The organism is Bacillus sp. UNC438CL73TsuS30 (assembly GCF_000482325.1).
Lineage (GTDB): Bacteria > Bacillota > Bacilli > Bacillales > Cytobacillaceae > Neobacillus.
The window spans coordinates 369,214-426,884 of record NZ_KI535296.1 but is presented as its reverse complement, the minus strand read 5'-3'; the positions used below and the strand labels follow the sequence as shown (position 1 = coordinate 426,884).

The window sequence follows — 57,671 nt, the reverse complement described above, 5'->3', positions numbered from 1 at the left end:
ACTCCATGGAAAGAAGGACAGCGCCGTTATTCAGCTTTTAACTGGGAATTCAAATCATTGCATGAAGATTTACCGCGGCAGGGAATGGATCCGGCACATCCACCGCATGATGATCCAGATACCGATGCCCAGCCTCCGTACTCCATGAATGAATAAGCAAAAGGGCCCTTTTTTGAGGGTCCTTTTGCTTATTTTTTCACTTTTTTCAAAACGAAATAAGCACATCCGAAATTACAGTATTCATATATATATTCGCTAAGTGTGCTTATTTTTGTATCAAACGTCGCCTTTTGATTTTGGTCATCAAAAAATCCTTTTAAACGGAGCTGCCCATAGCCCCAATCTCCGACAACATAGTCATACCTGGATAAAATATCACTATATCTTGCCTTAAAAGCTTCTTCGTTATATCCATTACGGTATTCCTCGACCATTTCATAAATCGTATTGTTCATTACAATCATGTTATCACCTCATTTTACCAGCCAATCCTACTTCCCATTATAACCGATTCACCATGAATTACTAAGAAAAAAAATCCTCCTTCTGGCAATTCTAAAAAAAGGAGGTGTTTAATTTGAAAAAGTTGATGATCATCCTTGGGTTATGTACGATTACAACCATAACAGGCTGCTCGAAGGATATGAATAACCGGGATGTCTACGAGGAAAGCGGAAATTCCATTAATGTAAACAATAAAAGGACTGAGCTTTATAATGAGGGAGCTGGCCGGAGCGTTCGAAATGTGAGTAATGATTTCGGGTATGTCCGCCATCAAAAAAGTCCACTCATGAATGATAAAACGGCAAATACTCATTACACTGCTCTTGACCGTGAGCAGTTAGCAAATATTATTAGTAAATATAGTACAGACCTGCCGAATGTCCATGATGTCGCTACATTGGTAACCGATCAGGAGGTATTGGTTGCCTACACAACCGATTCCAAGGATCGTAATTTAACCGCGGATCAGGTAAAAAGAACAGCCATGTCAGTTGTTCCACGATACTACCATGTATATGTTACTGATAAAAAAGTTCTAATGCGTGATGTCGAAAACCTTTCGCATATGGATGCAAGAAACAAAAACGCCAGACATTCGATTAACTATGTTATCAGACAAATGAAAGACTCTCCACAAGGAAACCGCTTAAGTGATAGTGAAGATGAAAATGGTTTAACTTCTGATGACCATAAAATGCATTAAATAACAAAAAGAGTTCAGCCGTTTAATTCGACTGAACTCTTTTTTTATGCTTCTTTTATTTCTTGCTCACCTAAAGCTTGTTTATGTTTTGCCGCTTCATTTACTTGTTCATCTGCATGGTAGGATGAACGGACAAGCGGCCCTGCCTGGCAATGACTGAAGCCTTTACTCATGGCGATTTGTCGTAATTCTTCAAATTCCTGAGGGCTATAATATTTCTGAACCTTTAAATGCTTTTTCGTTGGCTGTAAATATTGGCCAATGGTCATAATATCTACTTGGTTTGCTCTTAAATCGTCCATAACTTCAAGAATTTCTTCCTTTGATTCCCCAAGACCAATCATTAGGCTTGATTTGGTTGGAATTTCCGGATACATTTCTTTTGCACGACGTAAAAATTCTAATGAGCGATCATACTTAGCCCTTGCCCTTACACTTGGAGTCAAACGTCTGGTGGTCTCGATATTGTGATTTAAAATATCTGGCTTTGCATCCATCAAGATTCTTAAATTTTCTTCCTTACCACCCATATCTGAAGGCAGAACTTCAATACTGGTAAACGGATTTTTTCTACGGATGGCCCTTACGGTTTCTGCAAACACTGCAGCACCGCCGTCCTTTAAGTCATCCCTGGCTACAGCTGTTACGACGACATGCTTTAAGTTCATTAGCTGAACTGAATCAGCTACTCTTTCCGGCTCTTGCCAATCTAATTCAGTTGGCAGACCTGTTTTAACCGCACAGAAGCGGCATGCCCGGGTACAAACATCTCCAAGAATCATAAAGGTAGCCGTTCTTCTTTCTGCCCAGCATTCATGAATATTCGGGCAGCGCGCTTCTTCACAAACGGTGTGAAGGCTCTTTTCACGCATCATTTTTTTTAAGCCAGTATAATGCTCATTTGTATTTAATTTTATTTTTAGCCATTCCGGCTTTCTTAAATTTGGTTCTTTTGTGCTCACGCATTCCACCCCTAAGCTACAAATATTTATAATAAATGAGTTCTCTCAGTTGTCACTTTAACATACAGAGCAACGAAGGACAAGCCTAAGAGGCACTTAGTGAACATTACAACCGAAAAACATCATTACCATTTATTAACCATTATGAAATGGCTAAAGAATCATAAACTAATGTTGTACATTAATTGGAAGGAGGATTCCTGTGCGGGCAGCTCTGATAATTGGAACTTTCCTTTTATTCTTTTCCTCTACATTTGCTGTCAGGGATGCTCATGCGAAAGAACCTGATGTATACCAGGAAAGAATGAAACTTTACAAAAAGGTTGAAACGATTACACAGATTCCTTGGTACTACCTTGCTGCCATTGATCAATATGAAAGAAGTATCCGTCAAGTCCGTAGAGACTTGCCGAAAGCAGAAAGTGTGATTGCGATTTATATCAGCCCTGAAAAATGGGCAGGTCTTACAAACCCTAACCCATCAGACCAAAATCCTGCAACAATTCAGCTTTTTAATGGATTGGGCGTCGACGGGGATGGAGATGGAAAAGCGGATAGTAAAAATGATGAAGATGTTTTATATACATTTGCCCATTACCTTCTTTATTATGGCTTGGATGAGGATAATCTTAAGATTGGCCTGTGGAATTATTATCATCGTGATAAAACGGTTGGAATCATTGCGGGAAAGGCTAAGGTCTACCGTCACTTTGGAAGACTAAACCTTGATGACCAAGCATTTCCAATGCCGATTCGTGCTAATCACAGCTATCGCAGTACATGGGGCGATGCACGAGGCTGGGGTGGACGAAGAATCCATGAAGGTACCGACATTTTTGCCGGTTACGGTGTCCCTGTCAGGGCAACCAAGTATGGGATTGTAGAAATGAAGGGATGGAATAAATTTGGCGGCTGGCGAATTGGAATCCGTGACATAAATAATACGTATCATTATTTTGCTCACTTAAATGGATTTGCAAAGGATTTATCCGTTGGTCAGGTGGTCGAACCGGGAATGGTCATTGGCAGTGTTGGAAGCTCTGGTTACGGGCCTCCAGGAACATCCGGTAAATTCCCTCCACATTTACACTATGGGATGTATAAAGACAATGGACTCACCGAATGGTCATTTGATCCATACCCGCATTTAGCCATGTGGGAACGCCAGGAAAAAATTAAAATAAGAAAAAGAAGGTAGGACTGTCCGCTAAAAGACAGTCCTTTTATTTTTTGGATTTAGTTTTCTCTTCTTTAGTGGTAGTGGTTTTGTTACTGTTTGTTGAATCCGGTAATTGAATGGATGGCATCAAACCGCCTCCACTGTTATAGAATTGCGGAACCTTACCCTCGATTAGTTTTCCTCCAGCGGGGATATTTTGAGTGAGCTTGGTAATTTTCGTTGCAAATGGTGTAATAATTTGAACGGCTACCTCTAGGTGGATGTTCACCTTAATCCATGTATTGTTAATTCCCAATGCCTCTGTAGAAATTTTAACATCCGGGCGCACATCCCCAATAGCATGAAATCTTACCGGTATTTTTGGACCCAAGTTACCAAATAGAGCAAGATTGGTTGCCTGCCCTAAGGGTACATACCAAACAATCCCATCCGTTTTTTCGGTTGATTCTTTTTCGATTTCAACATCTGTTAATTGTTCAAGTGAATCGACATCTCCCTTTTCCGCTCGCGACAAATTTTTCTGTATCTGACTGGTAATTTCCGATAATTTTTGGTTAATTAATTCTGTTTTCAAATAGGCGCTTTGTGCGTTTCCATTTGTCCCAGGTTCAATTCCAATCACATCCCCAACATCCACTGTTTTTTTCGTGATGGCGTTATTGATCACAGATGCAGCTATTTTTCTGGTCTGGGACTCAGCATATCTCATTAATGTTGGTTCTAGCCCTTTGTTGATCATCCATAAGCCAAGTGCAGAAGAGAAGAGAAAAAAGACAAATGAGAGCAGCATCACATAGCGGAGAGGCAGTGGTCCCTTACGCTTATATCGCGGACGAAATTTTGCCAAAAAAATCCCCCCTTACAAGCTATGTGTATGCTTGAACTGGTGGACATAGCACTAAAAGCGATGGTGATTGGGTAGGGACGGATTTTGGGAAGTGCCCCTATTAGACAAGTGTTTATGGGATCAGAGGTCGTTGTTGCTTTTGAGGCTATCGGCGACAAAATCTAGCTAAAATTGCTTCTAATTGTCGCCTATCGGGGCTATTGGCGACAAACTCCAGTAGGAATTCCTTCTAACTGTCGCCTTTCAAGCCTATTGGCGACAAACTCCACAGGAATTCCTTCTAACTGTCGGCTATCAAGCCTATTGGTGACAAACTCCACAGGAATTCAGTCTAATTGTCGCTATCAAGCCTATTGGCGACAAACTCCACTAGGAATTCCTTCTAACTGTCGCCTATCAAGCCTATTGGCGACAAACTCCACAGGAATTCCTTCTAATTGTCGCCTATCGGGGCTATTGGCGACAAACTCCAGTAGGAATTCCTTCTAACTGTCGCCTATCAAGCCTATTGGCGACAAACTCCACAGGAATTCCTTCTAATTGTCGCCTATCAAGCCCATTGGCGACAAACTCCACCAGGAATTCCTTCTAACTGTCGCCTATCGGGGCTTTTAACGAAACTATTCTTAAATCGATTCCGTCTATACGTCCATTCCCAATAATAAAAAACAGCCTGCCATCAGACAAGCTGTTTAAATCATTTTCAGCAGGGCGTCCCTGCCAATCATGCCTTTATAAATCCCTAAGCTCTCAGCCTCAAATGTTACCGACTCCAGCGGGGCGTTAAGGAGCTGGTCGATGGTTCTTACTCCTACTGCCCGGCCGGCAACAATTTTACGATCCTTTAATTGATCATTTAATAAACCAACATCTAAGGCACCGCACATAATATATCCCTTATCGTTTGAGATTGACAGCAACGTTGTTTTTGGTAGCAGTACAGTTACTGCTAAAAAAGTATGGCCGTTCAATTCAATTGGTGAAAGATCAATCAAGTTCCCACACTCCCTTCTTCTACACTTTATGACAGTGCCAGAAAAAGAGTGTGTACCCTAAGCATCCAATTGTAATCTCCATTTCAATAAATCACGTAGGAATTCTGGGAGATAGTATTTTTTGGGTTTCCTTTTAAAATTTTCGTCAAAGAAATGTCCAAACGTAAACATATCGGGAAGAGCCAAAGAGTAAATTTTTCCAAAATCCAATTTCTCATTATTTATATAGATGGTGTCCTCTTGGAAGATGACCCCCTCATACACGATCATTCCCATTACTGTTCCCCTAAAACCAAGCCCCAGGATTTTCTTTTCCGGCCAATCGGGATCCTTCGTTTTTTCGAGAACCTCCTGCAATTCACGTCCGGTTAGATCTACCTTACAAGGATTAATGGGGTGGGGGCAAATGGCTAACAAATCATTTGCAGTAACCTCTCCTGATAGCGGGCCTAATAGTAATCCTGCATTAATAAAGGCGCAATCTGCCTTGCACCATTCGCGGAGTGCCTGGCACAATATCCTAGAAAGCTTGGTCTTTTCAAAGGGGTTAGCCTCTAAAGGTTCATTTAAAAAAGTAATTTTTTCTTTTAAGAGCTCCTTGCCAGTTGAAAAAAATTCATCAATCTTGCTTTGCTCATTTTTCACTTTGGAAAGCGTCTCAAACGGAAAAAGAATCGCCTGTTTGTTTTCAATTTTTTTGTCAGGCTGTAATGTTAGGGTAACCTGACCAATATAGTTTCCATACTTTCCTGCAGCGGCAAGAAGGGTTTCACCTATTTGCTTTCCTTCTTGAAGAATATGGTGGGTATGTCCTCCAAGAATAACATCTATTTCAGGGAAATCTACCGCTATCTGCTCATCTACATTTAAACCTAGATGGGAAAGTAAAAGAATGATATCACTTTTTTCCTTTAACGTTTTCATCCATTTCTTCAACTCATCAATTGGATCAGAAAGTTCCCAGCCAAGCAATTGATAAAGATGGGTAAACGGTGCAGTTAAACCAATTACTCCAATTCGGGTCCCCTTTTTAGTTTGATAAATTTTATAGGGTTGTACCCAATCAGGAGGCGTATTTCCCTCTTTATATAAATTCGCCAGCAACACATCAAATTGTGCATCATCATATAAATGATCCAAATCATAAAAAGGCAGGTTAATCCCTTCATTATTACCAATCGTTACAGCATCATAGCCGCAACCATTTAACAGTTCAATATTTCCTCTTCCTTTTGTTCCCTCTGATAATGGATGCCAGCGGTCGATGAAATCACCAATATCAAAAAGGAAAACTTCATCTCCTTGCTTTTGGTCAAGTTCCTTTTGGGTTAATAAAAATTTCTCAATTCGCGGCCAATGCTCTAAATGGCTATGAATATCATTTGTATGATAAATCTGAATGATTTCCATTCTAAGTTCTCTTCCTTATCCTATAATTCCTTCATAAATAAGTTGAAGCCCAACAATCACTAATATCGTTCGTAAAATCAAAACAATCGTTTTGCTTTTAAGCTTTGAATTTAAATAAACCCCTACCTTAGCCCCGATCCACGCACCTGGAATTAATGCTAAAGCATAAAGCCAATTCACATTTCCTAAAACCACATGGGTAATCGAACTGAGGATAGATGTTGGTAAAATCATAAACATTGAAGTTGCCACCGCAACATGCGGCGGAAAGAAAAACACTAATATCATGGTCGGAACCATTAATGAACCTCCGCCCACACCAAAGATTCCTGACAAAAATCCAACTATAAAAGCGATTAGAATCCCGACAAAAGGATTGAATCCATATTCATAGCTTTTGCCTTCATTATCTCTAAAGGTGCGTACAATCCCCTTATCTTTACGGTAGGGAATCGGCTTTAACTTATCCTTTAACAATAAAACAATGGATACGAAAATAATAAAGATTCCAAAAAAGATACTAAATGAGTGCAAATTCAATTTTTCAGTAACCCATGCACCTAAGATACTTCCGGGCCCGCTTCCAATCAAAAAAATAAGACCACTTTTATAATCAACGGTTTTCCGTTTCATATACGCAAGGGTTGAAGATAAACCGGTAAAAATCATTGTAAACAAGGAAGTCCCAACTGCTACTTGAGGTGAAACATGGCCGAACCACGATAATCCACCAAAATAGAGAAGCGCTGGAACGACAATAATTCCCCCGCCAAGACCGATTAGCGAACCTAAAGAACTGGCTAAAAGTCCGACAACCAGTAAAATAACCCATTCCATTTCTGTATTCTCCTTCTTTAAAATAAATCCAATTGCCTTGGGGCAAGACCTTCATATTCTATTTCTAACAGGTCAATCATTTCTTTCGCATTATCCGCCGCGTCTCCGCCTGAATTATTATTAAAGAGAACGTAAACGTCCTTGGATTCAGTTTCTAATTTTTTTAGGTTAGCAGCCCATTCCTCAAGTTCCTGCTGATTATAGCGGTAAAGGTATCGGACCTCACGCCAATTATCGGCATTCCGTTTTTGCCAGCCGTGAACATTTCGGCCATGCAAGCGGACTAAGACCTGTTCAGAATCAAGGGTTTCTAAAACGGTTGGAATCGACCCCTCACCGGATTGCGGTTCATCACAAATGCTATGAATCCATTCTTCATTTTTCATAAAATCAAGTGTCTTGATTCGGTATTGCGGCGCGAACCACGATTGATGTCTAAATTCTAGTGCACAAGGGATTTCACCCATTTCATTTTTACACCATCTTAAATATTCAACATTTTCACGTGTACAATGAAACCATGGTGGGAATTGAAATAGGACCATCGCCAATTTATTTTTGTTTATGTATGGTTCAAGGGAATCTTTGAAAGCCGAGAACATTTCCTGCTTATTTTGAAAGGGAATTTCGCCACGCAAATGTCCGGTCATCCCTTGGTAAGCTTTTACTATAAATTGAAAGGATTCCGGTGTATCATTGACCCACTTCTCGGCATTTCGCTGTGGCTGGATGGCATAGAAAGCCGAGTCAACCTCAACAATCGGAAAATGCCCCGCATATTCTTTTAGTTTATCCCTTGGTGATATTTGCCCCTGATAAAGGCTGTCTTGATCGCCCCAGCCTGTAACACCGATGTAAATCAATCCACATCACCTCCGTTTATAATAATAGCATAACCTAATTTTTTGTGTGGTTTTGAATTTTTCGAGGCTGAAGCTTTCATTTTTAACAAAATGTTCATTTAATTACTATTTAGTGTCCATTCGTTTTTTGTAAAATAGAGGTGAAAAGGAGGTAGGTTGTGAGAATGGCAATTTTGCCGATCAAACCGCGTTTTGAACCAGATAAATTAAAAATATATCGAATTTTAAATGCAAGAATGAAATTATCAGATCAAGAGATAAAATATTATCACAACTTGGAAAAAGGTTATGAAGGAGAGATGATGTTTGACAGGTTAATGGAGAATCTTATAGGAGAAAGGCTGATCATCAATGATCTATTACTCATGCAGAACAATACAACGTTTCAAAGTGATTCCGTCATCTTTTCTCAAGATTCGATTGACCTTTTTGAAGTAAAAAATTTTGAAGGCAATTTTAAATATGAATCCGGCAAGTTTTATATGTTATCTGGAAATGATATAAAAAATCCCTTGCATCAACTGGAACGGAATGAAACATTACTTCGCCAGTTTCTTCAAAGTATCGGATGTTATTTACCAATTGAACCGCATCTTATTTTTATGAACCCCAACTTTACTTTATATCAGTCCCCAATCAACAAACCAATTATCTACCCAACACAACTTGGTCTGTTTATGGAAAAATTTAATAGAAAACAGTCAAAATTAACAATTAAACATACCAAATTTGCTGATCAGGTTTTATCGTCTCATTTAAATGAGTCTCCTTATAAGGTATTGCCGAATTATCGTTATGAAATGTTAAAAAAGGGACCAACCTGCCGAAGATGTGACTCATTTTCAATTTCCCTTATAGGAAATAAGATTATTTGTTCTTTGTGCGGGTTTAGTGAAGGAATTGAACAAATGGTTATGCGGTGTGTGGGAGAAATTAAGATTCTTTTTCCTCAAATGAATATTACAGCAAATGTCATTCAAGATTGGTGTCGGATGATTGAATGTAAAAGGAGAATTAGTAGAATTTTAAGTAGAAATCTCGAGGTTCGCGGTTATGGAAAGTGGACTTATTATGAGCTAAAAATATAATTATTTTTTATTAACGGTCTAAATAGGCTCTTTTTTATTCCCTAGACAAAAATATTTTGAAAAAATTTTGTTATTCTTAAATGAGGTTTTTACCAATAGATTTATTGGGGACAGTTTTGTAGACTTTATTCTTATTATCGTCGCCTATAGCTTTCCTTGGCGACACTTTCTCCGAGCTCCACTTGTCTTTTGTCGCCTATTGCTTTCCTTGGCGACACTTTTTCCGGGCTCCACTTGTCTTTTGTCGCCTATTGCTTTCCTTGGCGACACTTTTTCCGGGCTCCGCTTGTCTTTTGTCGCCTATAGCTTTCCTTGGCGACACTTTCTCCGGGCTCCGCTTGTCTTTTGTCGCCTATAGCCTTCCTTGACGACACTTTCTCCGGGCTCCACTTTTCTTTTGTCGCCTATAGCCACCCTTGGCGACACTTTCTCCGAGCTCCACTTTTCTTTTGTCGCCTATAGCCACCCTTGGCGGCACTTTCTCCGGGCTCCGTTTGTCTTTTGTCGCCCATAGCCTCCCTTGGCGTCTTTTTTTCCTGTTACACCCATTATTTTATAAAAAAAATTTTACTTAATACACAAAAATCCGCCTGCCAAAGTCAGCAAGCGGATTTTTCATATTAACCGATAGAACCTTCCATTTCGAACTTGATCAATCTGTTCATTTCAACGGCGTATTCCATTGGTAATTCTTTTGTAAATGGCTCAATGAAGCCCATAACAATCATTTCAGTTGCTTCTTGTTCAGAAATTCCGCGGCTCATCAAGTAGAAGAGCTGTTCCTCAGATACTTTCGAAACTTTTGCTTCATGCTCAAGTGAAATATTGTTATTTAACACTTCATTGTATGGAATCGTATCGGATGTCGATAAATTATCCATTATCAACGTATCACACTCAATGTTAGCACGGGCTCCATCAGCTTTCCGGCCGAAATGAACCAAACCACGATAGTTTGTTTTTCCGCCATGCTTAGAAATGGACTTAGATACAATAGTCGAAGATGTATTTGGTGCTAGATGAATCATCTTAGAGCCTGTATCTTGGACTTGACCTTTGCCGGCAATCGCAATGGATAGAGTTAAACCACGGGCACCTTCACCTTTAAGGATTACCGCAGGATATTTCATTGTTAATTTAGAACCGATATTACCATCAATCCATTCCATTGTAGCATTTTCTTCGCATACGGTCCGCTTAGTAACAAGGTTATAAACATTGTTAGCCCAGTTTTGAATGGTAGTGTAACGGCAATATCCACCCTTTTTAACGATGATTTCAACAACCGCACTGTGTAAGGAGTTTGTTGTATAAACAGGAGCTGTACATCCTTCTACATAGTGTACACTTGCACCTTCATCCACAATAATTAAAGTACGTTCAAATTGGCCCATATTTTCTGAGTTAATCCGGAAATAGGCTTGCAATGGTGTATCCACTTTAATACCCGGCGGTACATAAATAAATGAACCACCTGACCAAACTGCGGAATTCAATGCAGCAAATTTATTATCAGTTGGAGGAATAACCTTCGCCCAGTGCTCACGGAAAATATCTTCATTTTCTTTAAGAGCTGAATCAGTATCCTTAAATACGATTCCTAGCTCTTCAAGATCTTCCTTCATGTTATGGTAAACAACCTCAGACTCATATTGAGCAGAAACCCCTGCAAGATACTTTTGTTCTGCTTCTGGAATACCAAGCTTGTCAAATGTCGCTTTGATTTCTTCCGGTACTTCGTCCCATGACTTCTCCGATTTCTCAGATGGTTTTACATAGTAAGTGATTTCGTCGAAGTTTAATGAATTTAAGTCCCCGCCCCATTGTGGCATTGGCATATTATAAAAATGCTCAAGTGATTTTAAGCGGAAATCAAGCATCCACTGAGGTTCACTCTTCATTTTTGAAATCTCTTCAACAATTTCACGTGTTAAACCACGTTTTGACCGGAATATGGAAACGTCTTTATCGGCAAAACCATATTTATAATCACCGATTTCAGGCATTTTTTTAGCCATCGTCGTCTTCCTCCCTTTTAAACAGGTAAGGTGTGAACTCCTTACCGTTATATTATTATTCCTCTTCCTTCAGACCTTTTTCCATGGCCTTCCATGCTAAGGTTGCACACTTGATTCTGGCAGGGAATTTTGAAACACCTTGAAGTGCTTCAATATCACCTAAATCAATATCATCATCTACTTCTTTTCCCTGCATCATATCAGAAAAGATTTTTGAAAGTTTTAAAGCCTCTTCGACTTTTTTTCCTTTAATAGCCTGCGTCATCATCGATGCAGAGGACATGGAAATCGAACAGCCTTCGCCCTCAAATCTTGCGTCCTCCACAATTCCATTTTCCACCTTAAAGGTTAATTGAATGCGATCGCCACAGGTTGGGTTGTTCATATTAATCGTATGACTGCCATCCTCTAAAACCCCGCGGTTACGAGGCCTTTTATAATGGTCCATAATAACTCTTCGGTAAAGTGCGTCTAAATCTAAATTAGAAGACATCGCTGAAATACTCCTTTGTTTTGACAAGCCCTTCAACGAGTTTATCAATATCTTCTTCCGTATTATATAGGTAAAAGCTGGCACGTGCTGTCGCTGTCGCTTTCAGCCATCTCATTAACGGCTGTGCACAGTGATGTCCTGCACGGACGGCAATTCCTTCTGCATCGAGGACAGTTGCAACATCGTGTGGATGAACATCATCGATATTAAACGTAACCAAGCCTGCACGTTTTGCTGGATCATGAGGTCCATAAATTGTAATACCAGGAACGGAAGACAATTTATCTAATGCATAAGCAGCAAGCTTATGTTCATACTCAGTAATATTATTTAAACCAACTTCATTTAAAAAGTCGATAGCAGCTCCAAGGCCGACAGCACCGGCAATGATTGGGGTACCACCCTCGAATTTCCACGGCAGTTCCTTCCATGTTGATTCTTGTAAATGTACAAAATCAATCATTTCACCGCCAAATTCAATTGGCTCCATATTTTCAAGCAGCTCCTTTTTGCCATAAAGAACGCCGATACCCGTTGGAGCGCACATTTTATGTCCGGAAAAAGCAAGAAAATCACAGTCTAAATCTTGAACATCAATTTTCATATGCGGTGCACTTTGGGCTCCGTCAACCACCATTACAGCGCCATTTTCATGAGCAATTTTGGCAATTTCTTTTACAGGGTTAATCGAACCGAGTACGTTTGAAACTTGCATAACGGAAACAACTTTTGTATTCGATGTAACCTGCGCCCTGACATCATCTAGAGAAATGGTGCCATCTTCTTGCAGGTCAATATATTTTAATTGAGCGCCTGTTCGTTTGGCAACCTGCTGCCAAGGGATAATATTACTATGGTGCTCCATATAGGTAATAACAATTTCATCGCCTTCCTTTAAATTTGCTGCAGCATAGCTAGCTGCAACCGTATTTATAGAAGTCGTTGTTCCTCTTGTAAAAATAATCTCTTGAGTTGATTTTGCGTTGATAAACTTGCGAACCTTTTCCCTCGCACCTTCGTACGCATCTGTTGCTCTTGTACCTAGTGTATGCACACCACGATGGACATTGGAATTGATTTCACGATAATATTTTTCAACAGCCTCAATCACTTGGATAGGCTTTTGCGATGTTGCGGAACTATCCAAATACACAAGTGGCTTACCATTAACTTCTTGGTCAAGAATCGGAAACAGTTTGCGAATATCTTGGATATTCATCTCAACGCACTTTCCTTTCAATCACTTCAGTTAACTGCTTTTTAACGCCTTCAATTGGAAGTTGATTTACTACAGGTGCGAGGAATCCATGAATAACTAATCGTTCTGCCTCCGCTTTTGGAATTCCGCGGCTCATTAAGTAGTAAAGCTGAACGTTATCAACACGACCAACAGAAGCAGCGTGGCCAGCTGTGACATCATCTTCATCAATCAAGAGAATTGGGTTTGCATCACCGCGAGCTTTTTCGCTAAGCATCAACACACGTGATTCTTGTTCGGCATTGGATTTTGATGCACCATGTTCAATTTTACCAATTCCATTAAAAATCGATGTAGCGCTGTCTTTCATAACACCATGCTTCAAAATATATCCTTCTGTGTTCTTGCCAAAGTGGACGATTTTCGTTGTGAAATTTTGTGTTTGTTCACCACGTCCAACCACAACCGTTTTTGTATCCCCATAAGAACCATCACCAATAAGATTGGTGGTGTTCTCGGAAATGGTGTTTCCTTCATTCATTAAACCAAGTGCCCATTCAATTCTGGCATCTCTGCCGGCAACACCACGACGGTTTACATAAGTGGTAATCCCTTTTGCAAGATGATCAACTGCACCATATCGAACTTGGGCATTTGCGTTTGCAACTACTTCAGTCACTAAATTGAAGATTCCAGTAGCTGAATCTACTGTAGAAATATAGTTTTCAACATAGGTAACAGAACTATTATCTTCTGCTACGACTATGACATGGTTAAAAAGATTCGTTTCAGCATCATCATGTAAATAAACAGCCTGAATTGGCTCGGAAACTTCTAAGTTTTTTGGAATATATAAGAATACTCCACCGTTTACAAGAGCTGCATGAAGTGCAGTCAAGCGATGCTCATCAGCATTAATCGCTTGAGTCATGTAATATTTTTTCAACAAATCACCATGCTCTTTTGCGGCAGTGAAAAGATCTGTGAAAATGACGCCTTTGTTTTTAAGTTCTTCTGATAAAGATAAAAACGCAGGTGTTTGATTGCGTTGAATGTATAGATTTTTATTTTCTGCTACTAGCGACTTTACTTCTTCAGGTAAATCATTTAGAGAAGAGAATGGGACGCTTTTTACAGTATGTGAAGTGAATTGGGTAAAGTTCCATTTATCAATTTTTGTTTTTTCCGGTCTTGGCATTGGAAGTATATTGACATCAGCTAATGCCTTTAAGCGGAGCTCTTCCATCCAAGCAGGTTCACCTGCTTGCTTTGAAAAGGAGCGAACAAAATCCTGATCAAACGGTAATTTCGTTTCTGTTGTCATGGTAATCCTCCTAACGCTTACTTAAGCTTGCTCAACTGTTTCATCTTCAATTCCAAGTTCTTTCTTGATCCAGTCATATCCTTCTGCTTCTAAGCGTTGTGCAAGTTCTGGACCGCCTGATTTCACGATACGGCCTTGCATCATTACATGCACGTAGTCAGGAGTGATATAGTTTAAAAGTCGTTGATAGTGAGTAATAACTAAGCAGCCGAAATCCTCACCGCGCATTTCATTAATTCCTTTTGAAACAACCTTTAAGGCATCGATGTCAAGACCAGAGTCAATTTCATCTAAGATTGCCATTTTAGGCTCAAGCATCATTAATTGAAGAATTTCATTACGCTTCTTCTCACCACCGGAGAATCCTTCATTTAGATAACGCTGCGCCATGTTAAGGTCCATTTCAAGGAATTCCATTTGTTTATCCATTTTGCGGATGAATTTCATTAATGAAATTTCATTTCCTTCGCCAAGGCGGCTATTGATTGCTGAACGTAAAAAATCGGCATTCGTTACGCCGTTAATCTCACTTGGGTATTGCATCGCTAAGAATAGGCCGGCACGAGCTCGCTCATCTACTTCCATTTCAAGGACGTTTTGACCGTCTAAAATAATATTTCCGCTCGTTACCTCATATTTAGGGTGACCCATGATTGCAGACGATAACGTCGATTTACCTGTACCATTAGGACCCATGATTGCGTGGATTTCTCCACCTTTTACTTCAAGGTTTACACCTTTTAAAATTTCTTTGCCATCAATTTCTACATGTAGATCCTTGATAGTTAATGTTGATCCAGCCATATCTATACCTCCGAAAAGAAAGTTTTTGTATCTTATAGAACGCAGTATTTAAAAAATTCATTCTCATTCTATTCTCATTACAATCTTATAACAAATAGAATCTGTTAGCAACTCCTAAACAGTGGTAACGTGAAATGATTTTCAGTGGAGCTGTCTTAATTGAGAATATTAGAAGGAAAATTCAGATTTTTTATGAGTTATGTACGATTTAGACAAACATACTCGGATAAAATCATACCTTATTTTTCATTCAATTCCTACCTATTTTTACCCAATAGGTATATTTCATGTGTTTTGCATTAGAAAAAGCCAGTGTATTTTCTCACTGACTTTTTCTGTTTCTTTCTATTTATTATATTACTTGGCAGAAACCGGAACGACGGCACCTTTGTATTTTTGAAGAATAAAATCTTGAATTTCCTTAGAATGCAATACTTCCACAAGTGTTTTGATTGCAGGCTTATTTTCATCGCCTTTACGAACAGCAATCACATTGACATATGGTGAGTTTTTATCTTCAATTGCAATTGAATCCTTAAGTGGGTTTAAGCCTGCATCAATCGCATAGTTTGAGTTGATTAATACTGCATCGCCTTCACCGTTTTGGTAGATTTTTGGTAATAAAGAAGCTTCATAATTTGTATCAAACTTAAGTTTTTTAGGGTTTTCTACAACATCTTTAATTGTAGCTGTTGTTTTATCGATACCAGGCTTTAATTTAATTAATCCTTGTGCTTCAAGTAAAGAAAGAAGACGGCCATGGTCAGCGACAGAGTTACTCATAATTAAATGTGCACCATTTGGAAGATCGCTTAACTTTTTATACTTTTTAGAATAGATACCAATTGGCTCAATATGAATTCCACCAGCATTTACAAAGCCGTAACCGAATTCTTTATTTTGAGAATTTAAGTAAGGAATGTGCTGAAAGTAGTTCGCATCCAATTCTTTAGAAGCTAATGCTTTATTCGGTAAAATATAATCTTGGAATTTCTTAATTTCTAGGTCAATTCCTTTTTCTTTTAAAATTGGTTTAGCTTTTTCAAGAATTTCTGCATGAGGTACGTTAGATGCACCCACAACTAATTTTGTTAATTTTTTTCCGCTGTCCCCACTGCTTGCAGTATCGTCCTTTTTAGATGTTCCGCATGCTGCTAAAACAAGAGCAAGGGATAATACAAGTAATAAACTTAACCATTTTTTCATTTTGAATTCTCCTTTAGCGTTTATCTATTTTTGTAGTAATTAAATCCCCAATAAACTGTATGATAAATACAATGACAAGAATAATGATGGTCGCAACCAGTGTGACATCATTTTGGTTTCGCTGGAATCCTTCGAGATAAGCAAGGTTTCCTAGTCCTCCCGCACCAATTACTCCTGCCATGGCTGTGTAACCAACAAGTGCAATAGCTGTAACCGTAATCCCTGAGACAAGTGCCGGCATCGATTCCGGAAGCAGTACCTTCAAGATAATCGTTCCTGTTGTTGCCCCCATTGATTTTGCTGCCTCAATAACACCTTTATCAATTTCCCTCAGGCCAATTTCAACCATTCTTGCATAAAACGGAGCCGCGCCAATGATTAAGGCCGGTAATGCTGCATTTTCTCCAATCATCGAGCCAACCAATAGCATCGTGAATGGAATGAGCAAAACAATTAAAATAATAAAAGGGATCGACCTAAAGATATTTACAAATGCGCTAATGACAGTGTTAACAGCTTTATTTTCCCACATATTGCCTTTCCCAGTTAGAAAAAGGAGTAATCCCAAAATAATTCCTAATATAAAGGTAGCAATAACGGAGATTGCAGTCATGTAAAGGGTTTGAACAGTTGCATCCCACATTGCCTGCCAGTCAATATCTGTTAAATATGGATCATTGTTCATTTGTTACCACCTCCACTCCTACCTGCTGGGTGCGAATATAGTCAACCGCCTGATTAACTTTGTCCGCGTCCCCATCGAGATGAATGAACAAGGTGCCATATGAACCGCTTTGCGTCTGCGAAATTTTCCCTTGAAGGATATTAACCGTCACATCATTTTGGCGAATCAAATTCGTAATGATTGGCTGTTCGGCCGCCTCGCCAATAAAGGTCAGCTGGACAACAGTACCGGAATGATAGCGTTCAACCAAATGCTCCACTGTTTCTTTTGTTTCCTCCGGCTCGGTAACCTGCTGAACAAATCGCTTCGTAATCGGCGCTTGCGGATTTCTAAACACTTCCAATACTGGACCAAGCTCTACGATTCTACCGCTTTCCATTACTGCAACCCGATGGCAGATTTTACGAATTACATGCATCTCATGGGTGATTAAAACAATCGTTAAACCAAGTCTTTTATTGATATCGACCAACAAGTCAAGAATTGAATCCGTGGTTTGCGGGTCAAGGGCTGAGGTTGCCTCATCACAAAGCAAAACCTTTGGATTGTTCGCTAATGCACGGGCTATACCAACTCTTTGCTTTTGGCCGCCACTCAGCTGCGAAGGATAAGCATTTTCCCTTCCTTCAAGGCCAACTAGTTTCACCAACTCGCTGACACGCTTTACTCTTTCCGCCTTATTTACCCCTGCAATTTCCAATGGGAACTCAATATTCTCACTTACAGTTCTTGACCAAAGTAAATTAAAGTGCTGGAATATCATACTGATTTCTTGGCGTGCTTTTCGCAAATCACTGCCCTTAATCATTGAAACTTCACGGCCGGCAACAGTAACGGATCCCTCTGTAGGAAGCTCCAATCCATTTAACATACGAATTAACGTACTTTTACCCGCACCACTATAACCAATTACCCCAAAAATTTCCCCTTTGTTTATTTCCAGGTTCACGTCGTCTACTGCCTTTAACTGCCCCTGTTTAGAAGGGAAAATTTTTCGAACATTTTTTATAGAAATCATAGAATTCACCTTCTTTTTTCCATATATACGTAAAAGTAAAAATTCCAATTGCTCCGTATCACTTAAACATAGGGTTTGATGGTTTCAAATAAAACATTCTATATTAGAAAAATAAAAATGCCTTTCTGCGCAGGCAGAAAGGCATAATAAATTCAACCTTTCTCCCATCTCTCAAAGCAATAGCTTTGTGTGAATTGGCACCATTTCAATCAAATTGACGGTTGCCGGGCTTCATCGGGCACATCCCTCCACCTCTCTGGATAAGAGCATTAAGCATCCTATATTCAATTAACACACATATGATGTAAGCAATCATTTTATTACGAAAGCTATCGTATCACGGATAAAAAGGAGTGTCAACGAAAATTCTACATATTTAGAAAAAATCAGACATGGTAGTTTTAGGCATTGGCCGTTAACGAAATCAACCCAGTTGCTGCTTCAATAGCTGATTCAAGGTCTTCAATTAAATCCTCAACATTTTCGATACCGATTGATAGACGAATTAAATCTTCAGAAACTCCAGCTGCTTTAAGACCTTCAGCGTCTAGTTGTTGATGTGTGGTACTTGCTGGGTGAATGATTAAGCTCTTCGCATCCCCAACATTGGCCACATGGGCCCAGAGAGTGATGGAATCAATTAATTTAGCTCCCGCTTCCTTACCGCCTTTAATACCGAATACAACCATCGAGCCGGCACCTTTTGGTAAATATTTCTCAGCAAGCTCATGATCAGGATGTGATGGGTGTCCTGGATAGGATACCCATTCAACAGCAGGATGGTTTACTAAATAATCAACAATCTGCTTCGTATTGGCAACATGCTCTTTCATACGAACATGAAGGGTTTCGAGTCCAAGTACAAATTGGAAAGCATTTTGAGGACTTAATGCCGGTCCAAGATCACGCAGCAATTGAACGCGTGCCTTGATAATATAAGCAACCGCACCAAGTGCTTCCGCATAAACAAGATCATGATAGCTCGCATCAGGCGTTGTAAAGCCCGGGAATTTTGGCGAATTCCAATCGAATTTACCACCATCTACAATAATCCCGCCTGTTGATGTTCCATTTCCTAACAGCCATTTTGTAGCAGAGTGAATGACAATGTCTGCCCCATGTTCAATCGGACGGCAGAGATATGGTGTTGCAAAGGTATTGTCGATAATCAGTGGAACACCTGCTGTATGGGCAATATCGGCCACTTTTTCAATATCTAATATGGTTAAGCTTGGATTACCAATTGTTTCGGCGAAAACCGCTTTTGTTTTTTCCGTGATGGCAGTACGGAAGTTTTCAGGATTTTCAGGGTCAACAAATTTCACATTAATTCCATATTTCGGTAAAGTCACTGCAAAAAGATTGTAAGTGCCGCCGTATAATGTTGATGCTGCGACAATTTCATCTCCTGCTTGAGCAAGGTTTAAAATTGCCAAGGTAATGGCGGCCATTCCACTTGCAACCGCAAGAGCTCCAACACCGCCTTCTAATAAGGCAACCCTTTCCTCAAAGACAGTTGTGGTAGGGTTGTGTATCCGTGTATATATGTAACCAGGTTCTGCTAAGGCAAAAAGGTTAGCAGCGTGTTCTGTGTTTTTAAATTGATAGGCATTGTTTTGATAAATTGGAACAGCACGAGCACCCGTTACAGGATCTGGAGATAATCCTCCATGAACACTTAAAGTTTCAAAACGTAATTTCTTTTGATCGACTCCCACACTAATCCACTCCCTGATTAAAAATAAACCCCCGCTTCATAATAAGAAGAGGGGGCTCTCTCTTCTTATCTTTTCAGAGCATATTGCTCCGCTGGAATTAGCACCGTGTAAAAACCGGTTGCCGGGCATCATAGGGCCAGTCCCTCCACCGCTCTGGATAAGAATATTTATTGAATTGTTATTATTAATTGAATATTTAAACAGATAATACACTTTAATTCCGATAGAGTCAATAGGTTTATTTAGATTATTCTGTAAGATTTTGTGTCAATTCTAGTTAAATAAAAAAGCGCCTCCAAAAGCAGCAAGGTTCGAAAAGAAGCTTTTACTTGGAGCCTCCCCTTGTGCATGAGAGATCTCAATTTCCTTTCACCTGAAAGAAGCTGTTGAACTGTTTCTATCTCACCATATATTTCACATTCTGTAAAATTCCCACTCGGATCATGCAGCAATGTACATTCTCCATTTTTTAAAAAAATATCAATGTTTTGATGCCCGCAAATAAAACGGACCATCAGACCATCCGCATTATTTAATAGAGACCGTATGTGATCACGCTCTTTAACCTTGATCAAAAAGGTTTGAATCATTTCCATCATCTTTATCACTCCGTTCTATTTGCTTACTAACTATTTCAGCAAAAAGAACCAGAATCCTTTCAAAACCTGTCGACAAATTAAAACAGATGCTGCTCAGGTAGCAGCATCTGTTTTATGTTAGATTTTCTTTGATTTTTTCAATTAGATAGGGCACAGAGCGGAAAGCGTAGAGCAGTTCAACCACTTGACCAGTGTGAATAAACATTAAACACGGAACACTTTCGATACCATAGCTTTTCCCAAAATCGGGGTAAAAATTTAAGTTCAATTTCCCCATTTTGCAATCCACCATTTGTTCAATGACTTGCAACATCCTTGAAGCTACCTGACAGGTCCCACATAAAGGTGTATAAAAGTACACGAGCCCTGTCGATTTATTTTCTATAAATAATGAGAATTCATCTCGATTCCATTCTTTCATTGATTCACTCAGCAATTCTCCAAAAATTGTGTATGCACATCAATATTTGCCCCTAATAAGACGGTAGCAAGATGGTGTTCAGGGGCCGTTGCAACTTCGCGGTAAGACCGGTCAATATAGATATGCTCAGCTTGGGGAAATTCCCTTTTAAATTGTTTCCGCAGCTTTTCTCCAGCCGCATCCGCATCCACTAGAATATAGACATCCTTGTCCTCAAGAAAATCAATTAATTCATCTAACTTTGTAATACTAATGGTCCCATTGGTACATATGATCTCAACAGGTTCCTTTACAATTCTTTTGACCTTTCTCTTATCAGATGTCCCTTCCACAATAAGAACCTTGTCAACATATGAGTCATTCATATCATCACCTGTATTATGAAGTCTTGTGTTTATGTTAACATATTCTAGATATACATATAACGTGAGCCTTGCTTTTATGTCCATTTTTACCAAAAAACTTAGAGAGACGAAGATAACTTTTTAAATGAAGGTATTTCCTGTTATATTGTATTATTTGTTTCCTAATATACTTTTTGAAAAATGGTAATAAAGTGAAAAAGCACCCTGATATCAAGGTGCTTGGATTACATAATTATTCGTTAATCATTTCTTCGTATTGTTCAGCAGTCATTAGCTTGTCCAATTCGCTGCTGTCGGAAACTTCAACTACAATCATCCATGCTTTTTCATATGGAGATTCGTTTACAAATTCAGGATTGTCACTCAAATCTTCGTTAATTTCAACGATTTTGCCGCTGACAGGAGCATAAAGCTCAGAAACAGTTTTAACGGACTCAACGCTGCCAAATGGTTCGTCAGCAGAAACTTCATCGCCAACTTCAGGAAGCTCAACGAATACAATATCTCCTAGTTCGTGCTGTGCAAAGTCAGTAATTCCAATTCGCACTTTTTCTCCCTCAACTTTTACCCATTCATGTTCTTCAGAATAACGTAACTCTTTTGGTGTACTCATTCGAAAATCCCTCCATTAATTTTTCTAAAATCTATTATCGATAAAAAAATCGATTTCCATAATGAAGACAAGAAAAGTAGATGGTCAAACGCTTACAGCCATTTTTGCTCATACTCTTCTTCTTTAAAGCCAACGGTAACTTTTTCTCCGTCTGTTAAAATTGGCCTTTTGATTAACATCCCATCTGATGCAAGTAAATCAATTAATTCTTCATCCGATGCAGACTTCATTTTATCCTTAATACCCAATTCGCGATACTTTTGACCGCTAGTATTAAAGAATTTTTTCAGCTCTAAACCGCTTTTTTGATAAAATCCCGTTAATTCCTCTTTAGAAGGGGGATTTTCAACAATATGTATTTCCTCGTAGGAAAGATGATGATCATCCAGCCATTTCTTTGCCTTTCGACAGGTTCCGCATTTAGGATACCAGTAAAAAGTCAGAGACATCTGTTTCACCGCCCTCTTTTCCAAAATTAAACTTCAGAGTGACAATTGAATCTTACCATAACGGAGTCAAAATTCCTAATATAAAAATAGCACAATAATAAGACAATTTTAAATCAATCGTGCTATGTAGGAATAAGAATAGATTCTATCATCAAGTCCCTTAGAAAAAATTCGACTTTCTTCGCAAAAATCCTTCCTGACATATAAATTTTTATAAAAAGGCTGTGTTAGAGGAGAGCGGAAGGCACGAAGACTCCTGTGGGAGTACGGGACAGGGGAGACCCCGCAGGAGCGAAGCGACGAGGAGGCTCCCCGAACCGCCCACGGAAAGCGAAGTGCCTGGAGCCGACATCAAACAACTAAGTTTAACCGCTATAAAAAAAGACAAAACTCCCCTCTAAAGAAGGGAGCTTCACAAGAACTAAACAATATAGCGTTCTGCTTCAATGATCACATCAGCAGCTTGTCGTTTTTTCGCAATAACATTAATTGGGGTATGGCGGGTGAATTTACGAAGCGAAGACAACATTATGCGAAGGGTATCGCCTTGTTCAACCGCCACCAATGTCTCTTTTGCAATCTGCTCGATCTCATTAAAGGCTTCTTGACAAAAAATTTGCGTATAAAGAAGCTTTTGTTGATTCTTCTCAACACCTGATTTAGCAATTGCTTTTTCCGTACGTAATACAACGGATTCCATCGCATAGGCATTAGATACGAGATCCGCAATATTCGAAAGAACTTCTTGTTCTTTTTCAAGTGCTTTGCCGTATTTTTGTGCAGCTAAGCCAGCAGCCAATAAACCAATTTTCTTTGCATTTTTCACTAAATACTTTTCTTGTGCGAGTGGCTCGTCACCTGGTTCCTCCGGCATTAACATCATTAATTCTTCCTGTAGCTGTAATGCTTTTTGGAATAATGGCAGTTCGCCTTTCATTGCCTTTTTCACAAATGTTCCTGGTACAAGAAGACGGTTAATTTCATTTGTTCCTTCAAAGATTCGGTTAATACGGGAATCACGGTAGGCTCTTTCAATTGGATACTCCTGCATGAAACCGTAACCGCCATGAATTTGCACACCTTCGTCAACAACCTTATCTAAAACTTCACTTGCAAAGAATTTATTTAGAGAGCATTCGATTGCATATTCAGCAATGGAATTAGCCACTAATTTAATGTCTTTTGCTTCTTCGGTTGAAAGGTTTCCTTGATTATCTTCATATAATCCAATTGTTCGATATACAGAGCTCTCAGCAGCATAAATTTTCGATGCCAAGGTACCGAATTTTTCTTTTGTTAGGTTAAATTGAGAGATTGGTGTTTTGAATTGCTGACGCCCATTAGCGTATTTTACGGTCATTTCAAAAGCATTTTTAGAACCGCCAACAGCACCGACTGCGAGCTTATAACGGCCGATATTTAAAATATTAAAGGCAATCACATGACCTCTGCCAAATTCGCCTAAAAGGTTTTCTTTTGGAACCGGTACATCCTGAAGAATCAGCGTCCGAGTAGAGGAACTCTTAATTCCCATTTTCTTTTCTTCAGCACCCGTTGAAACGCCAGGGAAATCTCTTTCAACGATGAATGCAGTAAAATGCTCGCCATCCACTTTGGCATAAACACAGAACACATCTGCAAAACCGGCATTGGTAATCCATTGCTTCTCACCATTTAAAATATAGTGAGTTCCTTCCGCATTTAATCTTGCTGTAGTTTTTGCACCAAGTGCATCCGATCCTGAACCTGGCTCTGTTAGGGCATAGGCAGCAAGCTTTTCACCTGAAGCAAGGGCAGGTAAATATTTTTTCTTTTGCTCTTCGTTTCCGAACAGAACGATTGGCAGGGAACCAATTCCGACATGAGCACCATGTGAAAGTGAAAATCCACCAGCCTTTGACATTTTCTCAGTAATAAGTGATGAGCTAACTTTATCTAGGCCTAATCCATCATATTCTTCCGGTACATCCGCTCCTAAAAGTCCAAGCTCCCCTGCTTCTTTTAAGAGTTTAACTGTACGGTCAAATTCATGTTTTTCTAAATACTCCACCTGTGGGAGTACTTCATGTTCTACGAAATCTTCGGTCGTTTTCGCAATCATTTTTTGCTCATCCGAAAAATCCTCCGGTGTAAACACACGGTCATAGGAAACATCTTCAATTAAAAAGCTTCCGCCTTTAATGATTTTTTCAGTTTGGTTTGCCATTTAAAATTCCTCCTATCAAAAATTTCAGTGGGTTAGGTTCAAAGGGGCTAAGGGCAGCCCCTAATTTTTTAAAGTAATTCAAATACGCCTGCTGCGCCCATTCCCCCGCCAATACACATCGTAACAACACCAAATTGTTCATTTCTTCGCTGCATTTCATGAATAAGTGACAATGTGAGCTTTGCACCTGAACAGCCTAGCGGATGGCCCAGAGCTATTGCCCCGCCGTTTACGTTCACTTTTTCTTCATCAAGGCCAAGTTCACGAATAACCTGAAGCGATTGGGAAGCAAAGGCCTCATTCAATTCGAAGAGACTAATATCTGAAAGTTCCAGCCCTGCCAGCTTTACAGCTTTAGGAATAGCAACTACTGGACCTACACCCATAATTTCCGGTGGAACCCCTCCAACGGCAAATGATCTGAATTTGGCCAATGGTTTTAGTCCAAGCGATTCAGCCTTTTCACGATCCATGACCATCACAGCAGCAGCACCATCACTCGTTTGTGAGGAATTTCCTGCCGTAACAGATCCTGTGACAGAGAAGGCCGGTCGGAGCTTCGCGAGAGTTTCTAAGTTCGTGCCAGGACGAACCCCCTCATCTTGTGAAAACTGGATCGTTTTTTCAACAAGCTTATTGTCTTTTCCAACTGTACGGATCGTGACATCGACCGGAACAATTTCATCAACAAATTTACCTTCTCGAAGAGCTTTTGCAGCACGTTGATGGCTTCGTACCGCAAAGGCATCCTGGTCTTCACGGGTAATTCCATATTTCTTCGCCACTTGCTCTGCTGTATGGCCCATGCTCATATAATATTGCGGTGCGGTTTCGGCCAATTTTAAATTTGGTCGAGTAACATGGCCCATCATTGGAATTAGGCTCATCGATTCCGCTCCTCCCGCGATGGCAGTATCGGTGTGACCAAGCATAATCCCTTGTGCGGCATAAGCAATGGCCTGTAATCCAGATGAACAATACCGATTGATGGTAATTGCAGGAACAGTATGTGGAAGCCCGGCAAGAGCACCTATATTTCGTGCCATGTTAAGCCCTTGTTCAGCTTCCGGCATGGCACAACCTATGATTAAATCATCGATATTTCCTTCATAATTTCCAGCACGCTTTAATGTTTCTTTTACAACCAATGCTCCCAAGTCATCGGGACGAACATTGGCAAGCGTTCCTTTCTTCGCTTTACCTACCGGGGTCCGAGCTCCGGCTACAATGACCGCTTCTCTCATAACGTTCCCTCGCTTTCTTTCATCTTAAAAAAATACCAATCTATTATTTTAGTTTCTTAATGGTTTTCCTTTCACAAGCATGTGCTGCATCCGCTGCTGCGATTTTGGCTCTGCAACAAGACTCAGAAATGCTTCTCTTTCCAAATCTAATAGATACTGTTCATCTACTTCAGTTCCAAATGGAACCTTTCCGCCAGCAATGACATATGCAAGCTTTTTGGCGATTTTAAAATCATGCTCGGAAATATAGCCTGACAGGAACATTCCCTCTGCACCAAGTAACAGGGTCGCATAACCGGTTTCACCAACAACAGGAACTTTTCGGCGAACCTTTGGTTTATAGCCTCTTTCGTGGAGCGCAAGAACCGCCTGTTTTGCATCATATAGCTGGTGATCGCTGTTTACACTAATTCCATCAGCAAAATCTAAGAAGTTATTTTCCCGCGCTTCCTCACCAGAGGTTGACACCTTAGCCATTGCGATTGTTTCGAATACTTTATTAGCGACTTTTTGTAAATCAAATGGCACACCATTTGGAAGATTCTCTAAATGCTTAATGTAAAGCTCCTTATTTCCGCCGCCGCCAGGGATTAAACCGACACCGACTTCAACGAGTCCCATATAAGTCTCGGCAGATGCCTGAATATGGGCAGCCGGTAAACAAACCTCTGCTCCGCCGCCAAGCGTCATCGCAAATGGTGCGGCTACAACCGGTTTTGAGCTGTATTTAATTTTCATCATCGCCTGATGGAAATGACGAACAACCATATCCAATTCATAAATATTATCATCCTGGGCTTCCATCAAAATCATTGCAAGGTTGGCTCCGACACAGAAGTTTTTCCCTTGGTTCCCGATCACCAGACCCTTGTAGTTTTTCTCTACCTCATCAATGGCGAAGTTTACCATTTGGATGATATCAAGACCGATGGCATTATTAGGAGAATGGAATTCGAGAAGCGCTACACCGTCTCCGATATCGATTAAGCTGGCGCCACTATTATTCTTAATGACCCCTTTTTGTTTTTTAATTTTTTTCAAATCCATTACCTTTGGATTAAATTCAACCGGTTTATATTCTCCGTTATCATAGAAGGATTCTTCTTTGTAGAAAGTCGTAAATCCTTTTTCAAGCATTTCTGTAACCCAGGCAGGGACTTCAAGTCCGTTTTCTTTCATCTTTTGAACGGATTTTTCTACACCAATGGCATCCCATGTTTCAAACGGACCCATTTCCCAGCCGAAACCCCATTTCATTGCACGGTCAATCGCAACAATATCATCGGCAATTTCGCCTAGTAATTGAGCAGAATAAACGAGTACCGGACTGAATATATTCCATAAAAGCTCACCGGCACGGTCCTTCGCATATACAAGCGCTTTCAATTTATTGGCACTGCCCTTTTCCTGTTTGCTTAGTTCAACTGAAGGCGTGGATAATTTTTTGCGTGGACCGTATTCTAATGTACTAGGGTCCAGTTCAAGAATTTCTTTGCCTTTTTTCAAAAAGAACCCTTGGCCGGATTTACTGCCTAGCCAGCCTTTTTCAAGCATCGTTTTCATGAAGGGAGGAACTTCGAAAATTTCCTTTTCTTTTCCGTTCACTTGTTCATATACATTGTTGGCCACATGGACAAAGGTATCGAGACCAACTACATCAAGAGTACGGAAGGTTGCACTCTTTGGACGGCCAACCAACGGACCTGTGACGGAATCGACTTCACCGACACTGTATCCGCCTTTTAGCATTTCTTGTAGTGTAATCAGAAGACCGTACGTACCAATACGGTTTGCAATAAAGTTTGGTGTATCCTTTGCAATAACAACCCCTTTTCCTAAAACATCCTCACCAAAGGTTTTCATGAAAGCAAGAATTTCAGCGTCAGTATATTGAGTAGGTATGACCTCTAGCAATTTTAAGTACCTTGGAGGATTGAAAAAGTGAGTTCCCAAGAAATGCTTCTTGAAATCGTCTGATCTGTCTTCAACCATTGCTTCAACAGAAATTCCGGAAGTATTTGAACTGATGATGCTGCCTGGCTTACGATATTGATCAACACGCTCAAATACCTGCTTTTTGACATTTAAATTTTCAACGACCACTTCGATGACCCAGTCAACATCCTTTAATTTGATTAGATCATCTTCTAGATTTCCTGCCTCAATAAGGGCAAGATTTTTTTTCACCGTTAATGGTGCCGGTTTTTGTTTTAAAAGCTTTTGAATAGATGTATAACTAATACGATTTCGGACCTGTTTGTCTTCAAGAGTAAGCCCTTTCGCCTTTTCTTCATCCGTTAATTCCCGAGGCACGATATCCAATAAAAGTGTTGGAATACCGATATTTGCTAGATGGGCAGCAATTCCCGAGCCCATTACTCCAGATCCTAGAACAGCTGCTTTTTTAATTAGTTGGTTCAACATTGTCTCCCCCTTCAATACTTTGAATGAATACTCATTCATTTTTTGAGTAAAAAAAATTCACTTGAATGAGTTCTGTTATTACTAACTATAAAAGATTTTAAAAATTTGCGCAATCCATAATCGCGGAAAATTGAAATTTTTTTGAAAATTAATTTTTATTGGTTTAATACAATAAAAATTAAGCAATGGGCATTCTAATTTTGAGGTGATAATCATGGGCAAAATGAAGAAAAACCCCTCCAAAGCAGGAGTAAGTGCGGCAAGCGTTCAGGGGGATGCAGGTCCTAACGTTGAAAATGACGGCGGCGGAAAAAGGAACAGCCAAAACAACCAATTCAAGAAAAGATAAACAGGCTGGATTTTTCCAGCCTGTTTTTTGTACATGGAAAAAGCATTTTTTAACGGGCATAAAAATTCCCTTTTAACAAAGGATAAAGTGGTAAAAGATTATGGATACAGGAGGGGTAATCACTATGCAGCAACAAAATATGAACATGCAGCAGCAAAACATGAATATGGCTCAGTCGAATATGAATATGCAAAATCAACAGACGATCATGCAGCAGCCGCCCGGGGTTATTTCAACAAAAGACTCTCTTTATTTAACCGATATGATGTCCTGGAACTTACTGGCAGCTAAAAAGGCCCATTTTTTTGCCCAACAATGTCAGGACCAAGAGTTAAAAGCAGAAGCAGAAAAATGCGGCCAAATGCATCAGCGCCACTATCAGCAGCTGCTTAATCATCTTGGGCACCATGCAAATTCACAGCAACCGCTAAATGGTATGCAATAAGAGAGGAGCGGGAGATATTAATGAACCAAAATCAGAACCAAAACCAACAAAAAATTAAAAATCCTGAAACACAGGTTCCGAAAACACCGCAAATGAATGAACGCGATTTTATTAATGATTTATTAACAACTGAAAAGTATATGACCACTTCCTATAGCATGGCCTTGCACGAAGCAAGCCATCAAGGCCTCTATCAGGACATGATGCAGATCTTTACCGAAACACAAAATTGCCAGAGAGACCTATACAACCTAATGTTTAAAAAAGGCTGGTACGCAGTCGAAGCCGCCGAACAACAAAAACTTCAACAATCCTACCAGCAATTCCAAGGCTATACTAACCAGTTCCCTACTGGGGGCATGGTGCAATAAAAGGTTTCGACAAAAATCGGGTGGTGCCTGGCACCACCCGATTTTTGTCGAATTTATTTCTTACGATGTTCTTCATTCATTCTTTTGATTTCGCCGGCAATTTCTTTCATTTGTTCTTTTGCTTCTGGATACATGCTATTCCAGTGCTTGGCCAGGGCCGGCATGGATTTGGCAATATGGGTGTAGAGTGCCCATATTTTTACTTTTTCTTTTGTTTCTGCATCACTTACCCCTACAAGGAGTTCGCTGTATTTATCGAGTATTGCTTCGAATTGCTGTAAAAATCTTTTTTCCACTTTGACACCTTCCATCTACTTAAGATGTGGTTGAAAACATGTATTTCTTATAATGGTAGCGAATGGAAAAGATTAATCCGAGCCCCATCATATTCCCCATTAACGAACTGCCGCCATAACTGATAAACGGCAACGGAATACCGGTGATAGGTAATACTCCAATGGTCATTCCGATATTTTGAAAAACGTGGAAGGTAATCATACTGATCACCCCGACACAAATATACGTATAAAAATTATTTTTCGTTTCCATACCCACCTTGGTAATGTGGTAAATCAACAAGAAAAATAAACTGATTAAAACACTTGCACCAACAAATCCAAATTCCTCGCCGACAATACTAAAAATAAAGTCAGTGTGGCTCTCAGGTAAATATACATCCCTGTTCCCATATCCTTTTCCTGATGTTTGTCCGGAACCAATTGCCAGAAGGGATTGGGTTAATTGATAGCCCGCAGAACTTTGAAAATTATAGGGATCAAGCCAAGAATAGATCCGACTGAACTGATACTGCCTTACCCCAAGATACTTTTCCAACAAATCCGGTTTCACCAATACAAAATAAAAAATCGTGGAAATCAGCACGGTTCCAACTGAAAAAATTGGTAAAAGGAGTTTCCAGGAGATTCCCGAGATAAAAATCATACCTAGCATGATCGATAAAAAGACGAGCGAGGTCCCCAAGTCCTGCTTAATAATCAGTATTAACGGAAACATTGTTACAATTCCCAGCTTCATTAAAAGCCAGAAATCCGATTGCATCGTTTTTACCAGATGTTTATGATGATGATTTTCGATCACCCATGCCAGAGCTAGGATAATAAAGATTTTCACAAACTCTGATGGCTGGAGCGAACCAATTCCAGGGACCTTAAACCAGTTTTTCGCGCCATTGATGACTGGTGCAATACTTGGCGGAGCAATAATCAATAATCCTAGAAGAAAAATACCAAAGCCATAAAGGTACCATGTGATTTTCTTTAATTGGTCAGAATCAAAGGTCATAACCCCGGCAATGATTCCGCCTCCCACCGCATACCAGACAATTTGCTTCAATACAAAATTCTCCTTGTATTGGCCGCTTGCCTGTGCACTATAGATCGAAATACAACTGGCTAAACAGAGTAACAATAAGATAAAAATAAGACTATAATCAAGTTTCGAAGTTGAGTTATTGTGATTGGAAGTCATGCTCATTCATTCTCCTTTTAATGCACCAACCCTTAAAAGAATCTTTACATTTCTTCATTATATTTTTATTATCCGCAAATCACAACTTCTAACCTTCGAATGGGTTAATTTACATGGTTAATCCAGATTTTCACTGGGAATTTCAGGTTGAAAGTAGAATTTCTTAACCTCTTCCACCATCCATTCCAAATTATTAGGTACCTGTGGTAGCCCATAGCCAATATATAGCGGTGTTGTTACAAACCTAGGCACAATTTTCGCAAAAATTCTTTGATGAATATGATGAAAAAACAAATTATAGCTGGTAGCTTTAAATGGAAAATGGTTTAGAATATAATGGACTGCTGTTTGGATATAGTCTCCAAACGCCTCTACATATCCTTCATCAGCCATTTCCACGTTAAATTCATAAAAGCCAACCCTTGGCTTAGTTGATAAAGAAAAGACCACTCCGTCTGTTTCTTCTATGACAATCCCTTCAAATACACCTTCGGAGACCTTCTCCTTGTAATCAAGGTCATTTAAACCAACAATCTGCATATGGGGGTGGGCAATCGTTCCTCCTGATAATGGCCCATGGTTTTTAAAAAAAATGACTGATTTCCACTTACCACTTTCCTCCATATCACGCCAATGTTTTAGGCCAAATTGCAAAAGTCTATGTAAATGAGCTTTCGAGTACATCGATAATTCCTGATGGCATTCATCAGTTTCAATTAAAACGGTTTGATAAGCGTTTACCAAAACAGGGTATTTATTTTTTAAAAGAATAATAGGACCATCGACTTCGATCAAATCCGTCAATTGGTCGCGGTCACAAAAAGGGCAAGCTTGCTGTTTATTTCGGATATTCTCAGGCTTTTGAACACCAATGGATGTATTAAATAATAAATGGCTATTTTTCACTGTGCTTCTCCCCTCCAACATACTTACTTCTATTTTATGGGACAACGAAAAGCTTTTACACTATTTTTACTTAAACAATACAATTATTTACTAATCTTTGAGAGAAGATAAGAAGAAATTTAATAAATAATTGAATAGCCCGCCTTTTTACGAATATTTATAAAGTAAACAAGCTTTCTATTACCATAAAAGCGAGGGAAAATATGTTAACCAAACTTGAAGCACTGGTGCTCGGAATTATTCAGGGATTAACAGAGTTTTTACCAATCAGTAGTACAGGCCACCTATACTTAGGTAGAAATTTGTTTGGCTTGCAGGAAGCAGGACTTTTATTGGATACCATGCTCCATCTTGGAACCCTGCTTGCTGTACTGGTATTTTACAAGAACGAGTTCATCTATATCATCAAGAAGCCATTTAGCAAATTAACTTTATTATTAATCATAGGAACCATTCCAGCCGTTCTTATTGGGTTAACCTTTAAGGATTATTTTGACGAAATTTCCAAAACAGGATCCACAATCGGCTGGGAATTTCTAATTACAGGGGTTTTCCTTTGGTTCGCGGATTCAGCAAGAAATGGCTATAAAAAAATGGACCAAATCAGCTATAAGGATGCATTTATTATCGGCACTTTTCAAGCAGCCGCAATTTTTCCAGCCATCTCCCGCTCTGGTATGACCATTGTTGCGGCATTATGGAGAAAATTGGACCGCGAAACAGCTGCTTACTTTTCATTTCTCCTGTCAACACCTGCGATTGCAGGTGCAGTAGTCCTTCAGTCATTTGAATTATTCGAGGGCAAGGGAGAAACGATTTCTTTATCAGCTTTATTAGTTGGGATTGTATCCTCCGCTATATTTGGTTATATTGCTGTTAAATGGATGGTTGGATTTTTGAAAAAGCATTCCTTAAGGCCCTTTGCTATTTATGTTTGGATTTTAGGATTTGCGGTATTGTTTTTCCAATTAACAGGTAAGTTCTAAAAAAAGCGGCTCATCATCTGAGCCGCTTTTTAGTCGCTAATAGTTTGTTTCTTTCGCCATTGCCTTTGCTTTTTCCATGGCTTCTTGTTTGGCCCTTGCCATGATCTCCGGTACCTGTTTTGGATAATGATCCGTTCCTTCAGCAATAATTGAGTCCATCACTTCCAAACCAAGGAAGCCTAGTGCTGTCGTTAAAAAACGGTCGCCAAATTCAAAATCAGCCATAGGTCCTGTTGAATAAATACCTCCGCGTGTTTGAATATGAATCGCTTTTCTTCCAGTTAGTAGCCCTTTAGGACCATCCTCTGTGTTGATAAAGGTTTTTCCAGCAATAAATAGATTATCAAGAAAGGATTTTAATATGGCCGGAGAGCCAAGGTTCCATAACGGTGTGACAAAGACATAATAATCCGCATCCATAAACTGATCTGCAAGAGTATGCATTTTCGTTATTTTCGTTTGCTCTGCCTTTGATAATTGTTCAAAGGTTTGTCCCATAAAGGATAGCTTGGCACGCGCGTACATTAAATCCATATCAATTTCCGGGATTTCCATATCATACAAATGCATCTGAACAATTTCGACATTCGGTTTTTCTGTCTTGAATGCCTCCAGAAAAACCTCGCCAATCTGCATTCCTTTTGAAAGCTTAACATCCCTCTTTGGGGTAACAGTTATATAAAGTAGCCTTGTCATCAAAATCTCATCCTTTAATATAAAGTTCTTACGTCTATAGTACTATAATCTTGTATGCTCACTTTTGAACAATTTCTGAACGATTGGTTGATTTCAGAAAAAAAGAGGAATACAATATTCAAAAAGAATCTAGGGGGATGACATGAGATACGCTATTATTACAGGGGCTTCAAAAGGCTTAGGTGAAGCGATTGCGAAAAGATTACTAATGGAAGAAATAGCTGTCATTTCTGTTTCCCGGACAGAAAATGAAGAAATTAAACAATTAGCAGCTGAAAAAGGAAGCTACTATAAACACTATTCCTGCAACTTGTCTTTAGAAGAGGAAGTACAGGAAATCTTTATGCTTATCACCCATTATATTTTTCTTAAAAATCCTGAAGAAATTTTTTTATTTAACAATGCAGGAGTGATTGAACCGATTCATACAGTGGGCAACTTAGACCAAACCCCCATCATTCGCAATATCGATGTGAATTTAATTGCCCCCATCTTAATTACCAATCTATTTTTAAAGAAATCCCAGCAGGCCAATACAAGCCTCCAGGTCATTAATATCACTTCAGGTGCAGCGGTCCGTTCGATTGAGGGCTGGAGCGTTTATTGCAGCGCAAAAGCCGGGTTAAATATGTTTACCCAAACGGTTGCCTTAGAGCAGGCTGCGGCAAAATCGGCTCATAAAATATATGCCCTAAGTCCTGGAATCATGGACACAAAAATGCAGGAAACCATTCGTTCCTCATCCAATGAAGCATTTAAGGAGCTTGAGCGCTTTAAAGAGTTTAAAGAAAAAAGCATGCTGCTTCAGCCGGAAAAAGTAGCGAATGCACTTGTTAACCTTACCCTTAGCGGTGAAGCAGAAACCGGAAGAATCTATAGTGTGAATGACCTAATCTGACCCGCCTATGACGGCGGGCTTTTCAATTTTTAATTTCCCTTGGAAACCACAGCGTAACGCTTGTTCCAATGTTTACTGTACTTTTAACCTTGACCATTCCATGGTGGGCGTCCATCAAAGCTTTTACAATGGATAGGCCAATCCCGACACCACCTGTTTTACGGTCACGAGATTTGTCCCCCCGATAAAATCGTTCAAAAATATGAGGGATATCATCCTCTCCGATTCCAGAGCCTTCATCCACAATCTGAAATCCAACATACCCCTCTTCATTGGTAAGAACCGAAATCCTAACATTTCTACCTTCCGGCGTATATTTCAGCGCATTATTTAGAACGTTTGAAAGGATTTGCACTAAGCGGTCTTTATCCGCAAAAAACATTTCTTCCACCGCAGGTTCAACAATATCAAGATGAACACCTTTTTCGTTAAACACTGGTAAAAACATATCCCATAATGCCGCAATGACACTTCCTGCTTCTAATTCGATTTTTTCCAAGCGAATTTGCGGGTTTTCTGCTGCTAGCAGCTTTTCAAGCTCATTTACAAGGCGAACCAAACGCATTAGTTCCTCATGGCTTTGCTGTAACCGCTCATGCGTTGTTTCCCAAATTCCATCCTGATAAGCTTCAATTTGGCTCCTTAACGTCGCAAGTGGTGTTCTTAGTTCATGAGCAAGATCACCGGTAAATTGCTTACGCAGCATTTCTTCCTTAGCCAAGGATTCAGCCAGATTATTAAACGAAATCGCCAAATCTTTTACCTCCGTTGGCAATCCTGCCAAAGGGGTCCGAACAGAAAGATTATGCTGCTGAAGTTCATTTGCTGCAAAAGAGAGTTTTTTCAAACCCAAAGTTAATTTTTTGGAAAAAAGCATACTAAAAAGAATGGCAAGAACAATGGTCAAACAAACTGCTCCATAAATATATAACTGAATGGTTTGCAAAAATGTATGCTCATCATCAATCAATCCTTCTGGATAAATGGCTACCAGCTTCCCAATCACCGTTTGGTCTACCTTCAGCGTATAGGATTTCGTATGCCACTCCTCGCCAATCGTAACCGGTTCTGTTAATCCCAAGCTATTTAACATTCCTCTAATTTTTGAGGAGTCCATTTGCAGACGGCCAAAACGGTCGAATAATTGAAAATAGAGCTGGTCAGTCATGGCATGCTCATGAAGCAGATTAAAGACAGGGTCACTTGTAAAATGGCCATTTTTTTTATAATCTTTTTCAATCTCAACCATCACTCTTTCAATCTTTTTTTCACGATTGCGATCTAAATAGCTTTTAAAGCTCGCTTCAAACCCCCATTGGATAAAAAAGCTGACCAATAGAATGCCAATCATGGAGATTAATAATAAATAAAAAAGAATTTTAGACCGTAATGTCTGCAGCATCGGCAACTCCTCCAAATTTATAGCCCATGCCAAATACAGTTAAAATAAATTCCGGCTGCCGTGACTCCAACTCAATTTTTTTACGAAGATTCTTTATATGGGTATCCACACTACGCTCGTACCCTTCATAAAACATGCCTTCATCCTGAATTTTTTCGAGTAAATCCATTCTGCTGTAGACTCTCCCCGGATTTAATGCCATATTGGTTAAAAGTTTATATTCTATCGGGGTCAGCGTAATTTCGTTTCCATTTATGGTTACTTCTTTTTTTTCTAGGTCAATTGCAAGCTTTTTCCCGTTGAATTCAAGCCGTTCCACTTTTTCTGATTTTTTCACACGACGTAGAATGGCTTGCACACGAACAACCACTTCTCTCGGGCTAAATGGCTTTGTTAAATAGTCATCAGCTCCGATAATGATCCCATTAATCCGATCATCCTCCACTGATTTAGCTGTCAGCATTAGAATCGGAACATCGGATTCTTTTCGGACCAAACGGCAAACCTCTTCACCGGAAATATCCGGCAGCATCAAATCTAGTATAATTAAATCAGGCTGGACGGTTTTCACTTTTTTTAAAGCATCAATGCCATTATCTGCACGATGAATCTCATATCCTTCCCTTTCGAGGTAGGCTTCGAGAACTTCGATTATTCTTCTTTCATCATCTACTAGTAAAATTTTCATCGGACACCACTCCCTCTCACCCCTACTATAACATTTGATGTCTGTGATGTTTTCAACTTCACAAATTCACCACAACTTCTTCATCATATCTTCAATCTTTCCCGCTAATATGTAGGTGTAAGAACGAAAGTGGAAGAAACACTGGCTCCTCTTTCCCTAAACCTCTCTGTTTATATACCGATGTCCTGTTGCAAGGACATCTTATTTTTTTGTAAAAAAAATCCTTATCGCAATGGATAAGGATTTCCCAACGTTATTTAGCTGTCTTTTTCACTTCTTCAGTCAATTCCTCGATGCTTCTTTTCACATTGGATTTACCCGAATAATTCTCAATTAATTCCTTTACATCAATTCCACTGGAAGCTTTTAAAGACTCTTGGAGACTCGCCATTAAGTTTGTCGCATAACTGGTGATTTTATTGGCACCGCCATTCGCACCCGATTCGCCACCCGTATCAACAACGGTAATTTTATCGATATTCGAAAGCGGGCTTGCCACCTGCTTCGCATATTCTGGAAGCATTTTGATAACCATGTCGAGAATCGCGGCTTGACCGAATTGCTCGAACGCTTCAGCAATTTTTTCTTTTGCTTCTGCCTCAGCAAGACCTTTCAAGCGGATAATTTCAGCTTCGGATTGACCTTGTGCTTTCTGTGCTTCCGCTTTTGCGAGACCGTCCATTCGAATTCTTTCCGCTTCTGCTTTCGCCATTGCTTCAATCCGATATTTATTGGCTTCCGCTTCCGCAATCTCTCTTGCCTTATTTGCAGCAGCTGCCTGCTCAACAGAGTAGCGGTCCGCATCCGCTTTTTTCTTTACTTCTGAATCGTACTGGCGCTCTCGACGAAGAATTTCTTTTTCTTCCAGTTCAATTTGCTTCTGCCTTTCAATGATCTTAATCTGCATTTCCTGTTCCGTAACTTCTTGTTTCGATCTGGCACTTTCAAGATCATAGGCCATGTCGGCACGCGCCTTGGCAATATCCTGCTCACGGCGGAATTCAGCAATTTTTAACTGATTGATTTTTTCTGCTTCAGCGATTTCTGTTGCTCTTTCCAATTCAGAACGTTTTGCTTCCTTAGATGCTTCAGCCTTTTTGATCCGTGTTTCTTTTTCTGCCTCTGCTGTAGCAATATCGGCATCACGCTTTACTTGAGCAATTCGTGGTTTACCTAATGAGTCTAGATAACCATTTTTATCACGGACATCTTTAATCGTGAACGATACAATGGTTAAGCCCATTTTTGCCAAGTCTTGTGAAGCAACCCTTTGAACTTCCTGCGAGAATTTATCACGGTTTTTATAAATTTCTTCAACGGTCATCGAACCAAGGATTGACCGCAGGTGACCTTCAAGGACTTCACGGGCTTCATTCTCGCGATCCTCCTTTGCCTTTCCAAGAAATTGTTCTGCAGCTGTAGCAATTTCACTAATCGACCCGCCAATTTTAATAATCGCTACTCCGTCAGCCATAACGGGTACGCCCTGTTCCGTATAAACCTCTGGTGTTGTAACCTCTAACTTACTGGAAAGAAGACTGAGTGGTTTTGCTTGTTGGAATACTGGTAAAATAAAACTACCTCCGCCGCGGATAATTTTGATTTTATTACCCGATTCATCCACATGAACATTACGATTTCCAAGGAAACTACCTGTTACAATCAGTGCCTCATCCGGCCCCGCCGTTTTATATTTTGTAATAAAAACTCCGATTAAGGCAATTAGGATTAATGCTACAATCCCAATTATTACCCAAATAACTCCAAAACCCATTAAAACTCCCCCTTATATAAAACTTTCTATTTCTTGATTAATGGTAACCTGAAGGACCCCATTTTCAACTTGGACTACAAGTACCTTTGTACCATTTGGTATGGCCACGCCATCAAAGCTCGAAGCTGGTTTGGCAATTCTGCCGCTAATATTTTCAATCATGACTTCCCCAAATCCGTCTGCTGGAATGGCTGTGATAACTTTGCCAATTCTACCGCGTAAATCACTTTCTTTGTAAACAAGTGACTCTTCTGCCGATGATAAGGGAATAAGAACGAAAACATTTAATAATGTCACCACTATAAAAGCTGCGACAGCAGAAATCCCCAAAATCAATCCGTAATGGAGCGATGACAATTTTTCCAGCAGAAATCCACAGGCTGAGAGTATGGTCACAAATGCAAAAATAAGTACCGGATTGAGAAAATGCAGCCCGCCATCACCGGTTCCATGAAAATGAAACACATCCGCAAACAAAACATACAAAATGGTTAAAACACCTGAAATAATAAGTGCGTATAAATAGATGGTTTCTAAAGGAATGCTTAACGGCTCCATAAATAGGCACCACTCCTTTTCTTTGTCTATAATTGTATATACGTATAAAATATGTAAAAAGTTTCACGTTTTCATTGTAACGGAAAATATTGGTTAGTGTTGAGTTTTTTATGAAAAAACAAATCTTTGTTAGGGACGGTGCCTGCGGTCTGGATTTTTTCTTTTTCTCGGGCACTTTGAGATCTCGTCAGTGACCGCTCTCTCTGTTTTTTCCTCTTTACGGGCACTTAGGACCCTTGTCAGTGACCGCTTTCTCTGCTTTTTCCTCTTCACGGGCACTTAGGACCCTTGTCAGTGACCGCTCTCTCTGTTTTTTCCTCTTTACGGGCACTTAGGACCCTTGTCAGTGACCGCTCTCTCTGTTTTTTCCTCTTTACGGGCACTTAGGACCCTTGTCAGTGACCGCTTTCTCTGCTTTTTCCTCTTCACGGGCACTTAGGACCCTTGTCAGTGACCGCTCTCGCAATTGACCTCTACACAGTCATTGCATTAATAAAGAAAAAAGTGCTATGACCGTAGCCATAACACTTTACTGAATCATATTTAAAAATTTCCGTGTCCGCTCTTCTTTTGGATTCGTGAAAATCTCTTCCGGTTTGTTTCTTTCAACCACAACACCCTGGTCCATAAAAATAACTTCATCCGCTGCTTCACGGGCAAAGCGCATTTCATGGGTAACGACAATCATCGTCATTCCTTCTTGGGCCAGATCCTTCATTACTTTAAGAACCTCCCCGACCAGTTCAGGGTCAAGAGCTGAGGTCGGTTCATCAAACAACATAACCTCCGGCTCCATTGCAAGCGCTCTGGCTATACCTACCCGCTGCTGCTGTCCACCGGAAAGCTGTGCAGGATAGTAATCAATTTTGTCACCAAGACCGACTTTTTCCAAAAGAGACACTGCTTTTTTACGAGCCGACTCTTTACTCTCACCCTTGACGATAATCGGCCCCTCCATCACATTTTCCACAGCAGTTTTATGCGGGAATAAATTATAATTTTGAAAAACCATACCGGTTAAGCGGCGAAAAGAAGCAATATTCTTCTTTGGAACTGGCTTAGAAAAATCAAGACTTTTCCCTTCGATGGAAATAAGGCCCTTCGTTGGTGTTTCTAAAACATTCAAGCAGCGAAGCATCGTTGTTTTTCCAGAACCGGACGGGCCGATAATGACAACAACCTTTCCTTTTTCCACCTCAAGATCAATCCCTTTTAATACTTCCAATTGATCAAATTGCTTATATAGTCCTTTAATTGATATCATGGTCATTCTCCTTTACTTAAGACACATAACGGTCCAATCTCGTTTCCAATGATTGTTGAAGGATGGAAAGGAAAAAGCAAATGACCCAATAAATAAGTGCCGCTTCACTATAAACCAATAAAAATTCATAATTGGTTGCAGCAATTTCCTGTGCCTTTCGAAACAACTCCGTTAAAAGAACAAGAGATGCCAACGACGTATCCTTTACAAGACTAATAAACGAGTTTGATAAGGGCGGTATTGAGACTCTTGTAGCCTGAGGCAGAATAATTCTTCTAAGTACTTGAGAATAGGACATTCCGATCGAGTACCCTGCTTCCCACTGACCTTTTGGGATTGAGATAATCGCGGCACGAATAATTTCCGAGCCATAAGCACCGACACTTAGAGAAAAACCAATAATGGCTGCGACATAAGAATCCAGTGTAATTCCAACCGTCGGTAAACCATAAAAAATAATAAATAGCTGGACTAGCAATGGGGTTCCCCGAATGATGGAAACATAAATCCTGGCAATCATTTGTAAAATTTTAAGATGCGAAATCCGCGCCAGCGCTGTTAATATGGCAAGGATTAAACCAATGACAAAGGTAATCAGCGTTAAGGGTATTGTATAAAAAATAGCCCCTTTCAAAAGGGGCAGAAAGGAACTTTGTGCAATATCCATTAAACGTGCTGTTTTTTCCGGGTCAGCAAAAATACTACTTAAGTACATCTTCACCAAACCATTTCTCGGAGATTTTTTTGTATGTTCCATCTGAAATCATGTCGTTTAATGCCTTGTTTACAGCATCTACAAGTGTTTGATTGTCTTTTCTAAACATAAAGCCACTTTTTGAGGCATCCGCTGAAGTTGCAGCAATTTTAACAGGTGCATCAGGCTTTTGTTTTTTATAATCTAAAAATGAGATTTTATCATTAACGGTAGCGTCAACACGATTAGCTCCAAGAAGGTCTATGGATTCATTAAATCCTGGAACACTTACAATGTCCGCACCATATTTTCTTGCGATATCCGCATAGTTACTAGTCATGGATTGAGCAGATTTTAAACCTTTTAAATCCTCAAATTTTTTCACTTTATTATTGTCTTTACGAACAATTAGAACCGCGCTGGATGTAATGTATGGATCTGAAAAATCGTATTTTTCCTGACGGTCTGGACGAATTCCAACCTCGTTGGCAACTACGTCAAAACGTTTTGCATCTAATCCGGCAAACATTGCATCCCATTGTGTTTCTTTAAATTCCGGTGTTACTCCTAGACGCTTGGCCACTTCCGTAGCAACCTCGACATCAAAACCGGTTAATTTACCGCTTTTATCATGGAACGTAAATGGTGCATATGTACCTTCCGTACCAATGAGAATTTTTCCATCTGCTTTAATCTTAGCCAATAAATCTTTATCCTTTGAAGCAGATTGATTATCGTTCTTTTTATCTTTAGTGGTATCATTATTACTTGTACCACATGCTGATAGAATTAACATAAAGCTGAGTAAAAGTGCAAATAAAACTGAAAGCTTTTTCACAATATAACCCCCTAATTCTTAGTGTTTTACTTGGATTATCATATTACAACTAATGACTTCTGTAAAGTTATTTTATCCGATTATTAAAAATTAATGTAGAAAAACCTATCAGAAAATTCTAATAGGTCATGAAAAGTTATTTCCACCAAGAATCAAACATGGTTGCTGGCAGTTGGCGTTTATGTTCGGTCATGCGATAACGGTTTTCAACTTTCTCGGCAATTTCCTTTGAAACAGGTCGACCTTCCAGGTAATCATCAAGCTCATCGTATGTAATGCCCAATTCCGTTTCATCTGCTTGCCCTGGCTTATGATCCAGTAAATCTGCTGTCGGTACTTTTAAATATAATCGCTCATCCGCTCCAAGTTCTTTTAATAAAGCTTTTCCCTGGCGTTTCGTTAAACCTGTAAGCGGAAGAACATCTGCGCCCCCATCGCCATATTTCGTATAAAATCCAGTAACAGCTTCAGCAGCATGATCAGTACCAATTACAAGTAGCCCTTCCATTCCTCCAACTGCATATTGAGCAATCATTCTCATCCTAGCTTTAACATTTCCTTTTTGATAATCACTTAATGGTTTACCTTTTGTCATCCCATCATACTCCGATTGAACAGAATCAACAGAAGACTTTATATTAAAAACGTAGTCTTGGTCTGCCTGAATAAAGGACAACGACCTTTGTGCATCTTCTTCATCTTGTTGAACACCATAAGGCAGACGGACTGTAATAAAAACAGCTTCCGTTCCTTCCTTCCGCAGCTCTTCAACTGATAACTGCGCGAGGCGCCCGGCAAGGCTTGAATCCTGACCGCCGCTAATCCCTAAAACATAACCTTTTGCCTTTGTTTTAAGCAAGTAATTTTTTAAAAAGTCAATTCGCTTTCTAATTTCCTCTTTAGGGTTAATCTCAGAAGATACATTTAACTCCTGCATAATTTGGTTTTGCATACTCATCTTTTTCCTCCATTCTATACACTGAAATTACTAGGTCACATCTCTAAACTGTGGGATTTCCCCAAATTTATGATTGTGTGAATATCATTTGCAATGGCTTTAATTTTCGTCCTTTTGGAATGAATATTCAATAAAATCGTAATTTGGGTTTTATCATTATAATATACATGAAGCGATTCCCACCCTAATAAAACGCCGCGGCTTAATATCCTATTGCCATAGTTATAAAGCCCAAGTCCATATTTCGAGATACTTCTTGGCCTAAGCATTTCCTTCAAACGATTTCTAGAAATAAGTTTACCACCAAATAATGCCTCATCAAAACGAGATAAATCAAGGGCAGTTGTAAAAATATCTCCACAGCCAAAAAGAGGATACGGATTCAGCTTTTTAATGGAATGCAGATGTTGACCTATTTTTAAATACCCAGTGGATGTGAAAGGAAAAAGATTTTCTCTCGTAATAAATCCTGAACTTTTCATTCCTGCAGGAGCAAAAATATGATGTTGAATATATTCATGCAGTGTTGTTCCCGACACCTTTTCAACAATATAGCCCAATATGAGATAATTAATGTCCTTATAATCCCATCTTGTGCCCGGCATAAATAGAAGTGGTCTTCCTTCCGCCTCGTGTATCATATCCACGGGCTTAGTATCCCAGACTTTCCACAACGGTTTTTGAATTCCTGATGTATGGCTTAATAAATGAACTAATTTTATTTTTTGGCCATTAGGAAATCCGGGAATATATTTTGATAAAGGGTCTTCAATCGATAGTATGCCTTTTTCTTGCAGTTGTAAGATACATACCGCTACAAACGCCTTGGAAATCGAACCAATTGGATAGGTTGTATCGGGTTGGTTCAAAATATGATTCTTGAAATTCGCATAGCCCATCCCTTTGTTAAAGACCAACTTATGATCCTTGATAACGGTAACACTTCCATTAAGACGCATGAGCGTTAAATAATCTTTAATTCGTTCTTGTTCATTGTTTCCCTTTTGCACAATCTTTTTAAGATTAATTTCATGCTGCTTTGCTAAGGTCCGATTAGGCCGATTAATAAATCCATTATTGTTTTGGCAGGCTGTTTGTCCAACTATCATCAATACCACGACTAAACAAATTAGAAGATTTTTTATCATTCCAATCCCCCATACCATCCATTTCCTTTTATTATTTTTTATCATAATGCTTCCATTAAACCACTTTTTTCCTTAATTTATCATGAACATTTGATTAGAATTTTCGGTTAGTGCCAGAAGTTCTGGTAAAAAATAAATTATATTGCGAGCACTTACGGGAGGATTAAAAATATGGACGCAAAAACTTGTAAAGAGTCAGTAGTAGTAAGAACAAGTAGGGTTTTTCCAAATGATGTAAATAATCACAATACCTTATTTGGCGGTAAACTAATGAGTGATGTAGATATGATTGCATCCATTTCTGCTGTAAGGCATTCAAGAAGAGAATGTGTTACAGCATCTACCGATTCTGTTGATTTTCTAAGTCCAATTACTCCTGATGATTCTGTCTGTTTCGAATCATTTGTAACCTGGACAGGGAGAACTTCGTTAGAAGTCTTTGTTAAGATTATTGCTGAAAATCTAATTTCTGGGGATAGAAAAATCGCTGCCACCGCGTTTTTAACCTTTGTTGCCTTAGATGATGACGGCAAACCCGCACCAGTACCTGGAATCATCCCTGAAACCGAGGAAGAAAAAAAACTACATGAAACGGCTTCAAAACGGGCTGAAGAACGAAAAGTGCATAGACAAAACAGCAAAGAATTAGCAGATCACTTAACCATTAATAAACCATGGGAATAAGAAAGGGTTCGTCGAGATGACGAACCTTTTTACGTTAAACCTTCTAATTCTCTTCGATTTGGTGCATGTGGAGGCATTTGAAGCCAGCCTCGATTTACCATGATAGTAAAACCCTTCTCTCCATAAAGCAAAATCTCAAGGATAAACTTTTGATAATGAGCCGCTAGGTCTGTTCGCATTGATAAGGACAGGGCGTGCCCAAGGAGAGTAATATCAATCGCATTTAAAGAATGAAAGAGCAGAACGATCAATTTATCGGAGAACGGAGCTGCTTGTGAATCCGTTACCGCCATTGTGGTTGGCCTTACTCCCAAAAGCTCTTCCCTCTGGAGAAGATCGTTAAACACCTGAATTTGCTTTTCAGAAATTTGTTTGCCCTCTTTAATATATTTTCTAATTTCTTTATCTTTAACAATTTGTAAAAAAGCCGTACAAATGAGAATTGAAAAATAATTCCGTTCGACATTAAAAAAAATCTCTGTAATTTCCGCTGTATTTAACGGTCTTTTCTTACCAAATCCCAAAATATATGATTGTTTTTCAATATATTCAACCTTTTTAGGGTATGGAATCATCGGAGGGCGGTCATAGATTCCCTTTTTAAGCATTAAAGTAGTAGCATCTTGATACAAAGTGGCAGATTCTTTCACTATGGTTGTAAAAAAATTCAGAACATCCATTCTTGCAACATTTGCGGTGACAAATCCCATATTGATCATATTCATACGGCCCACCGAATAGACAAAGCTTAAAGCAAATGTATCATAAAACAAAGGAGGGACAGATAAGTCGACGTCCTCATCTGTGAGTCGATCTGGCAGGGGGATTCCTTCTTCCGTAAAAATATCGGTAACTTGTTGAATACGACTAATGGAAGCAGTTAGAGCTTGCTCTAGTACACTTTTTATTTCTTCATCCTGATTATGATGAAGAAAATATTCCAATAACCGAATTCCTATATCCTCTTGGAGAAAAACTGCCCATAATCCCCCAATTTCTGAACTGGATAATCTTGCCGTATGTGAAACCATTATATCCCCCCCCTAAAAACATGGTTTAAAATTAGGTTCCCTACATACAATTTGTTTTATACTTATTTTGCCGTTTCTTCCGTCTGAGGTTTCCAATTCATTACTTGATCATCTTCGTCAATTTCGATGGTAACGTCGACTACACCCTTTTCCGCCATAATTCTCTCTTCAAGGCGGTCTTTTATATCATCTGCTGCAGCAACTGTCAATTTCGGATCAACCTCTATTTCTAATTCAACGTGGAGATCCTCCCCCTCTTTAATAACGGTTATCCCCTGGATATCCTTCACATCAGGATCTGCCATCACGAGATTACCAATTTTGTCTTCCATTTCTTCATCTGCCTGCCCGATAACACCTGCGGCATTATCTAAAAATACCCTGCCGACGACAAAGAACATCATCGCTCCAATAATAATCGAAACAAGTCCCTCTGCCTGGTGAAAAGCGGTAAAATGAGAAATAAGGACAGCTATAATCGCCAACAAGCCGCCAAGGGTTGCGACCATATCCTCCATGAAAACTAGTTTCGTTGCAGGCTTTGCTCTGCCCAAGTTCGCAAAGCTTTGGGCAAATACATTTAAGCCTTTAGCCTGGACCTCTACTTCATGCAAAATCTCCTTCATCGCTTTAAATAGAACGGATGTCTCAAGAATCGTTGAGACTCCTAACACGATAATATTTAGAATAAATCCATGGGATGCTGTAGGATGGACGACATGATGATAGCCTTCCACAATTGTCTCAAATGCCATTATCCCAACGACTAACACGGCACCTAAAAGAACTAAGTTGACCAAGCGGCCGAATCCATTGGGAAATCGTTCCGTTGGTGCTTTTTTACTTAAAGCAGACCCAATAAAAACAAATAACTGGTTTGCCGCGTCCCCTAAACTATGCATCGTTTCAGCGAACATCGCTACATTTCCCGTAAACGAATAGGCAACCCCTTTAATAATGGCTATGATCGTATTAATAATCGCAGCCAGCATCGCTGACTTATTGCCCTTTTTTAATAACTGAAATAATTCTCTCATCGTATCCCCTATTCTTTTTATATAATTAATACCCTTAATATTTTCTAAATCACCTGGATTCATGAAAAAATCTCAAGAAGCCCTTGTATAAAAACGGAATATTTTAGAAAACAAGGTATATTGTAGAAGGTATTTAAATAAACCGTCAAGAAATTAAGAAGCAAAGAGGTATTTATTCCTACAAAAGGAGAAATTACATGACTTTCGATGAAATGATGAAAAAGCTTGCTGAACTTGGGTCGGAACAAACGAAAAAAACCTTTGTCAACCATGGAGCAAAGGAACCACTTTTCGGAGTTAAGGTTGGGGATTTAAAAAAACTAGTGAAATACGTAAAAAAGGATCATGAATTAGCATTAGCGTTATTTAATTCTGGTAACCATGATGCAATGTATTTGGCAGGACTTTCGATTAATCCGCAAAAAATTTCAAAAGAAACACTTCAGGATTGGGTGAAGAATGCAAATTGGTATTTGCTTGCTGAATACACGGTGGCAGGGGTGGCCGCCGAAAGTCCATATGCCCTTGAACTTGCACGAGAGTGGATGGGGTCTGAAAAAGAAATGATTGCCGTTTGCGGCTGGAGCACCTATGCAAACTACTTATCGATTGCCCCTGATGAAAATTTAGATATAACTGAAATTCGCAAATTACTGGATCTGGTTGAGGCAACCATTCATGAAGAAAAAAATCGGGTTCGGTACGTGATGAATCTCTTTGTGATATGTGTCGGTGCATATGTAGTTTCCTTACATAATGAGGCAATTAAAGTGGCAGAAAAAATCGGAAAAGTACATGTCGATGTAGGGAAAACAGCCTGTAAAGTACCAATTGCAACTGAATATATTAAAAAAATTGACCAAAAAGGAAAAATTGGCGTAAAGAAAAAGACCTGTATCTGCTAAAACGGCCCGTCTTAAAAACGGGCCATCATTTTATGCATTTTCTAACACTAGAAATAACCGATTGTTTCGCACACTTTTCTCATCATCAGACACGAGATCGTATTTTTTTAATAAATGGAAAACCTCATTCAATAATTCCTGTGAATGTTCTTTTTCAAAAAACTGCTTAAATAATGGCTGCATCTCTTCGGGCAAAAAGGCTGCCTGTGATTCATATTTCATTTTTACATCTTCATGTGAATGGTCCAGCTTACATTCGCTCATGCCTATAACCTCCTTCAATACCATTAGAATAACACAACCCCCATTCTTTTTAGAATGAGGGTTCAAATTATACCTTTTTTTGATCCGTCACTTCTAAAACATCCAGAAGGAAAACAAAGATCGGAATTCCAACAATCAAACCCCAAACCCCAAAAAAGTGCTCAGAGAAAATCAAGATAATAAACGTATAGAAAACAGGAAGATTGGTCTTAGACGACATCAAATTTGGATTTAAAATATAGGCTTCAATCCCATGAATGATCGCGATGGCTATTCCAACATAAAGCACCTTCATTAAACCACCGATACTGTAAGCGATAATCGTCAGTGGAATTAACGATAGAATCACCCCTGCTACCGGAATAAGCCCCAGAAGGAAAATCATAATCGAAAGTCCGCCCAGCTGTGGGAAATCCAAGATCCATAAAGAAATCGTTGTTAAAATACAGTTAACGACTGCAATAATTAATTGAGCCTCGATTACCTTACCAAATGTCCCTACAAATTTTTTGGCAAAAAATTCAATTTCAACGTAAATGGAGGAAATCTTGCTCTTTTTAAATTTCTTTGTAAACTCAATTAACCTTGGTTTTTCCAACAGGAAAAATAAACTCATTAATAGCGCCAAAAGAATTTGCAGGCTTACCTTACTGATATCTGTAAAATATTTGATTAAGAAGGTGAATCCCTGCTCTAAGTAATTCGATATTTGGATTTCTTCAATTTTTTCCGTAATATAATTTAAAACAATATTATCATGCTTTGTTGTATAGAAGGTGGTTAATTGTTTAATAAGCTGCGTTATTTCTGCTGCAATAAGCGGTAAATAAACGACTAATCCATACGAAAGCAATCCAACAATCACCGCATAGGAGACCACCACGATGATCTTTCGATTCAATCGAACTTTCCCCTCAATAAATTTAACTAAACGATCCATTAAAAATGTAAAAATAAAGGTAAATAAAATTAAGTTAATCATCTCTTTCATCCCATATATAATAAGGGCAATGAAAATGAAGATTAATATTCTTTTAAAGCCGCTGCTCTGCCAAAGTTTAGTGATCATATATTTAATCTAACCCCATTATTTGTACTTATAGTCTAAAAATACTAAATTTATTATAACAAATCATTTTTTAAAATTGTTACTTTTTAGAAACATTCCTTCAAGCAACATTAAAAATGGACAGGTTTCATCGAGTCGTCCAGCGCTTTACTTTCATAACCGTGCTTGCTTAAATAGTCCAGCAGTTTAGGCAGGTGTTTCAAGGTTTCCCTTTTTTCATGCATTAGGATTACAATCGGCCCCTTTTGTTTTGATTTCTGCTTCAATTGCTGGATTACATTTTTTACAAATCGTTCGTCCCTGTAATACCAGTCCTGACTGTCAATATTCCAGTCCCACATCCTATATCCGCTTTTTGAGACTGCCTGTTTTTCTTCTTTTGTCATATATGGGTAGCTTCCGTAAGGTGTTCGAATTAAATGAGAATCTTCCCCTGTTATGGTTTTTAAAGAATACTGGGTCTTATTTAATTCTCCCATGACAGATTTTTCCGATGCATAAAAAAGTTTAACATTATGGGTTACACCATGAATGCCGATGCTTTCCCCAAGCTTCACCATCTTATTAACCGCATGGGGATATCTTTTAATATTGCCATCGAGCATAAAAAAAGTAGCTTTGTAATGATATTTTTCCAGTACTGCAAGAATATCCTCCGAAAAGCTTTCCGGTCCATCATCAAAAGTTAAATAAATGGTTCTTTTTCTGCTATTTACGGTTTTTAATTTGTTATCCTTTTGCTGAACTAAATCGGCGTCCTTTTTCGATGATTTAGGAGTTTTATTTTTGTTCGCGGCTACGTGTTCTGGAGCGCTATGCTTTGCAGTAGTTTTATGTCCTTCATTATGAGTCTCGTCATCTACTTTTTGCCGATGCCGTAAATCAGCGGTATGCTGCTTCTCTTGCCATAATTCCTTTTCAAACAAATCATCTATCGTTACTTGATAAATTGATCCGGCAGTCTTTTTTAAAGTCATTTTACTGCTGTCCTTTTCCCCGATACTAGGTTCATTTGCTTCTGCCTTTGAACCGAAATTATAGATGATAAAGGCCCCTGAAGTGAGTATGCCCAAAGCGACACTGCACAGAAAGGTTCCCTTTAACCATCTATTTTTCCCCATCTCCATTTTTTTAAATCCCTCTTTGCTGTAATTTTATGTCCTTACGCCCATTATAGACGATTTTTCTCGCAAAATGTTTCAAATATATCAAAAATATTACAAATCTATTAAAAGTTTTTACTTTAAATAGATTAAAAAAGAGGCATCACTTGGATGCCTCTTTTTAGTCTATTTTAAATTATTCGTCATATTACTAAACGGCCACCAATTGGCTTTGCCAAAGTTTTTAACCATGACAGGAATAAACAACGGTAGTATGACGAACGCGTACAATAATAAACCAACTAAGACAATCGAAGCAATCTGGAGCAATGATAGCATCCCTGAAGGCATCATAGCCGCAAATGTTCCTCCTAAAATGATCGCCGCCGAGATAATGACCGTACCCATCTTTTTCATCGATAACAACATCGCATCTGCTACCTTTAAATCCTTATACTCATTAAAGCGATCCATCAAGAAAATACTATAATCCACTCCCAGAGCCATCAAAATTACAAATCCAAAGAATGGAACTGCCCAGCTGATTCCTGTATAGCCCAGCAGATTTACAAATAGCGCTTCATTCATGGCCATCGCTGTATAGTAAGTTAAAATCAATGAGCCAATAATATATAACGGCATGATAATGGATCTAAATAAAAGAATTAAAATCAGCGTAATTCCAATCAACATAAGTACAACTGTCCGTGAAAAATCCTGATTGGACATTTTATTTAAATCTGCGTTTGAACTGGTAATACCGCCAACTGCAACAACCGCATTTTCAAGCTTCGTACCTTTAACTGCCCTTTTCACCGCATCCTTAATTTCAGGAACCTGGTGAATCGCTTCATTTGAATATGGATTTGCTTTAAATACCACATCCAATGTCATAACTTTACGGTCATCCGACAGATAGGTATCCATTGCCTGTTTAAAATCCTTGCTTTCCACCACTTCTTTTGGCATATGGAATCCTGACATACTGGTCGAGTCGGATAAATCGGATAAATAACCTTGAGCAGAACCAAGACCATCCGATACTTGATTTAACCCTTTCGCACTTTGGTCAAGCCCGTTCGATAACTGTGTTAATTGGCCTGTTAGACCGCCAAATCCTGAAAGCAGTTGCTTTTGCCCATCATTGATTCCAGACAAACCACTAGTCAGTTTTGGCATATTAGCAACAATTTGACCTTGACCGTTTGCCAACTTGTCAAGTCCTGCCTGCTGCTGCTCAATCCCTTTAATTAACTTTTCCAGACCCGCAGCAAGTCCCTGCTGTCCGCCATTTGCTTTTTGAAATCCAGCGTTCGCCGTATCCATTCCCTTTGTAATTTGAGAAAGACCTCCGTTTAACTGATTAAGGCCACTGGAAAGAGGTGCTAGCTGCTGCTGCAGTACCTGAACAGTTCCTTTTATTTTTTGGTATTGCCCTTCTTTCGCCAATCCATCATAATGGCTTTCCAAATAGGTAAAATCTTCGCTCTTAATCTGGGCAAGCGCACCTGATAACGCTGTTAATCCACCGCCTACATCCTTATATTTGGTGTTTAATATTTTAAGATTCGCATCTATGTTCTGATAACCCTTTTGCAACTTTTTATAGCCATCAAGTAAGTCATCGGCACCTGCTTTCGTTTTTTCCAATCCTTTTTTCAATTCAGTAGAACCCGCTGAACCCTGGCGGATCCCGTTTTCAATTTTGGAAAGATTTGATTGAATTTCTGTCAGCCCGCCTTTTAGCTGGTCTGTTCCCGAAATTAATCCATTAATCCCGTTGACCGCACCTTTTAACTGCGGTCCGGACTTCGAAAGCTTACTGCCCGCTTCCTGAAGACCGTCACTAATTTTCGTAATCCCATCCTTGCCTTTGCCTAAACCATCCCCAAGACTTTCAGCTTGTTTATTTACATAAAATTCTTTAATTTCTTCCCCTGTTGGCCTTGTGACAGAACGGACTGTGTCAACTTGATCCACCTTTTCTACTTCTTGGCTAATTTTTTCAGCCAATTCCATATAATCTGTTGAATTCATCGCCTCATCATTTTTAATTACGATTTGAGTGGGCATCGATTCACCAGGACCAAAACTGTCAGCAATCGCATTAAAAGCACGGATAGAAGGAACCTTTCCGCTGATTTCTTCTAAGGAGTTAAACGATAATTTCCCATCATAGGTAACTAAAAATGGAACACAAATGGCCGCAACAATTAATAATGAAAGCACTGGACGAGCCAGGGAAAACTTTCCGACAGCCCCCCAAAGCTTGCTTTCAGCATGTTCTGCACTTCCCTTTGACGGCCAAAAAAGTTTTCTGCCTAATACCGCCATGAAGAATGGAACGATTGTAAATAAGGCGATCAAAAGCATTGCCACTCCAATGGCAACCGCTGAAGAAGATTGGTAGAGGATGAATTGAGAAAAACCAATCGTTGCAAACCCAATCATCACGGCTAAACCGCTAAATAACACCGTTCGTCCAGCAGTACGATATGTTTCCACGATTGCATCAATGATCGTTTCTCTTTGAGATAATTCCTCTTTGAATCTACTAAGCAATAATATACAATAATCCGTTCCTATTCCGAATAAAACGCAAACCAAAAAGATTTGTGTATAGTTGGAGACAGGGAAATTCAGCTTATCTACTAAAATAGCAATAATCGATTGCGCAGCCAGATAAGTAATTCCCACTGTTAGCAATGGAATTAAGGGGGATATTAATGAACGAAAAACAAGCAGTAATACAGCTAAAATAAACACGACTGTAATTCCCTCTGTTTTCTTCAAGCCTTCTTCTGAGCTTTTCATCAAATCCTCATTAATCATCCAGTTACTGGTGTAATAATGTTCCACCTTTACAGTTTCAATCGTTTTATACAAGGCAGCACTGACTTCTTTGGGCTCCCGGTCATTCCAGTTCACCTTAACAGACGCAAGAATGGACTTTCCGTCCTTGGCAACAAGCTGTTTTTTTAAGCTTTTTTCATTAAAATGACTTAAGATTTCGGTAATACCAAGCTTTTCTTTGTTGTCTTCCAATGCTTGAATCGCTTTTTTTGCTTCCTCAATTTCCCCATTTGTTAACTTTTTATTATCATGAAACACAAGGGCAACTTGGGTTTCCTTGCCGCCATCCTTCTGTTTCTGAACCTGATTCATAATCTCCGTAGCTAAATGGGAGGAATATCCCTTTGGAACATCGACCTGCCCCTTATCGCGGACAAGGTCAGCCATATTCGGAGCAATCATGAATAACCCCACTACGACTGCAATCCAGGCAATTAACACGAGCCATTTACTTTTAATAATAAACCTCACCGTTTACTCCTCCTGCTGTAGCTCTTTATTTTCAATAAGAATTCGATTTATCTTTTCATACGTATTTAAAAATTGTTTGATTTCGGTTTCATCGAATTGGGTAATCAAGGATTCAACTAATTTATAGATTCGGTCCTCCGTTTGTTCAAATAAGTCAATGCCCTTCTCCGTTAACGTTAGATACACTACACGCCGGTCATTTTCATCACGGGTACGTTGAATTAAGCCCTTTTCCCACATCCGATTAATAATGGCAGTGATGGCGCTTTTTTTCACCTCAAAGACTTCTGCCAATTCAGTAGATGTACAGGTACCTGATTTGTGGATATACCTTAACATATAGTGCTGGTCACTAGTGAGATCACTGCTAATTTGCTCTTTTACCAGCGATTCACCTTTTTTATTGACGGAAAAGGAAAGCGTGATATAACGGTCCACTAATTCTTGAATGTTTTTATCAGCCATTATGTATCGATTCACCTCACTCGAATGATTCTACTGTTTAATTGTTCAACTCGTTAACTATTAACAAAGTTAACTATAATAGGGATGGAATTATTTTGTCAATGATTTATTGGCTGTTTACTTTGAAAGGAAAAATACAGTGAATTAGGGAGGGGAGAATATCCATACAAAATAAAGCAAGGTGATTTATAACAAATCACCATGGTTAGTTTTACTCCGTATTCAATTCTTGAATCAGATTCTTTAATTTCCTTAATTTTTGAGTGTTTAATTGACCCTCGGACAATTCGATTTCAAGCTTTAATGTGCCCTTTATCATGCCGCTGCTTATTTTTGTTTCACCATCTTGGTTACCTTTAATGAATTGGTCTATGTCTACATTTAAGGTTTTTGCTATTTTATCTAATATTTCTATACTAGGATTCCGTTGGATATCCCGCTCAATTAAACTTAAATAAGACTTTGAAATACCCGATAACTCACTTAACTGGCTTATTGATAAACCTTTTTCTTCACGAAGTATTTTGAGTTTAGTTCCTTCCATAAAACCTCTCCTTGATTAGCAGATTCTTTTTGTTGTATTTTTCATTCACAATAAAGAACAAAACATTAAAAAAATATTTATCCTCCTAGACCCTTTGTGATTAACGTAATAACTAGAGGTCCCAATATGACAATAAATAATGCTGGAAATATGAAAAACACCATTGGAAACAGCATTTTTACTGGCGCCTTCATCGCCTGTTCTCTTGCAGCTTCACGTCGCTGTTCACGTACACGGACGGTAAGATTCCCTAAAACCTTTGCCATTCCAATCCCAAGCTGATCCGCTTGAATCAACGAGGTGATTACACTCTGAAACGAATCAGATGGGACACGCTTCCGAAGCTCGTAAAAAGCTTCTCTTCTTGATTTACCAAGCTTCATATCCTCTAAAGTTCGAAGGAACTCTTCTGACAGCGGACCTTTATATTTTTTTGACACCTCTGCGAGGGCCAAATCCAGCCCCATCCCTGCCTCAAGCAAAAGATTTACCGTATCAAAAAAATCGGCCATCGATTTATTAATTTCTTTAACCCTTGCTGTCTTTTTCTTTCCAAGCTGGAACACTGGAAGCCGGAATCCTAAAATCGCCATAGTGATTGCCATCAACCAGACTAACATTTTATTGTCCGCAACTGGCAATAAAAAGAGAACGACCGGCACACTTATACCAATACTCAGTACAAATTGAAAAAGCCTAAAATCAATTGCAGACTTGAAGGGGTAGCCCGCATCCCTTAGAAGCATATCTAGTTTTTTTCTTTCCACTTTGGAAACCTTTTGATTTAATAAATTGGTTCCCTTATTCCAATACCGATCAAAAAGCTCTCTTAATCGATCATCATTCTTTTTTCTTAAGATATTATTTTTTTCTTTTTTAACTGGTTCCCCGAAAAACTTTCCAACACGTTCATTGAAAGCAATTTCCTTTTTGAAAATCGTTAACAAGAAACCTGCCATTATGAATGTCACAAATCCGGCTGATAAAAAAATGAAAACCACGTTCAACAAGAATCCTACACCTCAATTCGGATGATTTTCTGGATTACCACCCACCCAATAATGATGAAGACACTGCCTACTGTTAGCATTGCCCATCCCAATGGATGATGCAGCATCGGTGAAAAATAATCTTTGCTGACAAACGCTAAATATAAGCCAAGTCCAACCGGCAGTAAGGTGATAATCCAAGATGACATTCTTCCCTGTGCTGTTAAAGTATTTAGTTCTTCAAGCACTCGGACTCTGCCTCTAATTGTTTCTTCCATTGTTTCCAATAGCTCAGCAAGATTTCCGCCGCTCTTCCTTTGTGCAAGAATGGCCTGAACGACAACTTCCAATTCTTTGTTAGGTAATCGGTCAATTAATTCTTCAAATACATCCTCTAGTGGCATCCCAAGTCCGGCCTGTCTGACAATCCGCTCAAATTCTGGACCAAGCGGGTCTGGAATTTCTTTACCAACAAGTTGCATTGCCTGCATAAAGCTGAAGCCTGCCCTCATGGAATTAGCCATCATCCCCAAGACTTCGATTAACTGATAGGACAACCGATTTAACCGTTTTTTTCGTTTTTGTTTCATAAAATAATGGGGAATGGCATATCCAATAATTACCGCAATGGCAGAAAGAAACCATGGCAGGACTAGGAAAGCTGTGAATAGTCCGAAACCGGCAGAGCCTAAAATTCTCAACGCAAAAAACTCTTCCGGCCTTAATCCACTACCAGCTTCTACTAGCATTTTTTCTGTTTTCCTGCTAAATTGAACATTCTTAAAAATATTTGATAGAGAAAGAATAAACTGTTTAGAAAACGGTGGTCTTTTTTCTTTCTTACTTTCATCCTCTTCCGCTTGCGAAACTGGCAAAAACTCCTTGATTCGGTGATTCATTCTCCTCTTTTTTGAAAACCCACTTAAGATAAGATACATCGAAATACTAACGACTAAAAATACAAAGACCATTTCGATGACTAATTTCAATTAAACCACTCTCCAACAAACCAGGAGGCAGGCAAGGAGTATCCATTCAATTCAAGCTGCTCTGTGAACTTTGGCCTGATACCTGTGCTAATAAAGCTTCCTTGAATCAGACCATCGCCATTATGTCCCTTTTCTTTAAATAAAAACAGATCCTGAAGAACGATTGTATCGCCTTCCATTCCCAGTACTTCCGTTATATGGGTTATTTTTCTCGTACCATCCTTTAATCTTGACTGATGAACAATCAAATTGATGGCATTGGCAATCTGTTCACGGATTGCCCTGACAGGAAGCTCATAGCCTGCCATCAACACCATGGTTTCCAAGCGGGAAAGGATATCTCTAGGGGAGTTAGCGTGCCCAGTACTTAAGCTGCCGTCATGACCCGTATTCATTGCTTGAAGCATATCCAGTGCTTCGGCTCCACGAACCTCCCCAACTACTATCCGGTCAGGCCGCATCCGCAGCGAGTTCCTGACTAAATCGCGAATCGTAATTTGTCCTTTTCCCTCGATATTCGCAGGGCGGGATTCGAGCGAAACAATATGTTCCTGATGAAGTTTAAGCTCTGCTGCATCTTCGATGGTAACAATTCGCTCTCGATTTGGTATAAAAGAAGAGAGAACGTTTAAGGTTGAAGTCTTCCCAGAGCCTGTACCACCACTGATAAAAATATTAAGCTTGGACTTAACACAAATTTCGAGGAATTCTGCCATCTCTTCACTTACCGTTCCAAATTCGATTAAATCTTTGATGGTAAAAGGGGTATCTGAAAATTTCCGAATCGTCAAACTTGGACCCTTTAAAGCAAGTGGAGGAATAATTGCATTTACACGCGATCCATCTGGCAGGCGGGCATCGACCATCGGAGAACTTTCATCGACACGACGACCTATGGGTGCGACAATTCGCTCGATTACCCGCATAACATGCTGGTCATCCATAAAGCTTACATTACTTCTTGTAATCTTACCGTTTTGTTCATAATAAATTTCATCATAACTATTGACCATGACCTCACTAATTAATGGGTTCTCTAACAGAGGAGTTATCGGACCATAAGCAAGCAATTCATCCTTTACGTATTCAAAAATTTCTTGCTTTGCCTCAAAGGTTAATCTACCACCTTCTTCATTAAAAAAGGCTTCTCCTAATTCCTCTATTTTCATTTTCTCCTGCTCTTTATTCTGACTGGGATACTTTTTCAACTCTTCTACTAGATAATTGTGAAGACTTGCTTCAATGTTCCAAAATTCCTGTGATTTTTTTATAGCCGGAGACTCTTGGACCTCTTTGATGGGTTTACTTTGTATACTTGGTGTACTTGATGTATTTGGTGTAATGGTTGCAGCTGCTTCCTCTTTATACCGTTTAAATAGTGACATTCCTTTGTTCTCCTCTCTTTCCAAATAGAGACCAGCGTTTTACTTTTTTTAATTTCTTAGTCTCACCAATTTTTTGATCGGTTAGCTTCTCTGAAAGCTTTAAAACAGCCTTCCCAAGCTGGCTCCGTGGGTTCGAGAGAATAAACGGCTGCCCTGTTTTTATCGAGGAGGACGCTATATTTACTTGTTCTGGCAGGGTGAAAAAGATATTTAAGCCTAAGATTGCTTCAATTTTTTTTACATCG

General features: G+C 39.3%; 60 protein-coding genes and 2 riboswitches (2 of these 62 only partly in view). Of the genes, 11 read left to right on the top strand and 49 right to left on the bottom strand.

All coding sequences use genetic code 11. The features are described 5' to 3' along the window. Positions 1–156 carry the 3' portion of a hypothetical protein gene (locus tag M028_RS0123655; RefSeq protein ID WP_026576052.1) on the top strand. Its footprint begins 138 nt before the window's first position, so only the last 156 of its 294 coding nucleotides appear in the window; its start codon lies beyond the left edge, outside the window; it ends in the stop codon at positions 154–156. A gap of 32 nt (positions 157–188) precedes the next feature. Here the strand turns inward: M028_RS0123655 and M028_RS0123650 are convergent, their stop codons facing one another. Next, on the bottom strand, positions 189–464 hold the full coding sequence (locus M028_RS0123650; RefSeq protein ID WP_026576051.1) for a YutD family protein: 276 nt from the start codon (positions 462–464) through the stop codon (positions 189–191). Positions 465–577: 113 nt separating this feature from the next. Here M028_RS0123650 and M028_RS0123645 point away from each other — a divergent pair, with 113 nt between their 5' ends. After that, a complete protein-coding gene (locus tag M028_RS0123645) occupies positions 578–1,207 on the top strand; it encodes a YhcN/YlaJ family sporulation lipoprotein (RefSeq protein ID WP_026576050.1) in 630 nt (209 codons plus the stop codon). A 44-nt stretch (positions 1,208–1,251) separates the two neighbouring features. Here M028_RS0123645 and lipA read toward each other — a convergent pair whose 3' ends face one another. Continuing rightward, the gene (gene lipA, locus M028_RS0123640; RefSeq protein WP_026576049.1) at positions 1,252–2,169 is read right to left on the bottom strand and encodes a lipoyl synthase; all 918 of its coding nucleotides are present in this window, start codon (positions 2,167–2,169) and stop codon (positions 1,252–1,254) included. Between the two features lie 202 nt (positions 2,170–2,371). Between lipA and M028_RS0123635 the strand changes: the two genes are divergently transcribed. Beyond that, entirely contained in the window at positions 2,372–3,367 is a 996-nt protein-coding gene (locus M028_RS0123635) for a peptidoglycan DD-metalloendopeptidase family protein (RefSeq protein WP_035424559.1), read from the top strand. A gap of 25 nt (positions 3,368–3,392) precedes the next feature. Here M028_RS0123635 and yunB read toward each other — a convergent pair whose 3' ends face one another. The 5 genes from yunB to M028_RS0123610 form a co-directional block, all read right to left on the bottom strand. Next, positions 3,393–4,196: a sporulation protein YunB gene (gene yunB, locus M028_RS0123630; RefSeq protein WP_026576047.1), complete on the bottom strand. Its 804-nt coding sequence runs from the start codon at positions 4,194–4,196 to the stop codon at positions 3,393–3,395. A 692-nt stretch (positions 4,197–4,888) separates the two neighbouring features. Next, a complete protein-coding gene (locus tag M028_RS0123625; RefSeq protein WP_026576046.1) occupies positions 4,889–5,191 on the bottom strand; it encodes a YunC family protein in 303 nt (100 codons plus the stop codon). A gap of 57 nt (positions 5,192–5,248) precedes the next feature. Further along, entirely contained in the window at positions 5,249–6,601 is a 1,353-nt protein-coding gene (locus tag M028_RS0123620; protein ID WP_026576045.1) for a bifunctional metallophosphatase/5'-nucleotidase, read from the bottom strand. A 15-nt stretch (positions 6,602–6,616) separates the two neighbouring features. Further along, positions 6,617–7,438, bottom strand: a complete 822-nt coding sequence (locus tag M028_RS0123615; RefSeq protein ID WP_026576044.1) for a sulfite exporter TauE/SafE family protein — start codon at positions 7,436–7,438, stop codon at positions 6,617–6,619. 17 nt (positions 7,439–7,455) lie between these two features. Further along, on the bottom strand, positions 7,456–8,301 hold the full coding sequence (locus tag M028_RS0123610) for a DUF72 domain-containing protein (RefSeq protein ID WP_026576043.1): 846 nt from the start codon (positions 8,299–8,301) through the stop codon (positions 7,456–7,458). A gap of 164 nt (positions 8,302–8,465) precedes the next feature. On the opposite strand from M028_RS0123610, the gene M028_RS0123605 reads away from it, so the two are divergent. Beyond that, the gene (locus M028_RS0123605; RefSeq protein ID WP_035424558.1) at positions 8,466–9,389 is read left to right on the top strand and encodes a nuclease-related domain-containing protein; all 924 of its coding nucleotides are present in this window, start codon (positions 8,466–8,468) and stop codon (positions 9,387–9,389) included. 620 nt (positions 9,390–10,009) lie between these two features. Here the strand turns inward: M028_RS0123605 and sufB are convergent. The 17 genes from sufB to M028_RS0123520 all read right to left on the bottom strand — a co-directional run bounded on the left by sufB (position 10,010) and on the right by M028_RS0123520 (position 28,174). Then, positions 10,010–11,407 carry a Fe-S cluster assembly protein SufB gene (gene sufB, locus M028_RS0123600; RefSeq protein ID WP_026576041.1) on the bottom strand — a complete coding sequence of 466 codons (1,398 nt, stop codon included), beginning with the start codon at positions 11,405–11,407 and terminating at the stop codon, positions 10,010–10,012. Between the two features lie 55 nt (positions 11,408–11,462). After that, the gene (sufU, locus tag M028_RS0123595) at positions 11,463–11,900 is read right to left on the bottom strand and encodes a Fe-S cluster assembly sulfur transfer protein SufU (RefSeq protein WP_026576040.1); all 438 of its coding nucleotides are present in this window, start codon (positions 11,898–11,900) and stop codon (positions 11,463–11,465) included. Further along, entirely contained in the window at positions 11,890–13,119 is a 1,230-nt protein-coding gene (locus M028_RS0123590) for a cysteine desulfurase (RefSeq protein WP_026576039.1), read from the bottom strand. Before M028_RS0123590 ends, sufU begins: the two co-directional genes overlap by 11 nt. A 1-nt stretch (position 13,120) precedes the next feature. Further along, positions 13,121–14,422: a Fe-S cluster assembly protein SufD gene (gene sufD, locus M028_RS0123585; protein ID WP_026576038.1), complete on the bottom strand. Its 1,302-nt coding sequence runs from the start codon at positions 14,420–14,422 to the stop codon at positions 13,121–13,123. Positions 14,423–14,443: 21 nt separating this feature from the next. Beyond that, the gene (gene sufC / locus M028_RS0123580) at positions 14,444–15,226 is read right to left on the bottom strand and encodes a Fe-S cluster assembly ATPase SufC (protein WP_026576037.1); all 783 of its coding nucleotides are present in this window, start codon (positions 15,224–15,226) and stop codon (positions 14,444–14,446) included. A 357-nt stretch (positions 15,227–15,583) separates the two neighbouring features. Further along, complete coding sequence (locus tag M028_RS0123575) at positions 15,584–16,432, bottom strand: MetQ/NlpA family ABC transporter substrate-binding protein (RefSeq protein WP_026576036.1); 849 nt, start codon at positions 16,430–16,432, stop codon at positions 15,584–15,586. Between the two features lie 13 nt (positions 16,433–16,445). Then, positions 16,446–17,117: a methionine ABC transporter permease gene (locus M028_RS0123570; RefSeq protein ID WP_026576035.1), complete on the bottom strand. Its 672-nt coding sequence runs from the start codon at positions 17,115–17,117 to the stop codon at positions 16,446–16,448. Then, a complete protein-coding gene (locus M028_RS0123565; protein WP_026576034.1) occupies positions 17,107–18,135 on the bottom strand; it encodes a methionine ABC transporter ATP-binding protein in 1,029 nt (342 codons plus the stop codon). Before M028_RS0123565 ends, M028_RS0123570 begins: the two co-directional genes overlap by 11 nt. A 161-nt stretch (positions 18,136–18,296) precedes the next feature. Continuing rightward, a riboswitch (SAM riboswitch) is annotated at positions 18,297–18,402 on the bottom strand. Positions 18,403–18,536: 134 nt separating this feature from the next. Continuing rightward, on the bottom strand, positions 18,537–19,853 hold the full coding sequence (locus M028_RS0123560; protein ID WP_026576033.1) for an O-acetylhomoserine aminocarboxypropyltransferase/cysteine synthase family protein: 1,317 nt from the start codon (positions 19,851–19,853) through the stop codon (positions 18,537–18,539). 62 nt (positions 19,854–19,915) lie between these two features. Continuing rightward, positions 19,916–20,017: riboswitch (SAM riboswitch) on the bottom strand. A 78-nt stretch (positions 20,018–20,095) separates the two neighbouring features. Further along, positions 20,096–20,452: an SCP2 sterol-binding domain-containing protein gene (locus M028_RS0123555; protein ID WP_026576032.1), complete on the bottom strand. Its 357-nt coding sequence runs from the start codon at positions 20,450–20,452 to the stop codon at positions 20,096–20,098. Between the two features lie 112 nt (positions 20,453–20,564). After that, positions 20,565–20,873, bottom strand: a complete 309-nt coding sequence (locus tag M028_RS0123550) for a thioredoxin family protein (RefSeq protein WP_026576031.1) — start codon at positions 20,871–20,873, stop codon at positions 20,565–20,567. Between the two features lie 8 nt (positions 20,874–20,881). Next, a complete protein-coding gene (locus M028_RS0123545; RefSeq protein ID WP_026576030.1) occupies positions 20,882–21,238 on the bottom strand; it encodes a toprim domain-containing protein in 357 nt (118 codons plus the stop codon). Between the two features lie 232 nt (positions 21,239–21,470). Then, positions 21,471–21,851, bottom strand: a complete 381-nt coding sequence (gene gcvH / locus M028_RS0123540) for a glycine cleavage system protein GcvH (RefSeq protein ID WP_026576029.1) — start codon at positions 21,849–21,851, stop codon at positions 21,471–21,473. 92 nt (positions 21,852–21,943) lie between these two features. Beyond that, positions 21,944–22,300 (bottom strand): arsenate reductase family protein, encoded by a 357-nt coding sequence (locus M028_RS0123535; RefSeq protein WP_026576028.1) that lies wholly within the window; start codon positions 22,298–22,300, stop codon positions 21,944–21,946. Positions 22,301–22,721: 421 nt separating this feature from the next. Then, a complete protein-coding gene (locus M028_RS0123530) occupies positions 22,722–24,506 on the bottom strand; it encodes an acyl-CoA dehydrogenase family protein (RefSeq protein WP_026576027.1) in 1,785 nt (594 codons plus the stop codon). Between the two features lie 68 nt (positions 24,507–24,574). After that, positions 24,575–25,750 (bottom strand): acetyl-CoA C-acetyltransferase, encoded by a 1,176-nt coding sequence (locus M028_RS0123525; protein WP_026576026.1) that lies wholly within the window; start codon positions 25,748–25,750, stop codon positions 24,575–24,577. A 48-nt stretch (positions 25,751–25,798) separates the two neighbouring features. Continuing rightward, entirely contained in the window at positions 25,799–28,174 is a 2,376-nt protein-coding gene (locus M028_RS0123520; RefSeq protein ID WP_035424557.1) for a 3-hydroxyacyl-CoA dehydrogenase/enoyl-CoA hydratase family protein, read from the bottom strand. Between the two features lie 214 nt (positions 28,175–28,388). On the opposite strand from M028_RS0123520, the gene M028_RS32345 reads away from it, so the two are divergent. The 3 genes from M028_RS32345 (at position 28,389) to M028_RS0123505 (ending at position 29,339) form a co-directional block, all read left to right on the top strand. Then, entirely contained in the window at positions 28,389–28,523 is a 135-nt protein-coding gene (locus M028_RS32345) for a YuzL family protein (RefSeq protein ID WP_081810862.1), read from the top strand. A 166-nt stretch (positions 28,524–28,689) separates the two neighbouring features. Further along, a complete protein-coding gene (locus tag M028_RS0123510; protein WP_026576024.1) occupies positions 28,690–28,968 on the top strand; it encodes a hypothetical protein in 279 nt (92 codons plus the stop codon). Positions 28,969–28,988: 20 nt separating this feature from the next. After that, complete coding sequence (locus tag M028_RS0123505; protein WP_026576023.1) at positions 28,989–29,339, top strand: spore coat protein; 351 nt, start codon at positions 28,989–28,991, stop codon at positions 29,337–29,339. A 53-nt stretch (positions 29,340–29,392) separates the two neighbouring features. Here the strand turns inward: M028_RS0123505 and M028_RS0123500 are convergent, their stop codons facing one another. The 3 genes from M028_RS0123500 to M028_RS0123490 form a co-directional block, all read right to left on the bottom strand. Next, positions 29,393–29,650, bottom strand: a complete 258-nt coding sequence (locus M028_RS0123500; RefSeq protein WP_442852802.1) for a DUF2573 family protein — start codon at positions 29,648–29,650, stop codon at positions 29,393–29,395. 4 nt (positions 29,651–29,654) lie between these two features. Continuing rightward, a complete protein-coding gene (locus M028_RS0123495) occupies positions 29,655–30,827 on the bottom strand; it encodes an FtsW/RodA/SpoVE family cell cycle protein (RefSeq protein WP_026576021.1) in 1,173 nt (390 codons plus the stop codon). A 117-nt stretch (positions 30,828–30,944) separates the two neighbouring features. Beyond that, positions 30,945–31,733, bottom strand: coding sequence for a DUF4931 domain-containing protein (locus M028_RS0123490; RefSeq protein ID WP_026576020.1), 789 nt, complete (start codon positions 31,731–31,733; stop codon positions 30,945–30,947). Between the two features lie 203 nt (positions 31,734–31,936). Between M028_RS0123490 and M028_RS0123485 the strand changes: the two genes are divergently transcribed. After that, positions 31,937–32,719 (top strand): undecaprenyl-diphosphate phosphatase, encoded by a 783-nt coding sequence (locus tag M028_RS0123485; RefSeq protein WP_026576019.1) that lies wholly within the window; start codon positions 31,937–31,939, stop codon positions 32,717–32,719. 36 nt (positions 32,720–32,755) lie between these two features. Here M028_RS0123485 and M028_RS0123480 read toward each other — a convergent pair whose 3' ends face one another. Beyond that, positions 32,756–33,415 carry an FMN-dependent NADH-azoreductase gene (locus M028_RS0123480; protein ID WP_026576018.1) on the bottom strand — a complete coding sequence of 220 codons (660 nt, stop codon included), beginning with the start codon at positions 33,413–33,415 and terminating at the stop codon, positions 32,756–32,758. 142 nt (positions 33,416–33,557) lie between these two features. On the opposite strand from M028_RS0123480, the gene M028_RS0123475 reads away from it, so the two are divergent. Then, the gene (locus M028_RS0123475; RefSeq protein ID WP_026576017.1) at positions 33,558–34,313 is read left to right on the top strand and encodes a (S)-benzoin forming benzil reductase; all 756 of its coding nucleotides are present in this window, start codon (positions 33,558–33,560) and stop codon (positions 34,311–34,313) included. 22 nt (positions 34,314–34,335) lie between these two features. On the opposite strand, the gene M028_RS0123470 is transcribed toward M028_RS0123475, so the two are convergent. The 9 genes from M028_RS0123470 to M028_RS30950 form a co-directional block, all read right to left on the bottom strand. Then, positions 34,336–35,715 carry a sensor histidine kinase gene (locus M028_RS0123470; RefSeq protein ID WP_026576016.1) on the bottom strand — a complete coding sequence of 460 codons (1,380 nt, stop codon included), beginning with the start codon at positions 35,713–35,715 and terminating at the stop codon, positions 34,336–34,338. Beyond that, positions 35,693–36,403 (bottom strand): response regulator transcription factor, encoded by a 711-nt coding sequence (locus M028_RS0123465; protein WP_026576015.1) that lies wholly within the window; start codon positions 36,401–36,403, stop codon positions 35,693–35,695. Before M028_RS0123465 ends, M028_RS0123470 begins: the two co-directional genes overlap by 23 nt. A 253-nt stretch (positions 36,404–36,656) precedes the next feature. Beyond that, positions 36,657–38,177, bottom strand: coding sequence for a flotillin family protein (locus M028_RS0123460; protein WP_026576014.1), 1,521 nt, complete (start codon positions 38,175–38,177; stop codon positions 36,657–36,659). A 12-nt stretch (positions 38,178–38,189) separates the two neighbouring features. Next, positions 38,190–38,735 (bottom strand): NfeD family protein, encoded by a 546-nt coding sequence (locus tag M028_RS0123455; protein WP_026576013.1) that lies wholly within the window; start codon positions 38,733–38,735, stop codon positions 38,190–38,192. A gap of 529 nt (positions 38,736–39,264) precedes the next feature. Continuing rightward, positions 39,265–39,999, bottom strand: coding sequence for an amino acid ABC transporter ATP-binding protein (locus M028_RS0123450; RefSeq protein ID WP_026576012.1), 735 nt, complete (start codon positions 39,997–39,999; stop codon positions 39,265–39,267). A 16-nt stretch (positions 40,000–40,015) separates the two neighbouring features. Then, complete coding sequence (locus tag M028_RS0123445; RefSeq protein WP_026576011.1) at positions 40,016–40,714, bottom strand: amino acid ABC transporter permease; 699 nt, start codon at positions 40,712–40,714, stop codon at positions 40,016–40,018. After that, on the bottom strand, positions 40,701–41,531 hold the full coding sequence (locus M028_RS0123440; protein ID WP_026576010.1) for an amino acid ABC transporter substrate-binding protein: 831 nt from the start codon (positions 41,529–41,531) through the stop codon (positions 40,701–40,703). The genes M028_RS0123445 and M028_RS0123440 overlap by 14 nt, the downstream gene beginning before the upstream one ends. A gap of 136 nt (positions 41,532–41,667) precedes the next feature. Next, positions 41,668–42,489, bottom strand: coding sequence for an ammonia-dependent NAD(+) synthetase (nadE, locus tag M028_RS0123435; protein ID WP_026576009.1), 822 nt, complete (start codon positions 42,487–42,489; stop codon positions 41,668–41,670). A 35-nt stretch (positions 42,490–42,524) separates the two neighbouring features. Next, entirely contained in the window at positions 42,525–43,637 is a 1,113-nt protein-coding gene (locus M028_RS30950) for a serine hydrolase domain-containing protein (RefSeq protein ID WP_197031463.1), read from the bottom strand. A 171-nt stretch (positions 43,638–43,808) separates the two neighbouring features. Between M028_RS30950 and M028_RS0123425 the strand changes: the two genes are divergently transcribed. After that, entirely contained in the window at positions 43,809–44,321 is a 513-nt protein-coding gene (locus M028_RS0123425; protein WP_026576008.1) for an acyl-CoA thioesterase, read from the top strand. Between the two features lie 29 nt (positions 44,322–44,350). Here M028_RS0123425 and M028_RS0123420 read toward each other — a convergent pair whose 3' ends face one another. Further along, the gene (locus M028_RS0123420; protein ID WP_026576007.1) at positions 44,351–45,352 is read right to left on the bottom strand and encodes a DUF3231 family protein; all 1,002 of its coding nucleotides are present in this window, start codon (positions 45,350–45,352) and stop codon (positions 44,351–44,353) included. A gap of 62 nt (positions 45,353–45,414) precedes the next feature. After that, positions 45,415–46,389: a cation diffusion facilitator family transporter gene (locus tag M028_RS0123415; RefSeq protein WP_026576006.1), complete on the bottom strand. Its 975-nt coding sequence runs from the start codon at positions 46,387–46,389 to the stop codon at positions 45,415–45,417. Positions 46,390–46,586: 197 nt separating this feature from the next. Here M028_RS0123415 and M028_RS0123410 point away from each other — a divergent pair, with 197 nt between their 5' ends. Further along, positions 46,587–47,294: a DNA alkylation repair protein gene (locus M028_RS0123410; RefSeq protein WP_026576005.1), complete on the top strand. Its 708-nt coding sequence runs from the start codon at positions 46,587–46,589 to the stop codon at positions 47,292–47,294. Positions 47,295–47,324: 30 nt separating this feature from the next. On the opposite strand, the gene M028_RS0123405 is transcribed toward M028_RS0123410, so the two are convergent. The 10 genes from M028_RS0123405 to M028_RS0123360 all read right to left on the bottom strand — a co-directional run. After that, on the bottom strand, positions 47,325–47,558 hold the full coding sequence (locus tag M028_RS0123405; RefSeq protein WP_026576004.1) for a hypothetical protein: 234 nt from the start codon (positions 47,556–47,558) through the stop codon (positions 47,325–47,327). A 67-nt stretch (positions 47,559–47,625) separates the two neighbouring features. After that, positions 47,626–48,627, bottom strand: coding sequence for an AI-2E family transporter (locus tag M028_RS0123400; protein WP_026576003.1), 1,002 nt, complete (start codon positions 48,625–48,627; stop codon positions 47,626–47,628). Positions 48,628–48,737: 110 nt separating this feature from the next. Then, the gene (locus tag M028_RS31675) at positions 48,738–49,754 is read right to left on the bottom strand and encodes a polysaccharide deacetylase family protein (protein WP_051591219.1); all 1,017 of its coding nucleotides are present in this window, start codon (positions 49,752–49,754) and stop codon (positions 48,738–48,740) included. A 162-nt stretch (positions 49,755–49,916) separates the two neighbouring features. After that, positions 49,917–53,054: an MMPL family transporter gene (locus M028_RS0123390; protein WP_026576002.1), complete on the bottom strand. Its 3,138-nt coding sequence runs from the start codon at positions 53,052–53,054 to the stop codon at positions 49,917–49,919. Positions 53,055–53,057: 3 nt separating this feature from the next. Then, the gene (locus M028_RS0123385; RefSeq protein WP_026576001.1) at positions 53,058–53,519 is read right to left on the bottom strand and encodes a MarR family winged helix-turn-helix transcriptional regulator; all 462 of its coding nucleotides are present in this window, start codon (positions 53,517–53,519) and stop codon (positions 53,058–53,060) included. A 211-nt stretch (positions 53,520–53,730) separates the two neighbouring features. Continuing rightward, complete coding sequence (locus M028_RS0123380) at positions 53,731–54,063, bottom strand: helix-turn-helix domain-containing protein (RefSeq protein WP_026576000.1); 333 nt, start codon at positions 54,061–54,063, stop codon at positions 53,731–53,733. A 77-nt stretch (positions 54,064–54,140) separates the two neighbouring features. After that, entirely contained in the window at positions 54,141–55,064 is a 924-nt protein-coding gene (locus M028_RS30940; protein WP_231510882.1) for a type II secretion system F family protein, read from the bottom strand. Positions 55,065–55,078: 14 nt separating this feature from the next. After that, complete coding sequence (locus M028_RS30935) at positions 55,079–56,041, bottom strand: type II secretion system F family protein (RefSeq protein ID WP_051591217.1); 963 nt, start codon at positions 56,039–56,041, stop codon at positions 55,079–55,081. Further along, a complete protein-coding gene (locus tag M028_RS0123365) occupies positions 56,038–57,426 on the bottom strand; it encodes a CpaF family protein (RefSeq protein ID WP_026575999.1) in 1,389 nt (462 codons plus the stop codon). Before M028_RS0123365 ends, M028_RS30935 begins: the two co-directional genes overlap by 4 nt. Next, on the bottom strand, positions 57,413–57,671 hold the 3' portion of the coding sequence (locus tag M028_RS0123360) for an AAA family ATPase (RefSeq protein ID WP_026575998.1). The gene runs 953 nt beyond the window's last position; the window shows 259 of its 1,212 coding nt (coding positions 954–1,212); its start codon lies off the right edge, out of view; it ends in the stop codon at positions 57,413–57,415. Before M028_RS0123360 ends, M028_RS0123365 begins: the two co-directional genes overlap by 14 nt.

Bases quoted from the DNA above. Each gene is read 5' to 3' on its own strand.
- M028_RS0123460 (WP_026576014.1), bottom strand. From the start codon at position 38,177: ATGGGTTTTGGAGTTATTTGGGTAATAATTGGGATTGTAGCATTAATC.
- M028_RS0123500 (WP_442852802.1), bottom strand. From the start codon at position 29,650: ATGGAAGGTGTCAAAGTGGAAAAAAGATTTTTACAGCAATTCGAAGCA.
- M028_RS0123505 (WP_026576023.1), top strand. From the start codon at position 28,989: ATGAACCAAAATCAGAACCAAAACCAACAAAAAATTAAAAATCCTGAA.
- M028_RS0123525 (WP_026576026.1), bottom strand. From the start codon at position 25,750: ATGAGAGAAGCGGTCATTGTAGCCGGAGCTCGGACCCCGGTAGGTAAA.
- M028_RS0123590 (WP_026576039.1), bottom strand. From the start codon at position 13,119: ATGAATATCCAAGATATTCGCAAACTGTTTCCGATTCTTGACCAAGAA.
- M028_RS0123575 (WP_026576036.1), bottom strand. From the start codon at position 16,432: ATGAAAAAATGGTTAAGTTTATTACTTGTATTATCCCTTGCTCTTGTT.
- M028_RS0123415 (WP_026576006.1), bottom strand. From the start codon at position 46,389: ATGAGAGAATTATTTCAGTTATTAAAAAAGGGCAATAAGTCAGCGATG.
- M028_RS0123520 (WP_035424557.1), bottom strand. From the start codon at position 28,174: ATGTTGAACCAACTAATTAAAAAAGCAGCTGTTCTAGGATCTGGAGTA.
- M028_RS0123450 (WP_026576012.1), bottom strand. From the start codon at position 39,999: ATGATATCAATTAAAGGACTATATAAGCAATTTGATCAATTGGAAGTA.
- M028_RS0123570 (WP_026576035.1), bottom strand. From the start codon at position 17,117: ATGAACAATGATCCATATTTAACAGATATTGACTGGCAGGCAATGTGG.
- M028_RS0123615 (WP_026576044.1), bottom strand. From the start codon at position 7,438: ATGGAATGGGTTATTTTACTGGTTGTCGGACTTTTAGCCAGTTCTTTA.
- M028_RS0123480 (WP_026576018.1), bottom strand. From the start codon at position 33,415: ATGACAAGGCTACTTTATATAACTGTTACCCCAAAGAGGGATGTTAAG.
- M028_RS0123410 (WP_026576005.1), top strand. From the start codon at position 46,587: ATGACTTTCGATGAAATGATGAAAAAGCTTGCTGAACTTGGGTCGGAA.
- M028_RS0123495 (WP_026576021.1), bottom strand. From the start codon at position 30,827: ATGACTTCCAATCACAATAACTCAACTTCGAAACTTGATTATAGTCTT.
- M028_RS0123380 (WP_026576000.1), bottom strand. From the start codon at position 54,063: ATGGAAGGAACTAAACTCAAAATACTTCGTGAAGAAAAAGGTTTATCA.
- M028_RS0123545 (WP_026576030.1), bottom strand. From the start codon at position 21,238: ATGAATGACTCATATGTTGACAAGGTTCTTATTGTGGAAGGGACATCT.
- M028_RS0123650 (WP_026576051.1), bottom strand. From the start codon at position 464: ATGATTGTAATGAACAATACGATTTATGAAATGGTCGAGGAATACCGT.
- M028_RS0123465 (WP_026576015.1), bottom strand. From the start codon at position 36,403: ATGAAAATTTTACTAGTAGATGATGAAAGAAGAATAATCGAAGTTCTC.
- M028_RS32345 (WP_081810862.1), top strand. From the start codon at position 28,389: ATGGGCAAAATGAAGAAAAACCCCTCCAAAGCAGGAGTAAGTGCGGCA.
- M028_RS0123385 (WP_026576001.1), bottom strand. From the start codon at position 53,519: ATGGCTGATAAAAACATTCAAGAATTAGTGGACCGTTATATCACGCTT.
- M028_RS0123475 (WP_026576017.1), top strand. From the start codon at position 33,558: ATGAGATACGCTATTATTACAGGGGCTTCAAAAGGCTTAGGTGAAGCG.
- M028_RS0123485 (WP_026576019.1), top strand. From the start codon at position 31,937: ATGTTAACCAAACTTGAAGCACTGGTGCTCGGAATTATTCAGGGATTA.
- M028_RS0123510 (WP_026576024.1), top strand. From the start codon at position 28,690: ATGGCTCAGTCGAATATGAATATGCAAAATCAACAGACGATCATGCAG.
- M028_RS0123420 (WP_026576007.1), bottom strand. From the start codon at position 45,352: ATGGTTTCACATACGGCAAGATTATCCAGTTCAGAAATTGGGGGATTA.
- sufU (WP_026576040.1), bottom strand. From the start codon at position 11,900: ATGTCTTCTAATTTAGATTTAGACGCACTTTACCGAAGAGTTATTATG.
- M028_RS0123605 (WP_035424558.1), top strand. From the start codon at position 8,466: ATGGCAATTTTGCCGATCAAACCGCGTTTTGAACCAGATAAATTAAAA.
- M028_RS30950 (WP_197031463.1), bottom strand. From the start codon at position 43,637: ATGATAAAAAATCTTCTAATTTGTTTAGTCGTGGTATTGATGATAGTT.
- M028_RS0123400 (WP_026576003.1), bottom strand. From the start codon at position 48,627: ATGATCACTAAACTTTGGCAGAGCAGCGGCTTTAAAAGAATATTAATC.
- M028_RS0123555 (WP_026576032.1), bottom strand. From the start codon at position 20,452: ATGATGGAAATGATTCAAACCTTTTTGATCAAGGTTAAAGAGCGTGAT.
- M028_RS0123365 (WP_026575999.1), bottom strand. From the start codon at position 57,426: ATGTCACTATTTAAACGGTATAAAGAGGAAGCAGCTGCAACCATTACA.
- M028_RS0123535 (WP_026576028.1), bottom strand. From the start codon at position 22,300: ATGTCTCTGACTTTTTACTGGTATCCTAAATGCGGAACCTGTCGAAAG.
- nadE (WP_026576009.1), bottom strand. From the start codon at position 42,489: ATGAGTATGCAAAACCAAATTATGCAGGAGTTAAATGTATCTTCTGAG.
- sufB (WP_026576041.1), bottom strand. From the start codon at position 11,407: ATGGCTAAAAAAATGCCTGAAATCGGTGATTATAAATATGGTTTTGCC.
- M028_RS31675 (WP_051591219.1), bottom strand. From the start codon at position 49,754: ATGGAGATGGGGAAAAATAGATGGTTAAAGGGAACCTTTCTGTGCAGT.
- M028_RS0123425 (WP_026576008.1), top strand. From the start codon at position 43,809: ATGGACGCAAAAACTTGTAAAGAGTCAGTAGTAGTAAGAACAAGTAGG.
- M028_RS0123565 (WP_026576034.1), bottom strand. From the start codon at position 18,135: ATGATTTCTATAAAAAATGTTCGAAAAATTTTCCCTTCTAAACAGGGG.
- gcvH (WP_026576029.1), bottom strand. From the start codon at position 21,851: ATGAGTACACCAAAAGAGTTACGTTATTCTGAAGAACATGAATGGGTA.
- sufC (WP_026576037.1), bottom strand. From the start codon at position 15,226: ATGGCTGGATCAACATTAACTATCAAGGATCTACATGTAGAAATTGAT.
- M028_RS0123550 (WP_026576031.1), bottom strand. From the start codon at position 20,873: ATGAAAGAATGGAATCGAGATGAATTCTCATTATTTATAGAAAATAAA.
- M028_RS0123445 (WP_026576011.1), bottom strand. From the start codon at position 40,714: ATGTACTTAAGTAGTATTTTTGCTGACCCGGAAAAAACAGCACGTTTA.
- M028_RS0123405 (WP_026576004.1), bottom strand. From the start codon at position 47,558: ATGAGCGAATGTAAGCTGGACCATTCACATGAAGATGTAAAAATGAAA.
- sufD (WP_026576038.1), bottom strand. From the start codon at position 14,422: ATGACAACAGAAACGAAATTACCGTTTGATCAGGATTTTGTTCGCTCC.
- M028_RS0123620 (WP_026576045.1), bottom strand. From the start codon at position 6,601: ATGGAAATCATTCAGATTTATCATACAAATGATATTCATAGCCATTTA.
- M028_RS0123470 (WP_026576016.1), bottom strand. From the start codon at position 35,715: ATGCTGCAGACATTACGGTCTAAAATTCTTTTTTATTTATTATTAATC.
- M028_RS0123455 (WP_026576013.1), bottom strand. From the start codon at position 38,735: ATGGAGCCGTTAAGCATTCCTTTAGAAACCATCTATTTATACGCACTT.
- M028_RS0123530 (WP_026576027.1), bottom strand. From the start codon at position 24,506: ATGGCAAACCAAACTGAAAAAATCATTAAAGGCGGAAGCTTTTTAATT.